The organism is Brevibacillus thermoruber 423 (assembly GCF_000454065.1).
Taxonomy (GTDB): domain Bacteria; phylum Bacillota; class Bacilli; order Brevibacillales; family Brevibacillaceae; genus Brevibacillus; species Brevibacillus thermoruber.
In genome coordinates this window covers 1-57,671 of the sequence record NZ_KE695650.1, presented here as the reverse complement: position 1 = coordinate 57,671, position 57,671 = coordinate 1, and the positions used below count along the sequence as shown (strand labels likewise).

27 protein-coding genes and 6 pseudogenes (1 of these 33 running past the window's edge) are annotated in these 57,671 nt (G+C 48.9%); 9 read left to right on the top strand and 24 right to left on the bottom strand.

Translation table 11 applies throughout. The annotated features are described in order from the left end of the window. From M516_RS0108620 to M516_RS23095, 7 genes are all read right to left on the bottom strand, one after another. A protein-coding gene (locus M516_RS0108620; RefSeq protein WP_029098755.1) for a non-ribosomal peptide synthetase crosses the window boundary here: on the bottom strand, positions 1-314 show its start. The gene continues 8,230 nt to the left of window position 1, outside the view; 314 of the gene's 8,544 nt are visible here — the first part of the coding sequence; it begins with the start codon at positions 312-314; its stop codon lies off the left edge, out of view. Between the two features lie 119 nt (positions 315-433). After that, entirely contained in the window at positions 434-1,078 is a 645-nt protein-coding gene (locus M516_RS0108615; protein WP_029098754.1) for an ankyrin repeat domain-containing protein, read from the bottom strand. 62 nt (positions 1,079-1,140) lie between these two features. After that, positions 1,141-3,636 (bottom strand): penicillin acylase family protein, encoded by a 2,496-nt coding sequence (locus M516_RS0108610; RefSeq protein ID WP_035289351.1) that lies wholly within the window; start codon positions 3,634-3,636, stop codon positions 1,141-1,143. A 119-nt stretch (positions 3,637-3,755) separates the two neighbouring features. Beyond that, positions 3,756-17,363 (bottom strand): amino acid adenylation domain-containing protein, encoded by a 13,608-nt coding sequence (locus tag M516_RS23100; RefSeq protein WP_051188157.1) that lies wholly within the window; start codon positions 17,361-17,363, stop codon positions 3,756-3,758. Between the two features lie 17 nt (positions 17,364-17,380). Continuing rightward, positions 17,381-18,625 carry an LLM class flavin-dependent oxidoreductase gene (locus M516_RS0108600; RefSeq protein ID WP_202960933.1) on the bottom strand — a complete coding sequence of 415 codons (1,245 nt, stop codon included), beginning with the start codon at positions 18,623-18,625 and terminating at the stop codon, positions 17,381-17,383. After that, on the bottom strand, positions 18,622-23,211 hold the full coding sequence (locus tag M516_RS0108595; RefSeq protein WP_029098751.1) for a type I polyketide synthase: 4,590 nt from the start codon (positions 23,209-23,211) through the stop codon (positions 18,622-18,624). Before M516_RS0108595 ends, M516_RS0108600 begins: the two co-directional genes overlap by 4 nt. Positions 23,212-23,327: 116 nt before the next feature. Then, the gene (locus M516_RS23095) at positions 23,328-33,710 is read right to left on the bottom strand and encodes a non-ribosomal peptide synthetase (RefSeq protein WP_051188156.1); all 10,383 of its coding nucleotides are present in this window, start codon (positions 33,708-33,710) and stop codon (positions 23,328-23,330) included. A gap of 995 nt (positions 33,711-34,705) precedes the next feature. Between M516_RS23095 and M516_RS26305 the strand changes: the two are divergent. Next, positions 34,706-34,939: pseudogene (locus tag M516_RS26305) on the top strand (MFS transporter); the annotation flags it as partial. A gap of 234 nt (positions 34,940-35,173) precedes the next feature. Here the strand turns inward: M516_RS26305 and M516_RS25935 are convergent. Both M516_RS25935 and M516_RS25930 read right to left on the bottom strand, forming a co-directional pair. Next, positions 35,174-35,401: a magnesium chelatase subunit ChlI family protein gene (locus M516_RS25935; RefSeq protein ID WP_029098750.1), complete on the bottom strand. Its 228-nt coding sequence runs from the start codon at positions 35,399-35,401 to the stop codon at positions 35,174-35,176. Beyond that, positions 35,398-35,700, bottom strand: coding sequence for an ATP-binding protein (locus M516_RS25930; protein ID WP_238550947.1), 303 nt, complete (start codon positions 35,698-35,700; stop codon positions 35,398-35,400). The genes M516_RS25935 and M516_RS25930 overlap by 4 nt, the downstream gene beginning before the upstream one ends. 14 nt (positions 35,701-35,714) lie before the next feature. Between M516_RS25930 and M516_RS26140 the strand changes: the two genes are divergently transcribed. Beyond that, on the top strand, positions 35,715-36,110 hold the full coding sequence (locus M516_RS26140; protein ID WP_274518670.1) for a helix-turn-helix transcriptional regulator: 396 nt from the start codon (positions 35,715-35,717) through the stop codon (positions 36,108-36,110). A 196-nt stretch (positions 36,111-36,306) separates the two neighbouring features. Here M516_RS26140 and M516_RS0108575 read toward each other — a convergent pair whose 3' ends face one another. Continuing rightward, complete coding sequence (locus tag M516_RS0108575) at positions 36,307-37,551, bottom strand: hypothetical protein (RefSeq protein WP_029098749.1); 1,245 nt, start codon at positions 37,549-37,551, stop codon at positions 36,307-36,309. Between the two features lie 239 nt (positions 37,552-37,790). Further along, positions 37,791-37,979 (bottom strand): SOS response-associated peptidase family protein, encoded by a 189-nt coding sequence (locus M516_RS24695; RefSeq protein WP_420796319.1) that lies wholly within the window; start codon positions 37,977-37,979, stop codon positions 37,791-37,793. Positions 37,980-38,647: 668 nt separating this feature from the next. Here M516_RS24695 and M516_RS23090 point away from each other — a divergent pair. Next, a complete protein-coding gene (locus tag M516_RS23090; RefSeq protein ID WP_152523369.1) occupies positions 38,648-39,049 on the top strand; it encodes a hypothetical protein in 402 nt (133 codons plus the stop codon). 67 nt (positions 39,050-39,116) lie between these two features. On the opposite strand, the pseudogene M516_RS25915 reads toward M516_RS23090, so the two are convergent. From M516_RS25915 to M516_RS23080, 5 genes and pseudogenes are all read right to left on the bottom strand, one after another. Continuing rightward, a pseudogene (locus M516_RS25915) lies at positions 39,117-39,321 on the bottom strand (IS5/IS1182 family transposase); the annotation flags it as partial. 144 nt (positions 39,322-39,465) lie between these two features. After that, positions 39,466-39,915 (bottom strand): hypothetical protein, encoded by a 450-nt coding sequence (locus tag M516_RS0108555; RefSeq protein WP_029098746.1) that lies wholly within the window; start codon positions 39,913-39,915, stop codon positions 39,466-39,468. Positions 39,916-40,099: 184 nt separating this feature from the next. Continuing rightward, a complete protein-coding gene (locus M516_RS25910; RefSeq protein WP_029098745.1) occupies positions 40,100-40,450 on the bottom strand; it encodes an S-methyl thiohydantoin desulfurase domain-containing protein in 351 nt (116 codons plus the stop codon). Between the two features lie 41 nt (positions 40,451-40,491). After that, a pseudogene (locus M516_RS23085) lies at positions 40,492-42,130 on the bottom strand (urocanate hydratase). A 169-nt stretch (positions 42,131-42,299) separates the two neighbouring features. Beyond that, entirely contained in the window at positions 42,300-43,532 is a 1,233-nt protein-coding gene (locus tag M516_RS23080; protein ID WP_035289487.1) for an MFS transporter, read from the bottom strand. Positions 43,533-43,685: 153 nt separating this feature from the next. Between M516_RS23080 and M516_RS0108535 the strand changes: the two genes are divergently transcribed. Continuing rightward, positions 43,686-44,471, top strand: coding sequence for a MerR family transcriptional regulator (locus M516_RS0108535; RefSeq protein WP_029098744.1), 786 nt, complete (start codon positions 43,686-43,688; stop codon positions 44,469-44,471). A gap of 20 nt (positions 44,472-44,491) precedes the next feature. Here M516_RS0108535 and M516_RS0108530 read toward each other — a convergent pair whose 3' ends face one another. Together M516_RS0108530 and M516_RS0108525 are read right to left on the bottom strand one after the other, a co-directional pair. Further along, on the bottom strand, positions 44,492-45,532 hold the full coding sequence (locus M516_RS0108530) for a zinc-dependent alcohol dehydrogenase family protein (RefSeq protein ID WP_029098743.1): 1,041 nt from the start codon (positions 45,530-45,532) through the stop codon (positions 44,492-44,494). A gap of 301 nt (positions 45,533-45,833) precedes the next feature. Beyond that, positions 45,834-46,730: a substrate-binding domain-containing protein gene (locus M516_RS0108525; RefSeq protein ID WP_420796318.1), complete on the bottom strand. Its 897-nt coding sequence runs from the start codon at positions 46,728-46,730 to the stop codon at positions 45,834-45,836. 50 nt (positions 46,731-46,780) lie between these two features. Between M516_RS0108525 and M516_RS25175 the strand changes: the two genes are divergently transcribed. Beyond that, positions 46,781-47,020, top strand: coding sequence for a hypothetical protein (locus tag M516_RS25175; RefSeq protein WP_152523367.1), 240 nt, complete (start codon positions 46,781-46,783; stop codon positions 47,018-47,020). A 146-nt stretch (positions 47,021-47,166) separates the two neighbouring features. Next, complete coding sequence (locus M516_RS0108515; RefSeq protein ID WP_029098741.1) at positions 47,167-48,387, top strand: IS256 family transposase; 1,221 nt, start codon at positions 47,167-47,169, stop codon at positions 48,385-48,387. A 228-nt stretch (positions 48,388-48,615) separates the two neighbouring features. On the opposite strand, the gene M516_RS24685 is transcribed toward M516_RS0108515, so the two are convergent. The 4 genes from M516_RS24685 to M516_RS0108495 form a co-directional block, all read right to left on the bottom strand. After that, on the bottom strand, positions 48,616-48,708 hold the full coding sequence (locus tag M516_RS24685) for a YjcZ family sporulation protein (protein WP_029098740.1): 93 nt from the start codon (positions 48,706-48,708) through the stop codon (positions 48,616-48,618). Positions 48,709-48,875: 167 nt separating this feature from the next. Beyond that, positions 48,876-49,007, bottom strand: coding sequence for a hypothetical protein (locus tag M516_RS26135; RefSeq protein WP_274518669.1), 132 nt, complete (start codon positions 49,005-49,007; stop codon positions 48,876-48,878). 637 nt (positions 49,008-49,644) lie between these two features. Beyond that, positions 49,645-50,469, bottom strand: a complete 825-nt coding sequence (locus tag M516_RS24315) for a TIR domain-containing protein (RefSeq protein ID WP_051188155.1) — start codon at positions 50,467-50,469, stop codon at positions 49,645-49,647. 1 nt (position 50,470) lies between these two features. Beyond that, the gene (locus M516_RS0108495; protein WP_029098739.1) at positions 50,471-51,004 is read right to left on the bottom strand and encodes a magnesium chelatase subunit ChlI family protein; all 534 of its coding nucleotides are present in this window, start codon (positions 51,002-51,004) and stop codon (positions 50,471-50,473) included. A 14-nt stretch (positions 51,005-51,018) separates the two neighbouring features. On the opposite strand from M516_RS0108495, the gene M516_RS24680 reads away from it, so the two are divergent. After that, positions 51,019-51,414, top strand: a complete 396-nt coding sequence (locus M516_RS24680) for a helix-turn-helix domain-containing protein (RefSeq protein ID WP_274518668.1) — start codon at positions 51,019-51,021, stop codon at positions 51,412-51,414. A gap of 97 nt (positions 51,415-51,511) precedes the next feature. After that, positions 51,512-51,933, top strand: a pseudogene (locus tag M516_RS24675) (transposase); the annotation flags it as partial. Between the two features lie 2,674 nt (positions 51,934-54,607). On the opposite strand, the gene M516_RS0108485 reads toward M516_RS24675, so the two are convergent. Beyond that, positions 54,608-55,954 carry a DUF3238 domain-containing protein gene (locus M516_RS0108485; protein ID WP_029098737.1) on the bottom strand — a complete coding sequence of 449 codons (1,347 nt, stop codon included), beginning with the start codon at positions 55,952-55,954 and terminating at the stop codon, positions 54,608-54,610. A 697-nt stretch (positions 55,955-56,651) separates the two neighbouring features. Further along, positions 56,652-57,080 (bottom strand): annotated as a pseudogene (locus tag M516_RS24670) (EamA family transporter); the annotation flags it as partial. Between the two features lie 208 nt (positions 57,081-57,288). Between M516_RS24670 and M516_RS24665 the strand changes: the two are divergent. Beyond that, a pseudogene (locus tag M516_RS24665) lies at positions 57,289-57,603 on the top strand (aminotransferase class I/II-fold pyridoxal phosphate-dependent enzyme); the annotation flags it as partial. Positions 57,604-57,671: the final 68 nt, after the last annotated feature.

Sequence of the window (57,671 nt, the reverse complement as noted above, 5' to 3'; positions counted from 1 at the left end):
CGGGTTGATGTTGGAGGATAGGCGGGGACTGCAATGCCCCCTCCATAGAGACATCCGAAGTAAGCTGCTACATATTCAAGACTAGGGGGATACAGTAACAGAATACGTTCACCAGAACAGCCGAAACTTTGTAAAAATGCACCTATTGCCCGCGCCTTGCGATCCAACTCGGAGTAAGTGATTCGAGCAGAAAGTTCATCTCCGTCAAGCAGAAACTCATAAGCGGTTACATTGGGCTGGCGGATTGCCCTTTCGCGTAGGATCTCAACAAAGTTAGATGTTTCCCGAAATGACATCAAGTTGAGTTGACTCATCTTGTGTGCACCTCCCCGTTGTAACTCGATATGTCAATGACAGAAAAGGGAACAATACAATACAGCACTGTATCTACGAACATGTCGTTGATACAAACGGAAGGACGCCCGAGGAATTATCAATTCAATAGAGTAACCACATGAAGATGGTTACGCTGAAGTGCGACATCCAAAGGGATTTCACCGTTATCTTTTTTGATGGTTTTATTTGCACCAAATTCAAGCAACAACTTGATCATTTCTTCATGGCCGTGGAGTGCGGCTTCATGAAGTGGAGTCCACCCACCTTGCTGAATTGCGTTCACTTCAGCGCCATGCTTGAGTAGCAGTTCGGCAACGTCGACTTGGAGAGTGGCTACCGCAGAGTGAAGCGGCATAACCTTCATGTCGTTCTTTGAAGCCCTGTTCACATCTGCTCCCTTCTCCAACAGATATCCGACAATATCTTTGTGACCCAGATACGCGGCCAGCCCTAGAGCTGTAAAACCATCATTCGCATAGGCGTTCACTAGGTTCGGTTCAGAGTCGACCAGCTCTTGCACTCGATCTAGTCTACCGGAGGCAGCAGCTTCAAACAGGTCCAGCGGGATATCCTGTTCTAGAAGGTATGCAAGCGTAGCTCTTGCTCCGTTGTAGATAGCGGTTAGGACAGGCGATTGGCCGGTCTGAATACGGAGTTGGAGTAGCGTTGGGTTCGATTGGAGCATATCTTTTACACCCCCGACGTCGTCCTTCACAATTGCCTCTAAAAATTCCTGTACCATGTATTCATACCCCCAAATAATAGTAACCTGCGTTGAGATGAACGTTGCTCTATACAACCATTTTAAGGCAATAGCACAAGTTTTTCACTATTTTGGTAATCACGAGGCATGAAATGCTGTGGGTATAAGGCACCAGTCGCTTGGGCTTTCAACTGGTTCTTATACCATTTGCTGCGTACATGTTCCGATTGTCCGGCTGCCAGCACATCTTTCGAGTTACCTGCGAGATCGGAGAAATCTACGACTTGACGCCACGGAGCAGAGTAGATTACGTTGCCACTTTCTTCATTATAAGCATTCATCCAGACTGTGGTTTCACTCCCGCCGACTGAATACTTTTCTGGATTGAAAAACCAGTTGAGTACGGGAACAAACTCAAATGTCATGTGACCGGGACCGAAACGATGGAATTCCCCCCACTTCCAGTTAGTCGGGGCTTTGCCTCGTAATTCAATCACCTTCTCCACCGCCTTTCGAAACGAAGTGAGGGAGGACTGCTTTAATCCTCCAGCCGCTTTTATCCAGGAGTTCTCCTGACCGTCGGCTGCTTTCAGAATCATCTCCGGTATTACGTTACCCTTGTCAGCCATTCGGGTGTAGACGAAAGGTGTCATCTTGTACTCGAATACAAGGCGGTTCCATTGGTCCATCCAAAAGTGATAAACAAGTGGTGCCGCCTGATCAGGGCTTTCTTTATAATCCCAAGATTTCAATAGTTCTAGCGCTTTCCCTTCGATATCATTAAGGTCTGCTTTTTCTACTAGAGGGATAAGGATCGGAAGAAGTTGCTTGGCCTGAAGATTGAGAACATCCGTCTGTAGTTGAATCATGTCATTGGCTGTCAATCTCCCTTTTTTGCTCTCTATCACCTCAGCAATTCGCTGAGCCCGGTACGGAGCCGCCCATGACTTAGTGATTATGTGAGGATAGCTGTCATCGACGATTTTGTTGTTTGCTGTAACAATGTAACCCTCTTCAGGGTTGACCGCTTCCGGCAGTTGATCGAAGGGGATAAAACCTACCCAATCGTGCTTCCTGGTCCATCCTTCGGTCGGGAGCACGCCGTCTCCTTGCCTGCGAATAGGAATTAACCCTGCTGTATGGTAGGCGATCGTACCGTCGTCTCCTGCGAAGATGAAGTTTAAGACCGGTGCCTGGAGCATGCTTAACGCCTGCTTGAATTGTTCGTAGTTGGTCGATTTGTTAATGGCAAGAAACGCTTCAATATCTGTGCTCGGACGAAGAGCTGTCCATTGTAAGGAAATGTCCTTTTTGGTGCGATATTCTCCCTCCCCGATGAACTCGTTCATGATTGGTCCGTGAACTGTATTAAGGATCTCGAATTCGATCGCTTTTTGGCCCTTTACAGAAATTGTCTCATTGATAACTTCAGCGTCCATCCATTTCCCTTCATATTCGAATTGCCTAGGGTTGATGGGATTTCGTTTCTCCACAAATAAATCCTGCGCATCCGCTTGAGCGTTTGTGACGCCCCAAGCGATCTTATCGTTGTGTCCGAGAATGATCCCGAGTATGCCCGGTATAGTGACTCCAATGACGTTACGCTTCTCATCCCCAACTAAAATGAGGTGAGTCTCGTACCAAATAGATGGTGTCTGAACAAACAAGTGAGGGTCATTGGAAAGAATCGGTTTTCCGGACAGAGTTAATTTCCCCGAAACTACCCAGCCGTTCGAGCCAATGTACCTGTCCGCCCACGCAGAAATGAACGGATCTTCCAGCAGTGGGCCGAACTCGAATGTACCCAAACTAGCCGTCTTTCCATCATTTTGAATTACCGCCTTATCTGGTGACTTAGATAAGTTTTTTCTTATGGTAATATATCCATCTTTAGGATAGGTCGGAAATAGTTCCTTAGCCATGTCCTCTCCGACGATGTTTATTAGGTGTTGACGATAGCTCTCGCCTCGGTAATTAACCCCCATCATATAGGCGAGGTATTTGCCAATGAGAAGAGTATCAGTCGGATTCCATTCCTCCGGTTCAAAACCCATCATGGAAAACTCGATCGGCAGTTTGCCAAAACCTGCTTTTGCTTCTTTAATATAAGCGTTCACACCTGCGCTATAAGCTTCAAGGCTCTCCTTCGTTTCCGGTGTCAGCAACTTCAAGGACTGCTCTGCCGAACGCCGCAGTTGGAGTGTTCGAAAAAACTTATCCGAGTCCAAGCTGTCTCCCATGGTCGTTATCTCGGCTAATCGCCCTCCAGCAATTCGACGGAACATCTCCATCTGGAACAGACGATCTTGCGCGGTAACGTAACCCTGAGCCATGTATAAGTCTCTCTCCGTTCGAGCCTCGATGTGGGGAATACCTCTTTCGTCCCTGTATACACTGACTGGGTACTTTAAACCTACTAACTTCAGTTCACCTTCCGTCGTCGGCAGGCTCAGACCGGTATAGATGTAGAGTGCCCCCGAAACGAGAATTACCATCGAAACCATAGTAATCGTTACTATTGAAAGAAACCTCCTGAAACGCACCCATCCACGTTTTTTGACTGCTTGAGGTGTATGTAACTGAGTGCCAGTGAACATCACTTTATACCTCCAGTGAACTTCAAAAAATACAGCGTCAGTTGTCAAGCTAAAAATGAGTCGCTCCCGGGCACACCTCGTTGGTATGCCCGGCGCGAATTTAGAAGCCCTGCAGAAGATTACTTCATCTGGAGAAGTTCTAGGATGTAACCGATGAGTGGTTTTTTCATCAGGGAGTAGTGATCCGCCATCGCGTGGTAAACCTTAAGACCGGTAGCCAGTCTGCGCCAGTGTTGCAAATTGTCGTCTACCGCCGTTGTGCTGACCAAGATCGGCTGTAATCCATCCAGAGGCTTCGGGTTATAAGTGGCCATGGCATAAGCGTTGGCTTTGAAGACTCTCAAAAGATGCCCGACTCCTTCTGCGGTCAAGTCAGGAGGCAGAAGTCCAGCTTTTCGTAATTGGACCAGCCATGTTTGTCTGCGCTGTGCAGCATCAAGTCGATTTATCTCCTCCCTCATCTTGCTTAGCGAAGCTGGCAGATCACGGCCAGCTATCGCGGCAAGATCCTGAATGAACCATGCTTCAAGTTCCTCTTCCGTCAATGATCTGTGAGCCGGGTCGGGCAATTTAGTGTCGAACAAGATTAGCTGCATGACACTCTCGCCTTGTTGCACCAATTGGAAAGCCATCTCGTAAGCAATCAAACCACCCATGGACCAACCTCCGAGACGATACGGTTCTTGTTTCTGTACCATCCGGATTTCATCCAGATAACGCTTCGCCATTTCTTCGATTGTGGTTAGTGGCTCTGTCTCGCCCTGTAAGCCAGCTGCTTGAAGGGCATAAACCGGTTGATCACACCCCATTTCCCTCGCGAGATCACCATAACAGAACACGTTGCCGCCAATTGGATGCATCAGAAAGAGAGGTACTTTTGTGCCTTTTTGGATCTCCACCAGTTGCGCCGGACGCTTCTGACTCGTTTTGTTTCGGAGCGCAACCGCCAGTTGCTCAATCGTTTCCGCTTGGAACAACACCGCTAATGGAAGAGATTGACCCATCTTCTTTTCAATCTGGGAGATCATTCGAACTGCCTGCAAAGAGTGCCCTCCAAGGTTGAAAAAGTTATCTCGAATACCGATCGGTGATAAGCCGAATAGATCTTCCCAGATTTGAACGAGTTGATGTTCGAGCACGTCACGTGGTGCTACGTATGCTCCTCCTGCTTCCAAACGCTCCGGCGCAGGAAGTGCCTTGCGATCCACTTTGCCGTTTGGTGTGAGCGGCAGGGATTCCAGAAGCACGAAGATAGAAGGAACCATGTAATTGGGAAGCTTCCGGTGAAGCGCTTCTGTCAGGCTTTCCGGCGTGACATTTTCAGCCGCAGGAACCACGTATGCGACGAGGCGCTTGTCACCTGGCACATCCTCGCGGACGTGAACCACCGCTTCCCTTACACTGGGGACCGTCACCAGACATGTCTCAATCTCCCCCAGTTCGATTCTAAATCCGCGAATTTTGACCTGATGGTCGAGGCGACCGAGATACTCAAGCTCCGCGTTCGGAAGATAACGAACCAGATCCCCCGTCCGATAGAGCCGGTCTTGCCCATTCGTGAACGGATTCGGCACAAATTTCTCGGCTGTCAACTCCGGTCGGTTCAAATATTTACGTGCCAAACCGTCACCGCCGATGTACAGTTCCCCCGTCACGCCAATCGGTACTGGTTGCATATAGCCATCCAGCACATAGAGTTGCGTGTTAGCAATCGGTCGGCCAATCGTCGGGCTACGGTCGCTGTCGCGCGGCACTAACGCATAGGTCGAGTAGGTAGTGTCCTCTGACGGACCATACAGGTTGTACACCTTGTCGACGTGCCCCAGTTCGTACAGTTGATCAACCAAATGACGTCGAAGCGGTTCCCCTGCCAGATTCACGGTCCGTACGCTCTCTGGAATTCCGTTCATGGCCAGCAGTTCCTGAATCGCCGACGGCACGGTGTTGACCAGTGTGACCAGGTTCCGCGCCGGCAAATACGGGAGATGCAAGGCGTTCTCCGCCAGAATGACGCTGCCGCCCGCCGAAAGGGTGACGAATATCTCGAACACAGACAAATCAAAGCACAATGAGGTGGAGGCCAACACACCCTTGAGTTGTTCGCGACTGAACTCGCTTAGCGACCAAGCGATCAACGCGACCGCGTTGCGGTGGCGAATCGCCACCCCTTTCGGGTGGCCAGTAGAACCGGACGTGTAGATGACGTAGGCCAGATCCTCGGGACCAGCGGTAGTCGGCAGATTCTCGATCGAATGCTTTCCAATTGCGTCCCAGTCAGTGTCCAGGCAGATCGCTTCACTCTGGCTCTTTGGCAAGCGGTCAAGAAGATGTGCCTGTGTAAGCAGGAACGGTGCCTGTGCATCTTCCAAGATGTACGCCACTCGTTCGCTGGGATAGTTTGGATCCAGCGGTAGATATGCCCCTCCTGCTTTGAGAATGCCGAGCAAGCCCACGATCATGTCCAGACTACGCTCCACTTTGATGCCAACCAGGGTTTCCCTGCCAACTCCCTTTGCTTGGAGATAGCGGGCCAACTGGTTAGCCTTAGCGTTGAGTTCCCTATAGGTCAAGGACTGGTCTTCAAAGATCACCGCCACAGCGTCAGGCTGGCAAGCCGCCTGCCGTTCAAACTGTGTGATCATCGTCTCGTCCACACCATAAGGCATCTCTGTTCGATTCCATTCATGCAAGAGTTGGTCCCGTTCCTCCTGATCGAGGATGTTCACTTCCCGGATCGGTTGTTCGGGTTCCTTGACTACCTCCTCCAAGAAGTTGTGAAAATGACGTGCCATTCGACGAATCGTTTCGGCTTCGAACAGATCGGTACTGTATTCGAACCAGCACAGCAGCCCTTCATCTGTTTCCGAGATGTCAAGTGTCAGATCAAACTTCGACGTCTTGGTCTTGAAGCCAACCGGGCTCAGTTCCAGGTTCGGGATTTCCCACTTTGTCGTCGGTGTGTTCTGCAAAGCAAACATCACCTGGAAGAGTGGCGAGTGGCTCATGCTACGCTCTGTCACCATCTGTTCCACCAACAACTCGAACGGAACGTCTTGGTGCATGTAAGCACCGAGTGCCACTTCCCTGACACGCCGCATCAGTTCCACGAAGGTCGGATTTCCGCTCAGATCGGTACGCAGTACCAACGTGTTAACAAAGAAGCCGATCAGTCCCTCCGTCTCCTGACGGGAACGCCCGGCCACCGGTGTTCCGACAGGGATGTCTTCCTGCCCGGTGTAGCGGCACAAGAGCGCTTGGAACGCCGCGAGAAGCGTCATGAACAAGGTCGCACCATGACGATGACCGAGCGCTTTTAATTCGGTCGTCAGTTTATTTGGAATCTTAAAGACCTCACACGCCCCACGATAGGACTGCACTGGCGGCCGTGGTTTGTCGGTCGGCAGCTGTAGCACAGGGGGACTTCCGCTCAACTGTTTTTTCCAATAGGCCAGCTGGCGCTCGAGAACCTCACCCTGTAACCAGTTTCGTTGATGAAGAGCGTAATCCGCATATTGAATCTGCAGCTCCGGCAAGTTCGGTTCCGTTCCGCATGTATATGCCTTGTACAGTTCGGTCAGTTCCTTCATGAGGATGCCGAGCGACCAGCCGTCCGATACGATGTGGTGCATGGTCAATAGCAGAACGTGTTCTTGTTCGCCAAGAGCAACCAGCGAGAATCGGATGAGAGGACCTTTTGTCAGATCGAAGGGACGCTCCAATTCTTCCTGTATTAACCGCATCAACTCCTCTTCGGCTGTATTCTTGTCCTGAGTGGTCAGGTTGAAAAGAGGAAGCGGCATGTACCTCGGTTCTTGTATCTGTTGAATAGCTTCTCCTTCATACTTGGCGAATATCGTTCGCAGTACTTCTTGTCGTCTTACGATCTCATTTAGACACTTCTCTAACGCCTCTACATCTAAGCTGCCTTGAACACGAACGGCAAACGACATGGTATACAGCGGGGTGTTATACAGCAGTTGATCCAAGACCCAAAGACGCTGTTGGGCGAACGAGAGCCTCAGTGGTTGATTTCGGTCAGCCTTCTCAATCGGCGGTAGTTGCTCTATACTTTGAAGTTTCTGAATTTGGGCAGCCCAATCGGAAAGCTTCGGATACTCAAATATGGTACGAAGCGGTATCGATATCCGGAAGGTTTCATTGGCTCGCGATATCACTTGGGTAGCCAAGAGTGAATGACCCCCAAGATGGAAGAAGTCATCAAAGGCACCGACCTGTTTTACTTTCAGCACATCGCTCCAAATCTGTGCGACCATCTCTTCGAATAGATTCCTTGGGGCGACGAATGTCTCCGTATCAAAAGTTAAACCCTCCGGCTTTGGCAAGACTTTATGGTCCACCTTTCCGTTCGGAGTCAGCGGCAATTCTTCCAACAGTACGAAATCGGCAGGAATCATGTACTCCGGTAGGCGGGCCTTCAGAAAAAGTCGTAGGTCAGCAGTATTGACCGCCGAAGAATCAGCGACGATGTATGCCGTAAGACGCTTAACTCCAGGCTCGTCCTCCCTTACCATGACCACAGCTTGGGTGATGTACGGATGTTGTTCGAGTACCACTTCGATCTCTCCAAGTTCAATCCGGTACCCCCGAATTTTGACTTGGCTGTCAATCCGCCCGATGTATTCCAGATTGCCGTCCGACAGGTAGCGGACAATGTCACCCGTCTTGTACAGTCGCTCACCTGGCCGTGAACCAAACGGATTAGGGACAAACCGCTCCTCAGTTAAGTCCTTACGATACAAGTAGCCCTTGGCCACTCCAGGACCCCCGATGTACAGTTCGCCGGGTACGCCGACCGCTACTGGTTGCATATGTGCATCGAGAACATAGACCTCCACGTTGTCAATGGGACGCCCGATCGGTATCGGTCTGCCTTTCATGTTCGGATCATTTTCGTACCAAGTTGCCGTAACAGTAGCCTCGGTAGGACCGTAAGTGTTCACCCAGCGCACTTGGTTGCCTGCCAATTTGGACCAGGTAGCGTAAACCTCGGTTGATGCCTTTTCACCCCCAACTACGACTAGCCTCAGCGATGGTGGCAATGTAGCCCCTATATGTGCTAAGTCTTGTACCCAGCCGTGCCAGTAGGCAGTCGGCAGGTTTAACACAGTAATCCTTTCCTCATGGACCCAGGTAAGGAAGTCTTCTCCGCTTGCGACAAACTGGTCTTTCCACAACACGAGAGTGCCCCCGACAATCAATGTCGGAAAAATTTCCTCCACTGCAATATCAAAGCTGAACGAGGCAAACTGTAGCACGCGGTCATTTGCATTCAGAGTGAACCGACGAATGACCGCCATGTTGTGATTCATTACCCCTCGATGCGAAATCATGACGCCCTTAGGAGTGCCCGTCGAGCCCGAGGTATACATTACATACATCAAATCGTCGAGACCAACTTCGGAGTATGGCGTCGTTGGAACTTCTGCTATATCACCCAAATGGTCGTCGAGGAAGACAACCGTACCTTCATAAGTTGGCAGCTTGTTTTTCAGGCGCTTCTGGGTCAGTAGGATTTCTATCTTAGAATCCTGAATCATGAAAGCCAGTCGTTCCGACGAGTAAGACGGGTCGAGCGGAAGGTAAGCACCTCCTGCCTTCAAAATTCCCAGAATGCCCACCACCATCTCCGGAGAGCGTTCCACGCTTATACCCACCAAAGTATTCGCTTTTACACCCAACCTGCGCAGTTGGTGTGCCAAACGGTCGGCACGCTCGTTAAGTTCACCGTAGGTCAATTCCGAATCCTGAAACTTTACTGCTACTGCATGTGGGGACATCTGTGCCTGCTTTTCAATCAATTGATGAACGCACTCATTTGCCGACAAATTCACTTGTCCTTCCTGCTTCCATTCCTCAAGAAGAAGTTTACGTTCTCTCTCTGGAAGCAGATTCAATCTCGCGATATTCTGATTCGGGTTCTCGACGATAGAGCCCAGCAACGTTTCGAAATGGCTGATGAATCGCTCCATGGTGGAAGCATCGAACACGTCTGAGTTGTACTCCAGCTTTCCTTCCAGACCACCTTGCTGCTCAATTAGGGACAAGGTCAAATCGAATTTAGCCCAGTTCGTTTCGAATTCCACCAATTCCATCGACAATCCCGGCAGTCGGGCTCCTTGTATCAGCGGCAGGTTGTGCAGGACAAACATCGCTTGGAAGATCAGGGTACGGCTCATGTCACGTATTGGCTGAAGCTCTTCCCCGAGGCTCTCAAAAGGAACTTCCTGATGATCCAACGCACCCAAAACGACTTCACGGACCCGATCTAGAAGGTCAAGGAAGGTAGGTTCGCCGCTGAGATCAGTCCGAATGACTAGTGTATTGACAAAGAACCCGATGAGTCCTTCCATCTCCGGACGGTTCCTAACCGCAATCGGTGTACCCACGCATATGTCTTCTTGGCCGCTGTATCGGTAAAGCAATAATTGGTAGGCAGAAAGCAACGTCATAAAAAGCGTTACCCCGTTTTCCCGACTGAACGCCTTGAGCTTGTCATTTAATTCCTTGGAGATTTTGAAACTGATCAACTTCCCCCGATGACTCATAACGGGAGGACGGGGGCGGTCGGTCGGCAGCTGCAGGACAGGTAAATCCCCACCCAGTACTTTTCTCCAGTAGTTCATTTGAGATTCGAGATATTCTCCTTGTATACGTGTGCGCTGCCAGAATGCATAGTCTGCGTACTGTATGGACAACTCCTCAAGCGGGGAGGGCCGACCTTGGCAGTAAGCTTCGTACAGGATTGACATCTCACGAATGATCAAGGAGGTAGACCATCCGTCCGAGACGATGTGATGAATATTAAACATCACCACAAATTCTTCGTCATCCAGACGGATCATATTGACCTTTAGTAACGGACCCTGTTCCAGATTGAACAACTCCTGCGCCCAAACGTTGATTAGGCGCATCGCTTCCTCCGACCGTTCCTCCGGTTCCATATGGCGCAGGTCGATGACGGGCAGAGGTAGTTCGAGCTTTTCCAGAACCACCTGATAAGGTTCTCCGTCCTCAACTCTGAAGACCGTACGAAGCGATTCATGCCGACGGACGATTTCGTTGAGGGAACGATGAAACGCATCTAAGTTCAGGTTTCCGCGCAGCCTTACTGCCATCGGGATATTGTAATGCATTCTTTCCGGTTCCAGCTGACACAAAAACCACAACCTCCGCTGCGAGAAAGATAGCGGGAGTTTTCCATGGCGAGAAACTCGAATAATCGGGAGATCTCCGTTCTGCTTCTGTTCCTTCAAAGCCCTGTCCACTTCAGTCGCCAAATCGGCCACCGTTGGGTTATTGAAGAAACGCGCCATCGAAATTTCAACTTTAAATTGGCTGCGTAAGCGCGTCATTACTTGAGCCGCCAACAAAGAGTGGCCTCCAAGATGGAAGAAATTATCAAACATACTGACGCACTCTTTGCGCAGCACATCTTTCCAAATCTGTGCGACCATCTCTTCAATTAGATTCCGTGGCGCGACTATCGCCTCCTCATCTACTGGCATGCTCTTTGCCTCAGGCAACCTCTTATAATCGATCTTGCCGTTCGGGGTCATTGGCAGTTGATCCAATAGCACAAAAGAGGTGGGAACCATATACTCGGGTAGACGACTTTTGGCAAAGTCGCGCAAATCGATTACATCCGTAGTCGATGGGGAAGCTACCACGTAGGCCGTAAGCTGCTTGATCCCTGGCGCATCCTCCCGAACTATGACTACCGCTTGGGATACCTGTGAATTCTGTTCGAGTACCGCTTCGATCTCACCCAGCTCGATACGATAACCGCGAATCTTGACCTGATTGTCCATTCTGCAGACAAACTCCAGGTTACCATCCGGCAGGTAGCGAACGATGTCACCTGTTTTGAACAGCCGCTCGCCTGTCTGGGAAGCGAACGGGTTACCCACGAACCTTTCATCAGTTAAGTCCGGTCGGTTCAGATAGCCTCTGGCAACTCCTGGCCCCCCAATGTAGAGTTCCCCCGGCACACCGATAGGAACCGGATTCATCTGTGTATCAAGTACGTAGATCTGCACATTGTCGAGAGGGCGCCCAATCGGAATTGGGTTTCCATCCTTATACTCTTTGTCCGGTTCGTACAATGTCGCAGTTACCGTAGCCTCTGTAGGACCGTAGGTGTTCACCCATCTGACTCGGTGTGCTGCCAGCTTCAACCAGTCAACATACGTCTCAGCAGATGCCTTTTCTCCCCCCACGACAACCAGCCTCACAGAGGGCGGTAACGAGCTGCCGAGCAGCGCCAAATCGTGTACCCACCCGTGCCAGTAAGCCGTTGGTAAATTAAGTACCGTAATTTTTTCTTTATCAATCCAATGGAGGAATTCTTCTCCTCCCGCCACATGGAGGTCCTTCCAAAGAACTAGAGTCCCTCCGACGATCAACGTTGGAAAAATCTCCTCTACCGCAATGTCGAAGCTGATAGAAGCAAATTGGAGTACCCGATCGTTTCCGTTCAAATCGAAGTGCCGTACGACTGCCAGGTTGTGATTGACTACCCCCCGGTGTGAAATCATGACGCCCTTCGGAGTCCCGGTTGAGCCGGAGGTGTACATCACGTACATCAGATCGTCCGGACCCACTTTGGAATTACACGGAAGCTCCGGCTCTTGAACAATGTCGCCCCAATCTGCATCGAGACAGACTATCTTTCCATTAAAAGTAGGCAACTTCCCCTGAAGGCGTTCCTGCGTAAGCAGGACGCCGACCTTGGAATCTTGGAGCATAAATGCTAGGCGATCCGATGGGTAAGCCGGGTCAAGCGGTAGATACGCCCCTCCCGCCTTCAGGATCCCGAGCAGGCCTATCACCATCTCTAGAGAGCGTTCCACGCTAATTCCCACCAACGAATTCGCACCGACGCCCAACTTTCGCAGATAGTTTGCCAAACGAGAGGATCTCTCGTTCAATTCTTCATATGTTAGTTCCTTATCTCGATACTTTACTGCAACCGCATGGGGGGTCATCTGTGCCTGCTTTTCAATTAGATGGTGAACGCACACCTCTTGAAGCACGTCCGTTTGGGCTTCCTGCTTCCACTCAGCAAGAATAATTTGAAGCTCTTCTTCTGAAAGCATTTTCAACTTGGACATCTTTTGAAGCGGGTTCTCAATGATAGAGTCCAGTATTGTCAAGAAATGACCCGCCATACGTGAAATCATCGAGGCGTCGAACAGGTCTGCATTGTAGACAAATTTTCCAGAGCAACCGTCCTTTTGTTCCTTCAGCACGAGGGTCAAGTCATAATGCGTAAATCGTCGGACTGGTTCAACAAGCTCCATCCTCACGCCTTCAGCTTCGAGTTTCGGAGATTCGGAACGTAGTTCGAACGTAGCTTGAAAGAGTGGGTGACGACTTGTGTCTCGTTCCAGATGCAGGCGTTCTAAGATAGTCTCAAACGGCACCTCTCTATTCTTGCGCGCTTCATCCACTAGTATTTGACACTTGTGCAGTAGGTTGGAGACTGTCAGGCCCGTGGTCAGATTAGCGCGCAGAACCAGCGTATTCTCGATAGGTCCGATTACATGGTTCCACTTTTCCTCGCGGGAATCTGCTTTCATTCCGATCAGGATGTCCTCTTGCCCTGTGTACCTATGAAGCAATGTCACGTAAGCGGCAAAAAGCACCGTGTATCTTTCGACACCCTGGCGTTCGCTCAGGATTTTGAGAGCTTCGTACACATCGGACGGTATCTCAAAGACTACTTCTCCCCCGTTGGTAGTCTGGATGGGCGGCCGTGGGCGGTCAGTGGGCAAGCTCAGAACGGAATGTACTCCACTCAGTTGGTTTTCCCAATATGCAAACTGCTGGTCAATCTCCGGCATTCGCTCTACCTGCTCCAGGACGAAATCGGAAAACTGAGCGCTTGGACTAGGCAGCGAGAAGTTCATACCTTTAGAAGCAAGAGAATAGAGCGTTGCCAACTCATCAAGCATAACCGCAAGAGAACCTTCATCCGCCGCCAACCGATGTACCGCAAACATTGCCAAGTGCTCCTGGTCTTTCGTACGGAGCAACATGGTTTTCAGCATCACACCTTTCGCCGGCTCCAGCTCTCTTTGTAGTTGTTGAAGAAGCATATTTGCAACTTCTTCTTGTGTAGGTTCATTCCGAAGATCGTACATCGTGAACGGCAGTACCACTTCATCCAGAATCTCTTGAAGGAGTTCGCCGTCCTGTTCGACCAATCGAGTCCGGAGGCTTTCGTGGCGACGTACGAGTTCATGGATGCTTCGCTCGAACGCCTCTATTTCCAAGTTACCAGACAGCCGAATCCCGAACGTAAGGATGCTTTGTTGGCTGTTGGGAGTAAACTGCTCCAGAAACCTCAGGCGCTTTTGTGATACTGAAGCCAGTACCGTTTTCAACGTGCTACCAATCTTCACCTCGGAAGCATCCACGTGACCTTTTCGTTCAATTTGGGAGCAAATAAACTCAGCAATACCTTCGATCGTCGGATTAGCGAAAAAATGGCGCAGAGGGATTTCCACTTCATAGAGGTTTTTTAGACGAGCAATTACCTGGGTTATCAGGATGGAGTGACCGCCAAGCTCAAAAAAATTATCCTGTATGCCAATTTCATCTTGATGCAAGACTTCTTTCCATACCATCGCTACTTGCTCTTCGAGCTCGTTGCGTGGAGCCACGAACTCTACGTCCAGGTTTCTGCGGTTAAATTCAGGCGCAGGTAGTACCTTTCGATCCACCTTGCCATTGGGTGTCAACGGAATCGCATCCAAAATCATAATCGTGGACGGGATCATGTACTCTGGGAGAGTCTTTCGCAGATGGACATACAAGTCATGGATAACAGGGGCGTTATTATTCGTGGTTACGTATGCCACCAACCGCTTATCTCCCGGATGGCCGTCGTGAACGACCGCCACCGCCTGTTTCACATAAGGATGAGTTTCCAGCACAGCTTCAATTTCGCCAAGCTCGATTCGGAAACCACGCACCTTAACTTGTTGGTCTATTCGACCTAAATATTCGATTTTGCCGTCTGACAGATAACGAACCAAGTCGCCTGTACGATAGAGACGCGCCCCTTCTTCTTTGGAGAAAGGATGCGGGAGAAATTTCTCTAGTGTTAAATCCATTCGGTTCAGATACCCCAACGCAAGACCTTTACCGCCGATATAGAGCTCGCCCGGTACTCCGATCGGCACCTGGTTAAAATGAGCGTCCAGTACATACGTTTCTGTGTTTTGAATGGGACGTCCAATGGTAATGCGATCAGAATTTTCTACTCGATCACATGTCACCCAGATAGTGGTTTCTGTTGGGCCGTATTGGTTCCATACTTCCACCCCTTGTCTGAGCAGTGAAGTCGCCAGATCACGAGGTAAGGCCTCACCTCCGATCACCACCTTTCGCAAGTTCTTGTTACTCCAGCCAGCTTCCAGAAGCATCCGGAACGTGGACGGGGTCGCTTGCAGGATGGTGATCTGATGTCGGTTGAGAAGGTCTATGAGCGCTTGACCGTCTGAAGCCTCTTCTTTAGTCGCAATCACGAGTAGCATGTCAGTGATCAGCGGCAGAAAAATCTCAATGATCGAAATGTCGAAAGAAATGGTAGTGACAGCCAGCAGTCTGTCCTCCTTCGACGGTGAGTGTAATCGCTTCATGGACAAAAGGACATTCGTCAGGGATTCATGCTTGATCTGCACTCCTTTGGGCTTACCAGTCGAGCCGGAAGTGTAAATAACATAGACAGGATCGTCCTTGGTTGCTTGAAATGTTGGGGCATCGCTGCTAAAAGAAGCGATCGTCTCTGCCTCTGCATCTACACAAATCAATTTCACCTGTAATGCAGAAAGGCCTTGAATTAGCAGTTGTTCGGTCAAGACGATGGGCATGCCCGACTGTTCCACCATGTAGGCGATTCGGTCAATCGGATAACTTGGATCGATTGGTACAAAAGCACCGCCCGCTTTTAAAATACCGAGAAGCCCAACTACCATGTCGAGTGAGCGATTTATGCAGAGCCCCACTAACACACCAGGGCCAACTCCGTGTTGCTTGAGATAATGAGCCACCTGATTCGCCCGCTTGTCCAGCTCGCGCATGGTAAGAGAACCATCTCGTCCGACTACCTTTAATTCGTGTGGAGCTTTTTCTACATGTGCCGCGAACAACTCGGGTAAGCACACAGAAAGGTCGTCGTCCGTTTCCGTGTTCCTCCACGCTTCTAATTGCACCGCTTCTTCTTTCGTCAAGAGGCTGTACTCGGACAGCTTCTTGTCGGGTTCATGGACGATTTGTTCAAGGAGATAACGGTACTGGTGGACAAGTCGTTGGATCGTCTGCTGGTCAAACAGGTCGGTGTTGTATTCAACCATGCAAAGCCAGCCATCCGGTCGCTGGTCCACGTTTATTGTCAAATCAAACTTAGCGGTCTTGTTGTCGATCTCGATGGGAGTAATTCGCAATCCCAATTTTTCCACTGTCAAATCAGTCAGATTGTTTGACTTGGTCTGCGCATGTGGTTCGTTCAGGATAAACATGGTCTGGAAAAAAGGAGAGTGGCTCAAATTGCGATTAGGCTGTAGTACTTCGACCAATTTCTCAAACGGAAGATCCTGATGCTCATAGGCACCTAGCGCAGTAAGACGCACACGCTGAAGAAACTCGCGGAATGTTGGATTGCCTGTCAAGTCGGTACGGAGAACAAGTGTGTTTACGAAGACTCCGATTAGCCCCTCGGTCTCGACGCGTGGCCGGTTAGCAACGGGAGAGCCAACGAGTATGTCCTCAAGCCCTGTGTAGCGGCTAAGAAGCAGCTTGTAAGCTGCCAGAAACGTCATGAACAAAGTCACGTTCTCCTTCCGGCTCAGCCGCTTGAGGTTCTCCATCAACCGTTCATCCAATGGCATCCAGTAACGGGCTCCATTGAACGTCTGCATCTTAGGGCGGGGTCTATCCGTTGGGATCTCTAGCACAGGAAGTTCCCCGCTAAGGCGCTCCTTCCAGTATGCAATCTGTTTTTCCAATTCAGTTCCTTGAAACTGTTCTCGTTGCCATATGGCGAAATCAGGATACTGAATTGGCAGCTCCGGTAGAGGTGACGGCCGCCCCGTGCAGAATGATTCGTACAAGGCGGTCATCTCTCGAACCAACACTCCGACAGACCAACCGTCTGAAACAATGTGATGCATGTTCAAAAGTAGAAGATGATCCTCGGGATTAAGCCTGATCAATGAAACTCGAATCAGTGGCCCCTTCGAGAGATCAAACGGTTTCTTCACATCCTCTTCCGATAAGCGGATGGCTTCCTGCAAACGCTTCTCTACCGGCAACATCTGCAAGTCTATGACTGGTAAATGCACATAGACACGTGGTTCTATTTTCTGCACCGGCTGTCCGTCGACGATCCTATAGCTCGAGCGCAGTATTTCATGGCGCTCGACGATCGCGTTGAAGCTTTTTTCCATCGCCTCGCTCTGAATTGGGCCCGTCAGCCGCAACGCGGCAAAAGTGTTATACCAGCTAGACTCCGGCTCTAGTTCGTTCAAAAACCACAATCTCTGTTGAGCATACGATAGCGGGAGATATACGTTTTGTCCCGCTCTTCGTGGAATAATGGCTGTCGATATTGACTGTCCGGTTCTCTTGCCATGCAACCGCAAAGCAAGAAGCTTTCTTTGTTCATCAGAAAGCGTTGAAATCCGACTAGAACGCTCATTCATATTCGGATAGAACCTCCTTACCGGTTGCAGATCCTTCTAAGTTCGCTCACCAATTCCAAACTTTTTAGTACGCTGTCGACATCGAGGCCGAAGTCCAGCAGGCAAGCGCATTCATTTATGCCGATACATTTGAGACGGGTGACCATCTTTTCGCATGCTTCCAGTGTTCCAAGCAAGGATGAATGGTTGATATAACGCTCAAATGCAAAGCTGAGAATCGAATCCTCATCTTGCCTGGTAAAGCGGTCGACGTCAATTTGAATTGATCTGCCCCTCGCCATGCTGACATGAAGATCTAAATTGGTGCGAAGATAGTTGAAGATTGGCTGCTTAACCTTTTGATTGACAAATTCGAAGTCTGTGCCAATAAATGTATGAATCATCAAGGAGACCTTTCGAGAGTCTGGGTCAAAGCCGTTCTCTTCAAGGGTCTTGCGATAAACTCGAATTTTATCGCCTAGTTCTTCCGGTGTCTGATTGATGAGAGAGGTAAGAATGTTCAGACCGTTTTCACCAGCCTTAATGAAGGTTTCTATATTTCCTGACGAACTAAGCCAAATTGGGAGCTCCTTCCGCACCGGGCGCGGAAACGTCTTTATCGAGATCTCATTGCCTCCTCCCCCTTGTATATTCAAAGATTCACCAGCCCATAGCTTCTTGATCGTTTCCAAATGGCGGTACATGACTTTCTTTCGATCCGGGTAGTTTTCCGGAATCAAGGCGAAGTCGTCAGGATGCCATCCAGAAGCTAGTGCGATGCCTACTCGTCCATTGGAGAGGTTGTCAACAACTGACCAATCTTCAACCACTCGGATCGGATTGTGCAAAGGAAGGACCACGCTGCCAGCTCGTATTTCCAGATTTTTTGTGGCCATTGACAGGGCCGCGCCCAATACAGCTGGGTTCGGGTACAGACCTCCGAACGCATGAAAATGGCGTTCGGGGGTCCATACGGCAGTAAATCCTTGGGTATCGGCATACTTGGCACACTCCATCAACAGGTGGTACCGGTTGTTCGCGTCGCTGCTAGCGTCGTCTGCGAAGAAGAAAATACTAAATTCCATCGGTCTCAACGCTGCTTCCTGTTCGGTGAGAAACGCTCTGTCCCCATCGGTTCGAGCCCCTTCTTGTTTCCCTTTAATAATCTCCGTTGCACGTTTGGAATGCACAACCGGCTCAAGTTCCCTGCCTTTGATACGTTTTTCCAGCAATCGTCGCTGTTCTGGCGTCAGAGTGGACATACGGGAAGTCAAGTCATTCATCCAACCGCCCCCTCGTCCTGCAGTATGGCAGCGATTTCTTCGTCCGACAGGGCCTCCACTTGATTAAGTATCAGTTCAAAGATCAATTCCGACATCTGTTCCACAGTGGGTCGATCGAACAGTGCCTGTAGCGGCAGATCAACTTGAAACGCTTCCCGCATACGGGAGATCAACTGTGCGGCCAAGAGGGAGTGTCCACCTAGGTCGATGAAATTGTCTTTCACCCCGATCTTCTCGATGCCCAGTACCTCCTGCCAGATCGACGCTACGGTCTCCTCCACCTCATTTCGTGGCGCGACATAGGTGCTTTCTTCCAGTTGGCGGGAATAAACTCGGTTAGAACTGCTCTCCTTGTCGATAGCAATCTCGGTGTAGAAAGCATGCTTATCAATAGTCGTTGCCAGGTCTTTTGTCGATACAACCACTTGCGGCATCAAATTACGCAATGCGATCTCCATCACCTTGACGCCTTCTTCTCCCTTGATGCCATACCGATTGCGCAACTCCTTGATCTGCGCCTGAATCTCCGGCATCGACGCCATCGCTGCTTCTTGCCATGAATCAATCTGCCATGAATCCCAGTCTATCGCCATAACCGGCATACCGTGGCGGGCATGGCTCATGTGTGCGAACGCATCAAGGAACGCATTGGCCGCCGTATAGTCAACCTGGCCTAGACCGCCTGTGATCGAAAGGATCGACGAGAAGAGGATGAAGAAGTCAAGGTTCCTCATATCGAGCAGTTCGTTTAATAAGAGGGTGCCGTTTACCTTCGGAGCCAGCACCCCTTGGGCGACTTCCGGCGTTTTCAGCGCCAAAAGGCCTCCGCCCGGCACACCTGCGGCATGGAAAACACCGTTCACCTTCCCGAAGCGCTGCTCCACCTGCTCAAGGGCTCGCTTGAGGGTGACTCGGTCGGTCACGTTGGCTGTGACCACCTGCACCTCTGACCCCAGCTCTTCCAACGCAAGCACTGACTGAATCTTCTTTGTCAGGTCTTCATCAACATTTGGCTCGTTTAACAACGCATGCCATGTCTCCCGGGGCGGCAAACCGCTTCGACTGAGAAGTACTAAGTTGGCCTGAACTGTGCGTGCTAGATACTCGGCGAACAAGAGGCCGATACCTCCCAAACCGCCCGTGATCAGATAAGTACCTTTTTTACGTAATGGCAGATCCCCATCATTTCCGTCCATCGGAAACGGTTCGAAGGATTGCAGCCAACGGTTCGTTCCACGGTAAGCGACCACCCGGTCATTGATTGGAACGGTCAATTCGGTCACCAGGTTTTGAATCCATCGCTCCTCCGATCCGTCACTTATGTTGTCTGGTATTTCCATATCAAGTACACGGCACTTCAGGTTACGGATTTCCTGATGAATGACCTTGGCCGGTCCGATCAGAAGTGCTTTCTCCGGTACAAGACGCTCAGAGCCTGTGATGTCAAAGAGTGCATCAGTCAGGATGGAGATTTCGATATTATCGGAAATGCCCGCATTGCCGATTGCCTGAGCGAGGTATAGCAGGCTGTTAAACCCCAACTCCTGCCCGACTCCTAGGCTGTCTATTTCTGGAGGCACCATGAATGTCCACATGTGCACAATAGCCTCGGGAAGCTGCCCCTGCTCTGACAAATATTTGATCAGACGATAGTAGTGGTTGTAACTCTTCGGGTTCATCACATACGTGCATTCATCTATTTGCGCGAACTCCTCCCCCGGAATGACGGTCAGGACCCGGTATCCGTCCCCCGTTAAGCGCTCGGCTAGGAGTCTGGTGACGTGACGCTCGTCACCGAACAGAAGGAAGAGTTTCAAATCAGTCCTCGTTGTTACTTTTAATGGCAGTGCCCGCTTCCATACTGGACGGTAAAACCAATCTTTAATGTTGGCTTTTTTGCCTTTCTCCACCTTCACGTACTCGTTATTCGGATTGACATCAATCCAATAACGCTGGCGCTCGAATGGATACGTTGGCAAGGGAACACGGTGGCGCTTCTCGTGTCCATAGAACCCTTTCCAGGAGATAGACGTACCGGCAACCCACAAGCTACCAACTGCCTTGAACAAGTACTGGTAATCAGATACATTGGCAGTTGGCGGACGAAGGGTTGAAAGGATGATACGTCCCCGTTCGGCTGATCGTTTTGCGATCTTTGTTAGTGTCTCCCCGGGTCCTATTTCAAGCAGGACGTAATCTCCGCTTCGAAGCAGAACTTGGAGACCATCCCCAAAACGCACGGTGGTTCGGAGGTGCTTCGCATAATACAGCGGATCAATGGCCTGCTCCTCAGTAATCCATGTGCCGGTCACATTGGAAATATATGGAATGTCTGGCTTGTTCAACTGGATTTTGCCTACCTCAGAAGCGAACTCTTCTAAGATTGCATCCATCATTGAAGAGTGGAAAGCGTGCGACGTGTGAAGTCGTGAGACGTAACGGCCTTGTGCTGTAAGACGAGTGGCCAACGCTTCTACGGCTTCGGTCGATCCGGACACTACACAAAGCTGCGGTCCGTTGACAGCGGCGATATCCACCCCAGATCCTTCCAGTTCAACGGTTAGTTCCGTTTCTGAAAGACCGACCACTAACATTGAACCGGACTCCATTTTCTGCATCAAGCGACCCCGCGTCGTAATCAGGGTAAGGCCGTCCTCCAACGAGAACACGCCCGCCAAACAGGCAGCCACAAACTCGCCAACACTATGCCCGATCATGGCACTCGGCTCAATGCCCCATTCCCGGAAGAGCTTCGCCAGCGCGTACTCGGTGACAAACAGGGCCGGCTGGGCAATCACCGTCTCTGTTAGACGGTGGGTCGATTCTTGTTCCTGACCTGGGTGTGGATACAACACATCCCGTAAGTCAAAGTCTAGCAATGGTTTCAAGTATTCACTGCAATAATCCACCACCTCACGGAAGACTGGTTCCGATTCATAGAGTTCTTTTGCCATGTTTACATACTGCGAACCCTGTCCTGAAAACATGAATACGACCGGACGATTCCTCCGTTCAACCATACCATCCTGAACATGGAGGGGCTCGAGCGCCTCCAGCATCTCGGCCGTATGAACAGCATCGCGTGCCACTACGAAGCGGCGGTGCGTGAACGAACGGCGGCCGACCGCCGTAGTATACGCTACGTCAGCAAGGTTGATAACCGGGCTCGTTTTCAAGTGCCGAACTAGGTTGTCCGTAGCTTCACCGAGCGCCGAACCCGTCTTGGCCGAGAGTAATATCAACTGATACGGGCGCTTGGAAGGTTCAGATGAACGCACTGGAGCTTCCTCTACGATTACGTGAGCGTTAGTCCCCCCCATGCCAAAAGAAGAAACACCTGCTCGGCGAACCCCAGCCTTCGGTTCCCACGGAATCAGACGAGTGTTAACTTCGAACGGAGTGTTTGAGAATTGGATCTGCGGATTTGGTTTCTGGAAGTTCAGCGAGGCCGGAATCTGTTTGTGCTTTAGAGCCATCACTGTCTTGATTAAGCCAGTGACACCAGCGGCCGTGTCGAGGTGACCGATGTTTGTTTTCACAGAGCCTATTTTGATTATACCCGCAGTACGGCCGAACACTTCCTGGAGTGCCTCGATCTCGATAGGGTCGCCGAGGGCAGTTCCTGTACCGTGAGTTTCAATATAGCTAATCGACTCCTTGTCGATACCGGCGACACTTAGAGCATCGGCAATCACCTTGGCCTGACCTTCTACACTGGGGGCCGTGAAACCAACTTTTACGGAACCATCATTGTTAATGGCGGATCCTTTTATAACCGCATGAATGTAGTCCCCATCCTCCAGCGCGTGCTTTAAGCGCTTCAACACTACCAACCCCATGCCGTTGCCAAAGACCGTTCCATTGGCTTTCTCATCAAACGCACGGCAATGACCATCGGGCGAGAGAATGCTGCCTTCATCGTAAAGATAACCACCACGGTGCGGGACACGAACGGAGACGCCACCGGCTAGAGCAATGTCCGTATCGTAGTTCAGCAAACTTTGGCAGGCCATGTGAACAGCCACCAGCGACGTGGAACACGCCGTCTGTACAGTGATGCTTGATCCTTTGAGATTTAGTTTGTAGGAAATGCGGGTGGCCAGATAATCTTTGTCGTTGGCCAAAGCTAGCTGCAGGCTACTGTTCGACTCCAGAACCTGCCGGTCGCCCAGAAGATTCAGCATGTAAGTGTTGAGACCAGCTCCTACATAGACTCCAATCAGACCTTGATACGTTTCGGGATCATACCCCGCATTCTCCAAAGCCTCCCAAGCGCCTTCGAGTAAAATTCGTTGCTGCGGATCGAGTATCTCTGCTTCACGTGGGGAGAATCCGAAAAAGGATGCGTCAAATCGATCAACATCCCCCAAAAGCGCACCTGCTTTTACAAACTTAGGATTCGACAAAAGTTCCTTCGCCACCCCTGCATTCAGAAGCTCGTCGTCGGTAAAAAAGGTTATCGATTCTACACTGTTCTTGAGATTATCCCAAAACTGATCGATATTTTTTGCTCCCGGAAACCGTCCCGACATCCCAATAATCGCGATTTCCAAATCGTCCACGATGCCAACGTCGCGGTGACTCATCTTTCTTCCCCTTTCTCCCCTCTGGGTAAAAAAACCCTACATCCGCAATGAAGACACGTCTGTGGGGCGAATCTGAAAATCAAAGTAATATTTCTGTCTCTTGGAAGTGCATTGAACTATTCTCGACGCCTACCCCCACGTCCTCTGGATTCACGACGCTTCTTGGCCCTCTCTTGGGTTTCAGCATCATCAATCATGGACGAAATGTCGTATTTCATCTTTGTAATAGACTCAGCCAAGAGATGAATCGACGGATGTCTAAACAAGTGAACTAGCGGGAAGGTACTCCCGATCAGGGTCTGCAGACGACGGTGAGTCCTCACCATTGTCAAGGAATTGGCCCCAAGATCGAAAAAGTTGTCGTGGATCCCTACCCTCTCCAGACCGAGCTCTTGCTGAAGTATTACTGCGATTTGCTTCTCAAGCTCCGACTCCGGGGGGACATAGCCAACATGTTTGTTATGACCATCTAGATCGTCTGGTTCTGGAAGAGCCTTTATATCGACCTTGCCATTTGCGGTAAGCGGAAGAACTTCAAGGTACAGGAAGAAAGTTGGAATCATGTACCCTGGCAGTTTCTTCTCAAGAAAACCTCTCAGCTCCGCAGTCAGTTGATTGGTCTTCATGTCACTGAGGGTAACACCCTGCTCTTGTTCTTTAGCAGTGATCCCTCCAGCCATGCTGTGCAGGAGAACGTGGGACTCCTCCAGATCGAAAAGCTCACGGACTTGGTCAAAGTCGAACTGGCCAATCTGACAGAAGCCGATGTTATGCTGACGTGCCGTGTCTTCCATCAATTGCGTCATCAGTCCCGCTTCCAGCAGCGAGAAATCTCGCGCCAAACGTCCGTAGAGTGGCTCAATTGCCTTCATTCGACCAATGAAGTATACGGTGAAGGCCGCATCTTTCAACCATCCACGGTTGGCTGGTGCATGAACGTTCACATCGATAACCGCGTTTGCGTTCAGAAGTACCAGGGAATGATCAACCGGATCGTAGTAGTAGGTTCCCCCAGTGAGCCCCTGCACACGCCCTTCCGTGACGGACAAATAGGTCTGCACCGGATAGAGCGTACCTGCCGAAGCGTAAAGGTATTTCGGTTTGCCCTGAATTGTCGCTTGGCGTAAGCAGCCAAGAGATGCACTTAATTGTTCAAGCGTCACCGGGGCGGAGTCGAACTTGCGATGACTTACTCGGGTACGGAATCTCTCTTCATCGATCAGCCCACCGCCAAGTGAGATCCGCTTTACATCCGATGCGAACGTACGTAGGCCTAGTTGCTGCAATTTAATCTCCTCACGCTTAGCCAGATCCCGGTCAGCACCGGTCTCAAGATTTGCAACCGCTTCCTTGTTCGGAACCACATAGGCGACAAGCCTTTTCTGTCCTTGTGCGTTGTTGATCTCTTTAACGACAACGTTTCGTACCGCATCATGCTGGGACAGAGCCGCTTCAATCTCGCCCAGCTCGATTCGGTACCCTTGGATCTTGACTTGGAAGTCTTCGCGTCCCCAAAATTCGATGTTGCCATCCGGCAGGTATCGGCCAATGTCTCCCGTCTTGTACAAGCGCTCGCCCGTCACCGGGTGCCGGATGAAGCTTGCGTTTGTCTTTGCTTCGTCCTTCCAATAGCCCTTCGCCAGACCGATCCCTCCGATATACAGCTGTCCCGGCCCCCAGGTCGGACACGGCTCCAGCAGTTCGTTTAGCACATAGAAGCGCTGATTTTTCATCGGCTTTCCGTACGGAATGCTCGTCCACTCCGGATCTACTTCGCCGATCGGATAGAGAATTGACCAGATCGAAGCTTCTGTCGCCCCTCCAAGTGAGATGATTTCTACCGTGGGAATTAACTTGCGCAGGCGATCCGGCAGGGAAACCGGGATCCAGTCTCCCGAGAGCAGCACCAGGCGAAGGCCTTTCGGCAGAAGATCCGCTTGCCCATCCGCATAATCGACCAGCATCTCCATGAGCGCTGGTACGGAGTTCCAGATCGTCACCCCTTCGCGCTTCATGATCTCCGACCAATGCGACGGGTCTCGCAGCCCCTCCGGCTCCGGGAAGACGATCGTGCCGCCCGCCGCCAAGGTACCGAACAGGTCATAGACGGAGAGATCGAAGTTCAGCGCAGAGAGCGCGAACACCTTGTCCTCCGGTTTGACACCAAAGCGTTCGTTAATATCCAGAATCGTATTTACCGCCCCTCTGTGGTCGATCATGACTCCCTTTGGCTGACCGGTCGAACCGGAGGTGAAGATCACGTAGGCGAGATCATCCGGGCCTTGTACCACGTCCAACGGGGTGTCTTCATAATCCTGCAGGTCGGCATCTTCGACCGTGAAGACACGGACATGGGACGGCCACGCGATTTTATCCATCCAGCCGGTCTGTGTCAGTGCAATCTCGACTTCACCGTTTTCCAGTAGGTACAAGAGGCGTTCTTGTGGGAGATTCGGGTCAATGGGCAGGTAAGCCGCTCCCGCCTGCAGGATACCCAGTGCCGCCAGCACCTGCTCCCAGCCTTTCTCCATAACGATGGCGATCAGGCGATTCGGAACGGCTCCGGATTCTCGCAGTTTACGGGCAAGTTGATTGGTGCGTCGGAACAACTCCCCATAGGTCAGTGTCCGGTCTGAGGACACGACAGCGTGTTGGTCCGGACGCTGTGCAACCTGCTTAGCAAACAAGGTGTGCAGCTGGTTATCTGTAACAACACCTTCCGTTGCGTTGGCCAGTTTCTGCATCTCCACATCTTCTGCCGGGATCAGATCCAACGTCTGCTCTAGCCATGCCTTTTCATCCAGGGCTAGTCTATGAAGCAGTTTTTGATATGCATTGAACATTCCGTGAATATAGCCTTCCGGGAAAACGTATTCGAGAACGTCCCAACGGAAATGCAATGAGCCTTTCTCCTCGGAAACTTGGTGGTCAATCAACAGCTGCGGACTCTGAGTAATCGCTTCCACCAGATCGGCAGGGATCGGGTTATCGCCATATGCGTCCCGGGTATGCAGTGGGAGTACAGACGTGAATACGACCGGCATAAGGTTCCCGAGCGGGCTGCCATGCATGCGTGCGAGCTCCCGCATGATGTGAATTCCGCTGACATAGTTGTGATCTAGATCATCCATGAACTGCTTCTGAATTGACTTGGCCAACTCTTCGAAGTTACGCTTATCGCTGTCAACTCCCAGCAGGGTAAGCGAGGTAAAGTCCCCGACCAGATCTTTTGCTTGCGGGTGAAATGGCAGACAGTTATAAGTAGTAACATTTATCGTGAACTGTGGTTTCTTCGCCCAACGTCTTAGGACAGCCGAATAAGCTGCCAAAAGAACTCCGGAGGGGGTAACGCCAATACGGGCTGCTTGGGCTTTCAACTTCTTCCAAAGTCCTTCTTCAAGGGAGCCCTTGTAACGGACGAATTCCGGTTTGTCAATCGACTCCAATCCGCTAATCAACGGCATTTCTGGAGCGGGCGGCAGTGTCTTCAATCGCTCTGTCCAGTAACGCAGGGATTCTTTGTACTGCTCCGACTGGCGGAAGGACAGTTCACCGAGTACATAGTCACGGAATGAAACTTCCAACGGCGGAAGGTTTGCTTCCGGATTCGAATAAAATACACCTAATTCTCGGCTCAAAATACCTAAGGAGTCGGCATCGGTAATCAACAAATCGATCGACACGTGTAATACATACCTTGTTTCGTCTATCCGATTTGCTCGGATCTCAAACAGCGGCCATTGGTCGGTATGGAACACCTGGTGAGAGAGGGCCCTCCGGTCTTCCTCAATCTGATTCTGTATTTCCTCCTTATCCAGTCCGCGTAAATCTTTCACCTTGATTACGTAAGGCGGAACTGATTTGAGAATTTGCTGCTGCCCGTCCGGATGGACGATTGCCCGAAGCATATCATGACGATCGATGAGCCGTTGCACAGCCTTGTTCAGACGTTCTACATCAAGACCGTCCGATTCAAAGCGCATGTAGATATGGGCCGCAGAGTTCCCGAGCTCAAATACCTTATCACGGCCGACCAAGTATGCCTGCTGAATGTCGGTGAGAGGGAACTTCTCATATCGGTTCTCAAGGTCAGGTGATATAACCGGCATCGGATTATAAACCGCACCTTGACTGCGCAGCTCTTCAACCAGCACCGCAAGTTCTCTAACGGTTGGCGCTTCGAACAAAGCTCTTAACGGCAAATTAATCTGAAGCGAATCGCGAAGCAATGTGATCACTTGGGTCGCCAAGAGCGAATGGCCGCCTAGTTCGAAGAAGTTGTCGTTGATACCAACCCGCTCGCGCCCTAAAACGGAAGACCACGTCCCTGCAATTAGTTCTTCCACTTCGTTTCGCGGTGCCACAAATTCACTGACCAGATCCGGACGGTCTTGTGACGGTTTCGGAAGTGCACGGCGGTCGATCTTACCGTTCGCAGTCATCGGCAGTTCCTTTAATAGAACAAAAGCGGACGGGACCATGTAATCCGGGAGACGGTTTGCCAAATGTTGACGAAGGTCGCTAACCGTCAGCTCACCTGTCGAAACCACATACGCGACCAGACGCTTGTCGCCGGGCACATCTTCCCTCATAACCACTACCGATTCTCTGACTGACCCGTGCTGGCTGAGTGCTGATTGAATCTCACCCAACTCAATGCGGTATCCCCGGATCTTTACTTGATCGTCAATTCTACCGACATACTCCAGATCACCGTTCGGCAAGTAACGGGCTAAGTCGCCCGATTTATATAAGTGCTCGCTGGCATCGTGGTGGAAAGGATTCCGTACGAAACGCTTTCGTGTCAGTTCTTCCTGATTAAGATAGCCACGAGCTAATCCGGCACCGCTAACGTATATCTCACCTGGAACCCCAACCGGTACCGGATTCAGTTGGGCGTCGAGCAAGTACACCTTAAGGTCCGGAATTGGTAGGCCAATCACACTGCCGGGCGCATCCAAGTCAGCTCTGGTGAGCGGACGAAAGGTAACGTGTACAGTGGTCTCGGTGATCCCATACATATTGATGAGGTGGGGCTGCTGATCGCCGTGACGGTCAAACCATGGCGCAAGACTCGGGATATCTAGAGCTTCCCCACCGAAGATCACGTAACGAAGTGACAGGTCAGAAGACGGTTCACGTCCCTCTTCGACATTCATCAGTTGGCGGAATGCCGAAGGTGTCTGGTTGAGTACCGTGACCTTCTCCTCGACCAGCAGTTCGTAGAACGCTTCAGGAGAGCGAGCGACAAAAAGTGGAACCACCACCGCTTTGCCTCCGTAGAGTAAAGCCCCCCAGATTTCCCAAACAGAGAAGTCGAACGCGTAGGAATGGAACACCGTCCATACATCGTTCTCATTAAAATTGAACCAGTGATTTGTTGAAGAGAAGAGACGAAGAACGTTTCGATGAGTGGTCAAAACCCCTTTCGGTTGCCCGGTTGAACCGGAGGTATAGATGATGTACGCCAAATTGTCCGCATTCGCCACCGGTATCGGATTGATATCTGGCATTTTGGCGATTTCATCCGCCTGAACATCCAAGCATACCGTTTGAGCCAAATGTTCCGGCAAATTGTCGAGCATGTTACTTTTCGTTACTAAAACAGTGGGAGCACAGTCTTGTAGAATATACGCCAGACGCTCTTTTGGATTGGACGTATCAAGCGGAACGTACGCACCGCCAGCCTTCTGGATACCCAGGATACTTACGATCATGTCAAGGGATCGGTCGACACAAAGACCCACCAGGGATTCGGGCCCGACTCCGAGACCACGCAAATAGTGGGCTAGTTGGTTCGCTCGACGGTTGAGTTCCGTATAGGTAAGCGTGTTACCCTCATAGGAGACGGCCGTATTATTCGGATGTTTAGCCACCTGTTCTTCGAACATTCGGACTAGTGTCTGATTATCTTCAATTACCTCAGCCTTTGTCTCGTGATTGTTCCACTCCATCCACATCTTCCGTCGCTCGGCTTCAGTCAGCAGATCCGCTTCCTCATAGCGAGCATCCGGGTCGGTTGCCATCGCAGTAAGAACGTTGAGGTAGTACTGGCCTATCAAATTGATCTGATCCCGCTCCAACACATTGGTATCACACTTGAGCTTCAGGTGTACTCGGTTGGTGAATGGATCGAGGAAAAAATTCGAAGCTAATGGGAAACTAGTTTCTTCGTATAAGTAATTGCTCAGGACTTCTACACCCGGCAGCTCTTGCAGACCGTGGTAGACATGGTAGTGCGTGAAGTAGAACAACGTTTCAGAGAGAAGCCGGCCACCGTGGTTCCGTTTGATTTCAGCTATTGGGTAACGTCTGTAAGGGAGCATTTCACGCTCGGTTTCAAACGCCTGAAGAGCCAGTTCTTTCCATGTGCCTCCCTCCAGATTCATGCGAAAAGGTAGCGAATTAATGAATAGGCCAAGTACCCGTTCACCATCTGGACTCTCTGGACGGCCCGCTGAAACTACACAGGTCAGAAGGTCCGTCTGGTTGCTGAGCAAGTTGAGTACTCGCATGTGTGCTGCCAGCAAGACGTTCTTAAGCGGCACCGCCAATGTAACGGCTAGCTTCTTAATCCCTTCCGATATCTCGTGTGGTATTGGAACTTCCAAAACGTAAATTACCCGTTTACATGGATCCAACAGATTCCCCTCATTGACTTTCTTCCAGCGAGGTAGCTTCATCAGGCTCATGTTCTGAAGCTTCTCGTCCCAATACTGACGACACTCTTCCATTGCGAGCCGTTCCAACTCCACGAAGTCGCGGAATAAGGTTCCGAGCACATCCGCCTGCGGCTTTTCGCCCGCCACAAGCTTCAGATAGTACCGGAACATCTCCATCAGCATCGTGGCTTCGCTCCAACCATCGAGAATTGCGTGGTGGAAGCTGACGGTAAACTGGAAGGAGTCTTCTGAACGACGGTGAACATGGAAGCGCAGCAAGGGGAGCTGGCGCCAATCGAAACCGCGTCCTTTTTCCTCCTCTAGCCAATTCGCCACATAGGTCTCCTGCTCTTCGAAGGAAAGATGGGTGATGTCATCCACCATCAGATCGGTAACTCCCTTTTCATGTACGAGCTGCAGGGGCCTGGAGAAGGTAGTGAGATCATAGGAAGTACGGAGTGTTGCATGTCGGTTTACTACGAAGTCTATCGCTTCCCGCAGAAGTTCCGGATGAAACGGTGCCTTTATGTGCAACGATGTAATGTCGTGATAAATAGGCGTGTCCGGACTAAACTCCGAGTGAAAAATCATCCCCTCTTGCAGTAAGGTGAGCGGATACGCATCGATGATGCCATTCGGTATCTTGCGGCGGTCGATCTCAGTCAACATTCCGAATGGTTCCCGGTTCTTAGGTTTTGACGTTTCATATTCGATCGTTCGCAAATGGTGCATCAAGGAACGAATCGTCGGAAACCTGAACATGTCTTCCACCGAGAATTTGATTCCGCGCTCTTGGGCTCGTGCCACCACTTGGATGGAGCGGATGGAGTCGCCACCGAGCGCAAAGTAGTTATCATCGATGCCGACTTGATCTACACCTAGGACTTGTGCCCAAATGCCTGAGAGAATTTCCTCCTCTTCGGATCGGGACGCGATGAACACTTCGCCCGTATCCAATCGAATCTGATCAGGATTCGGCAAGGCTTTTTTGTCCACCTTACCATTTGAAGTTAGAGGCAGTTTTTCCAGGCTGACGAAAGCTGACGGCAACATGTAGCTTGGGAGCTGGCTACCGAGGAAGTCTCGAAGTTCCTTGACGCTCAATTTAGTCTTCCCTTTGGTGACGACGTAAGCAACCAGACGCTTTTCTCCCGGCACGTCTTCACATGCAACTACCACGCTCTCCCTCACCAGCGGATGCTTGTCAAGAAGCTTTGTGATCTCGATTGGCTCAATACGGTAGCCGCGAATCTTGACTTGATCGTCCAGGCGACCGATGTATTCGATAGTTCCGTCTGGGAGATATCTGGCCAAGTCACCAGTTTTATACAGCCTATCTCCAGCAAAGAAGGGGTTTTCGAGGAAGCGTTCCGCAGTCAACGCCGGTTGGTTAAGATAACCCCGTGCAACACCTGCACCGCCGATAAAAATCTCACCCGGTGAACCGACGGGAACCGGCTTCTTGTTCTCATCGAGGATGTAAATGCGAGCGCCTGCGATGGGACGACCGATCGGGACTGTACCTTCCAAAACCGCAGTCGATGGGATCTCATAAACAATGCAGCCAACTACCGCTTCGGTGGGGCCGTACTCGTTGTACAACACCGTTTCTGGAGCATGCTTCCGCCAGAACTCCACATCCGAAGCTAATAATGCTTCCCCTCCAATGATCATTTTGCGGAACATACCTCTTACTTCAGTTGGGTCGAGCTTCTGGCTGAGTACTTTCAAGTGTGCCGGAGTAAGCTTAATGAAGCTGAACTTTCGATGTTCGCGCAGTACTGTCACCAAACCGTCCAGTGAGTTGTCCTGCGGGACAAGTACGACTTTGTTGCCCGCGAGCAGAGGTACGAACAGCGAGGTGACCGTCAAATCGAATGCGATCGAGGAGTGCAACGGGGCCCCTTCACCCTTTTCTGCTTCATAAGCCTGAATAGCCCATTCAAGGTAGTTGGTCAAACCTCCATGGTGGATCAATGTACCTTTTGGTCGACCGGTTGATCCAGAGGTATAGATAATGTACGCGAGATCCTCGCTCGTCACTATCACATCAGGATTTTGATCGTTCTCCTTGATTAATGCTTCCACCTCATCCAAAAAGAGCATCTCCGGCGCATGATCAGAAAGTTGGTCTGCTAAGTGTTTTTGGGTAAGCAAAACCGTCGCCAGGGAATCTTCGAGCATGTACTGGATACGCTCTTTAGGATAGGAAGGATCAACCGGAACATACGCTCCTCCCGCCTTCAATACCCCGAGAATCCCAACCACCAGATCCAAAGAAGGTTCAACGCAAATAGCCACTCTAACGTCTGCTCCGACGCCCATCTTTATCAGTCGATGTGCCAGTTCATTTGCACGTATGTTCAAATCCATAAAGGTCAGCTGTTGGTCTTGGTACAAGACCGCTACCCGCTCCGGCGTTTTAAGAACTTGCTCTTCAAACTTTTTATGTACAGGCTGGCCAGTAAGGGGAGCTTCAGTCATGCTCCATTCCACCAGGATCTGATGTTTCTTGAATTCATCCAAAAGGTCGAACTCTACTGCAGGATCATCCAGCCTCATCACGGCCTGGCGAAGAAACTCATTAAAGTAAGAAGCAAGATCACGAATGTCGTCTATCCGGTACAAACTACTGTCGAAGCGGAGTTCTAGATTTAGCTCTCCCCTCCTCTGCAGGCAACTCAAACGAAGATCGAAACGGTCAATCGAGCTGTTTAGGGCGAGTATCGTGAACTCCAGATCCCCTTCGTTTTTGATCTGCACTTCAGTGTTCAAATAGTCAAATCCGAACTGAAGTCGCTCGCAGCGCTCTGATTCTTCAACTGATTGGCTCCACTCTTCAATCCAGAAGGTTCCTTGCCATTCTCGGGCATGTTCCACGCGTTGGCTGAGACGATGAAGGATCGAGCGAAACGTTTCTGTCCCCACAACACCTCCTCGAATCGGGAGATACTTCCCATAGAGTCCCAAAGCCCCTTCCAGTTCCTTAAACGCCCGGCCGTCCACACCGAAACCGATTACCAATTCTGACTGATTAGTAAGTCTGGAAAGGACCGATTGCCACCCTGCGAATAGCACCACCTCTGGTGTAACAGAAGCTTCTTCAGCCAATTCTTCCACCTTGGATACGAGTTCGGAGGAAAGTGTCCAGGAGAATGTTTCCTCACCCGCCGAAATCTCCGTGTCCGTTCGTCCTTTTGCGAAAGGAAGCGAGGCTTGCGGCAGTGGAAGGAGCCCTAGCCGATTCCAATGTTGTTTTTCCTCATCCTCCATTTCAGAGAGAATTTCATTCTGCCATTCAGCATACTGGCCGTATTGAACAATTTCCGATTCTTCTTCGCGGCCGGTCAAGCAAGCCGAATAGAGAGAGCCCAAGGTTTCAGCTAAGGTTTTTAGGGTCCACGTATCGGTATAGTACGATACTGTGGTTAGCACTAGAACCGCTTCCCGCTCTTCCAATAGGGCCAAAGTTGCTCGGAGAAGCGTATCTCCTTCCTTAAAGGAGATTGACTTTTCGATATCCAACAAGTCCTCAATTTCTTTACGTTGTTGTTCTTTCCTCAAGGCTCGAAGGTCAAGAACATTCCAGTAAAAGAGATTATCATTCCTTACCACTTGGACAGGTACCAACAGTTCCTCATAGGTCTTCAAATCGGTACGAAAGATTTCATGATCATTCACAAGCCTTACAAGGGCACTTTGTAAAGCCTCCTTGCTCAATTCGCCTACCAAACGGACGACAAGGTAGTTTGTACCTACAAAACCCATATTTTGTAGGTTCCACACACGTTTTTGCTGTGGGGACAAACGATAACCTTCTATTACTTCGTACTGCAATTACAATACCTCCTCAATAAAATTCAATATTTCATAGCACAAATTCCGCAGGAGCGAAATAAAGTGCTAACTTGATTAGTAGGAGAACTGGAAAAGTATTCGTTTAGAATTTTATTTTAAAAATTCGAACTATTCTTTCTGTTTAAACCAATTATTATAATTTTTTCATAAATTACATAAAATAGGTTTCCTAGGCACAATAAAAAAATCGTATGGACATACCTTCTCATTTTCTATGGTCAGTTACAAAGAATTGTTACCTAATCATGTATTTACTTTAGGCTGGTTTGTTCATCGGGGGGAAATTAGTACAAAGAGGCATTCATCATCGGAACGATCATTGTGCTGAAAAAATATTTTCAATGGATGCGGTCGTGATTTCTGTTCAATGCGGAGACAAAGGGGCAAATTGTTTCCAAAATTGACATTGGGTCAACACCGCTATGCTGCCACGCTAAAGCTTTGGTCTCTGGGATTTTGCAGTGAAACGGGACCAAGACTTCAACAGGTATAAAATATAAGTACATTGTAACCATTTGCAACAGATATTTATAGTTAAAATTTCTGTAGGTGGCTAGTGGTGTTTTCGACCAGAAGCTGCTTTCTATGTACACATCAGAACTAAATATTGTGGGAAATTCAAAACGACAAGAAGTAATGAGGGCAGATCTTGCTATAACTTTGAATTTCCCATCATCACCATAATTATGCAACTTTTTATAAAAATGTGTCAATAGCAAATCGTAAATCTAAGTCTATTATTAACAATCCTGAGAACGGCTGAATCCACTAACATTGAAGTTGGGGAGTTTGTGCATCTAAAAAAACAGAGGTTTGGATGAGTGGAAGCGAAGGAGAGGTAACACAGAGGGAATGGCAATCGAATTGCGGACGATATGTAGAAGATCACATGTCAATGAAAGCGTTATATGTACAGTTAAGCTTCCTGCCGAACAGTTCGCGTTCAGGTTTAGAAGACACTGGTCGCGCTGGCAATGGGTTTCGTCATGGCAACGCTTGACGTGACCCGTGACCGGGGGAATGTGGCGGTTGCCAACATGCAGGCCAACCTCGGGATCATTCTTGCCGGCTTGATGTGGGTCGTGGACAGCTGAATACTCACCTTTGCCTCTCTACTGCTCGCGAGAGGATCCCTGGCCAATCGCTACGGGGCCAAGATGGTGTACGTGGTGGGAATGACGCTGTTTGTGGCGGCGTCCCTGTGTGCGCCTCGGCGCTCTAGTGTCGATTTTCGGAGTCTCCATCTCCCCAAAAACAAATCAATTATCGTCAAACTGGTCAGTCAACCCTCGCACCGTCAGACTCGATTTCTTCGCGATTGTCGAAAATCAAGCTGTTGATCGTTTGCTTAGGAACTATTACTCGGCTATGAGTTCCGTTCGGCCAGACAGTCACTTCACATTCGTGTTGAATTCTTTACTACCGCAATCTCTGCACCATTCTCATCCCACCACCCCGCGATCCAGCGCCCGATACCGGATCGGCTTCCGCCACATGGGCGGCCTCGATCTGCTCTGCTCCGCTCCCGCCAGGTCGGCGATGGTGCGGGCCACCTTGACGATCCGGTTGTAGGCGTGGGCACTCAGGCCGAGTGTTTCAAAGGCGAGCTGCAGCAGCTTCCGCCCCTCTCTGTCCAGGCCGGCATACCGGCGCAGCTCCTCTCCGTTCATTGGGGAGCCCCAGGGCGGTGCCGGTAACGCTCGCATTGAATGGCCCTCGCCGCTTCTACTCTGCAGCGGATCTCTTCGGACGATTCCGCCTGCGGCCGCTCCTGCAGCAGCGTTACCGGCACCCGAGGAACTTCCAGATGCAGGTCGATCCTGTCAAGCAGCGGGCCGGACAATTTCGACCGATACTTTTGAATCTGCTGCGGCGTGCAGGTGCATTCGCGCTGGTCGCGGGAGCCGTAAAAGCCGCAGGGACACGCGTGAAGATAACAACCTAGAAATTTCGATTCACAAGGAAACATCTCTGTCACCTGCATTGCCAGAAGATGATACACCCGGTGGACGCATTAGACGTGCTCGCTTACCGAAAAACATGTTGCTTGTCGATCTAGCTGCTGCAACCGGTCTCAGTGTCCGATCTCTTCGTCTGGCCGAACAAAACAAGTCAACAGTAAGCCCGCCTAATCTCAGAAGGTTATCTGAAGCATTGGGAGTGTCAATCGCTTACCTTGGTTGTTTTGAGAACCTTCCGGAACAAACATTAGGCCAGCGAATTAAAAAGGCTCGTCTGTATCATGGATATAACAAAAGAGAATTTGGAGAAATTCTTGGAGTGAGCCGGCGTATGATAGTAGGATGGGAAAAAGATGAGTACCGGCCTTCCGAAAAATATATGGAGCGTCTTGATACATTCTTAGCTATTTTGCATTAACATCAAGGCCCTCCTCGGTCGAGAAGGGCCTTGATGCTTTGTTCGACGCTTCACGCTGAAAAATTGCAGGGAAAGTTATAGAGTTTCTTCCCGCAAATCCCTTCAGCAGTCCCCCATCACAATTCCCGCGTGGGTTGTTGGTCTGGTTCACCATTCTCCAACTGCCCAGGCAAGCTACTGCCTGACGATATATCCGTCAATCTTCCTGCTTCTGTTTGAAATAAAAACGCAGTAAATCAAAGGTTCGCTCCAGCGCCTGTACAAATTCATCCCGATTTTGAAACAAGAAATGAATGGTTCTGATATCGACTGGCAATATGTCTCTGTGTTCCACTAAAAAATCCTGTAAGGACTTTTTCCCTGTCTCCTCGACCAGATACGTAACGATACTTGCTTTTTTAGGAATATGCGTAAATTCAATTTGCATCCGATTACCTTGGTAAATCACCTTGCCGCCAAACAGAATACGATCATCCATGTGTATGCGTTGAAACGCGTATTCCGCCATGAATGGATCAGCCATCTCTACATAAAGGGGGTTGGCATCAAAGATCTCGATCCTGTTCTTTTTCAGCCACGAATCACCTGTTTGCTGAAACACCCGCACGATTTCCTCAAGGTGCTGGCGCAGTTCATGTTCATTCGCATACTCGAAGCTTTTTAATCCCCTCATAGCTATGTAGAACATGTTTGCCCCAGTGTTGCGAGGAGTAAAGAGTCTGGGCTCGATTGTATTCTTTTGCGTCATATCGATCATCAATCCGTAATCAAAGCCGTTTTCACGTTTGACAAAGTACAGCCGGTCACCCATTTCTGGCCGTTCTTCATAGACATACCCCATGTGACGTAACGGTTCATCCAGCGTTTCGACAATAACTTTGTCTGCCAAAAATCTCTTTGTGGCTGGTTTGATGAAGGTTACCCCTATTTCGTCAAGCTGGCGTTTGGACATCGTGGACACGTACTCATACGAAATCCAGGAAATCTTTTCAAATCCCAACGCCTGCTTGAAATGCTCAACGCTGTGCAACAGATCTTCCGCCTGAGGAGTTCTGGCGCCAAGAACGCGCTCCAGGCGTCCCAGCGCTACTTCATCAACGGCCAGTTTCTTTAAAAGGGGAACATTCGCATCGTCAATGCTACTGTGATCGCATGTTTCATAGTTGAACTCCAGCGTTCCCTTTCGCTCGCCATTTTCATACAGCTCATAGTGCCATCCGTAATCCTCTGCATGGACGAAGGAAAACGAATGGGTGTTCAGCTCAGCCGATAATTGTCGCGCCTGTTCCGATCCGTTTTCCGCTCCATCTTCCGTGACAACCGCATACCATGTTTCGTTGGCGGGAAACAGGCAAGACGGTGCTTTCCATTTACGGACTGCGCTGTTTATCTTCCTTTTGTTTACTTCCTTGACAAGAATGGCAAACGTGAATTCGCTCAAACGAATTCCCTCCTAAAAATTCCCGGCAAGAGGGGTTATTTTTAGATACAAATTTTATGAAAAGAAGTGCATTGTAGTAAAAAGTCGATCACGCTATAAATGGGTTTAATTTCTCTCGATCAAGCAATATTTGATCATCCTCTTGCCGAAGTATCTATGTAATGGATGTTTGCGACAACCTCGTTCGGCCAGGTGTGTAATAATCGTGCAACTGTGAAGTTTCTGGCGGCCGGACGTTGTCAAAGCGTCGAAGAGGCAGGGGAAGGTGTATGGTAATTTTCATTGATTCGCCGAAAGGCTGGCTTCTTCTGCAGCGTTTCGGCGCGGACATTGATCATCTTGTAGCCGATCTTTTCGTCCTGTGCCCACGATGGAACCAAGCCCCAGCGCAATTGGCCGATTCTGCGGTGCCCGCCGTCAGCAAGAATGTCCGGGATCGGCTGGCCAGGGGCGATATTGAACCGCGGCTTCAGATCAAACGGTTTGCAGCTTTTTCATTGGAATTCGAACCAGCATATCCGTCCAATCACAGCAGTTGAAAGAACGTGATCGGCAGAAGCAGCCGCATGCGACGCCCCTTCGATCAAACCGCCACGTTTCCCTCGACAGATAGGAGCAGGTGACGTCGGGCCGTTCGGTGGGCCACCGATTTGCGCCAAAACAGGTTGGATTTCATAGTCGTCTCAAAGCTACCCTTCCGTCCTATCCCGTTATATGCATCGTATTGCTTAATCGAAGTTCCAATCATGCGAAAGGGACTTGTTGTCCGCCCCGTCTTGATGCCTCCTTTCGACGCTTCCAGCAGCTTGATGTCGTCCGGGCATGATCGATCCCATTCGATATACTCTTCCTTGCCAATGCGGCCAGCACCTCCATTCCGCCGCAGCGGCTGTGCGCGCCGCGTCCGAACGACATTCCGGTACCGACTCCATCGCCCGGCCCCGGTTTCCGCTGCCCGCCGATCGTCCTTCCGCCACAGTGCCCGACGATCTTCCCGCGTGCGAACTGCGACTGCCAGGCTACGGCCAATACGCTCATCACCGGCGTAGGGGTAAGCCTCAGCCTGCCGCCGCTGGCACCGGTGGAAATCTGCACCGTGCAGTTGATCGCCGACATCTGCCCGAGCCGCGATCCGTCGGCCAGCACGTTCACCTTCAACTTCTTCGACACGCCTGGTCCGACACCGCTGCCTGACGTCTTTCCCGGCGACCAAAGCTTCAGCCTCACGCCGACGACGATCAGTTCGCCGACGTGCATCACGGTTCTGCCGGACCTTGGTCTGGGAATCGTCCTGCCAACCATCCTCCTCGGTCTTACCGTTGCCGGTACCGCCGTGAGAACCTTCACGGCAACAGGCACGCAGGAAACGGTGAACTACACGCTCGTCCTGGCCGAGACCGGTCTGGGTCTGCCGGATGTCGTGCTCCTGGTTCTGACCAACGGCGCTGGTGTTCCCGTCAGATTGAAGACAAAATCCCTCGTTGCCATTGGCAGTTGAGGGAGTTTGTCCTGTATGTATTCGAAAGCATCGCCTGCATGGTCACTTTGTTCAGTCCTCATAAAGCATGGGTGGAATCAATATACAGAATCGAGGAATCTACAAATCCATAATGGCAAGCCTTCTCGAGAATACGAGCAAAGATCTTTTGGGACAGATCGGTCATTGAAACAAGCCGTACGTAGTTTTTCCCGAACGTAGTGAAGTGGGGAATCGGTTGTGTACAGTAACCTCGAAACCACCATCTCTTTGATGGTTTGTCGCAGGGAACGATCCAGGAGACGAGTTGTAGCCTTGCTTTCCGGATCCTTGGCAAAGCCTTATACTAGAGGATTACCGAATCGAAAACACCAGCTTTCTGTCTTCCTTCTCGATCTTGACTCTCTCTGAATGTTTCAGCGCCTTTTGAATAATTACTAAGTCCTGCCATTGAAAATACCCCTCTTCATCTCAAGTCCTATCCAAATAAATAGAGAAGGTAGCAAGTTTAAAAGTAACAGGATCGGTATGTGGTCATCTAAATTCCCACCCTCTATAAGAATTAGGAATAAAGAGAAAAATGGGGGATTGTAAGCATAATAGAAAATCCAGCCGATTCCCCCGGTAGAATCTCCCCTTTCGACTATCATGTAGCTAAATCCTAATAACACAAAACCAATGAAGGCAATTACACTAACGGATAGGAGATTTTTTAAGGATGATGGAAAGGTTTTTAAAAATATTCCTCCTGCAACATAACATAAACAAGTGAGGAGAGTGATTCCCCATAAAAGGTAGTCCGTTGGATTATAATAAGCCATTAACAAAAGGGTTATGAAAGCCAAGATGAGATGTAGAAGAAAAGCCAGGATGTTATTTTTTAGCATAGAAACCCCCAAACACTACCTGTTTGGTCTATTTCACCACCTTTAATAATATATCCGGACAAACAACTTTCCTAACTCCAATGGTACAGATTCTAAAGACCATGACAGATTTATACAGCTTTTTAGACTTATTTATTTTATCGTCAAATTTTTCAATACCTTATAGTAAAATTTCCTTTTTAGATCATTTTTCACAATATTTTTCGTGTATAAAAAAGTGTTGTTTCACCCCGTCCGTACTAACAGGAGAGCCATATCTCTCGTCCAACTCACGGATTCGATTCAATGTCTGCATGATCTCCTGTTCCAGCTCTTTGTCTCGGTCCGCATACTCTGCGGGGGCGCCGATCGCGGTGGCGGTCACAATGATGGCATCGTCCGGCAACTCATCCACGGAACCCAGTTTCGGCTGCCCAATCGTCACGGCCGCCCCGCCGATCTCCACCCCGTGATCAACCCAGCCACCACCGCCGGAAGCAAACACAGAGCCTCCCTTCACTGCCGCAATTACGTCGTCCATGGTCAAAACACGCATGATTTTTCTCCTCCTCGTCATTCAACGTTCGGCGGGTGTGGTCAGGTTAACACCCGGCGAATGCCTTTTTTGTTCACTTCGTCCAGCGCTTCTTCGTAACCGGCATCGGCATATCGCAGCACGCCGATGCCCGTATCGTTGTCCAAGGTATGCTTTAAGCGCATATCCGCCTCTGTCGTGCCATCGGCCACGATCGTCACGCCAGCGCTGGTCATATACCCGGAGTAACCCCCGCCGCCGGAATGAATCGCCACCAGATCCGCCATCGAACAACAGTTGAGCATCGAATTTAACAGCGGCCAATCGGCGATCGTGTCGCTCCCGTCTTTCATCCGCTCGGTCATGATATTGGGATGAGCCATCGCTCCGGCATCCAGATGATCACGGGATAACGCGATCGGACCGCTCAACTTGCCTTCGCGAACCATACGGTTAACCGCCAACGCCAGTTTGGTCCTTTCCCCGTGGCCGAACCAGCCGATCCGCGCCGGCAGCCCTTCAAGCGGCACGTATTTGCTGGCCAAGCGAATCCAGTTGGTTGCAATTTCATTGTCGGAAAATTCCTGCAGGATAAACTGATTGATCGCTTGAAAGTCATGCAGGTCACCCGACAACGCCACCCAGCGGAACGGACCAATTTCCCCTGCAGAAAAGCGACCGCAGGAATGCCTCCGTGAAAATATCGATGTCAAACGCATCTTTCACACCATGTTGGTAGGCCTGCGTCCGGATGTTGTTGCCGTTATCAAACACGATCGAACCGCGCCGTTTAAACTCCAGCATCGTCTCCACTTCTCGGGCAATTGAGGCTCTTGCGTCCGCCTGCAGTTTCTCCGGATTTTCCTCTCTCATCCGCCGCACGTCCTCCAAGCTGTAGCAGGCCGGGATATAACCGTACAACAGATCGTGGGCAGAGGTTTGGTCGGTGACGATGTCAGGAACGATCCCTCTTCTGAGGATTTCCGGATAGATTTCCGCCGCATTGCCAAGCAGTCCAACGGAAACACTCTCTTTTTTCGCCTTCGCTTCCGCGATCCACGCCAACGCTTCGTTGAGGTTGCCTGTTTTTCTCTGTAGGTAACCGACTTGCATCCGCTTGTCAATGCGCGCTTCATCCACTTCCACGCAGAGAATCGCCGCATTAGCCATCACACCAGCCAACGGTTGGGCTCCTCCCATTCCCCCCAGACCGGCGGTAAGAATAAAGCGGCCGGCCAGACTTCCGTTAAAGTGTTTTCTGGCAATGGCGGAAAAGATTTCGTAGGTGCCTTGAATCACCCCTTGCGACCCAATGTACTGCCATGCCGCTGCTGTAAGTCCGCCCCAGATGATCAGACCTTTTTCCTGCAGCTGATAAAAGTGCTCGCTGGTCGCCCATCTGCCTACAAGATTACAGTTCGCCATGATCACGATCGGGGCAAAAGCATGCGTTTTAAAAATGCCGATCGGTTTGCCGGACTGAATAACCAGGGTTTCATCATCGTTGAGGGGTTTCAAACTGTCGACGAGGGCATGAAATGACTTCCAGTCTCGCGCCGCTTTTGCCAATGCAGCGTAGACCACCAGTTCTTGCTGATTCTCGCCGTTTTCCAGCACGTTTTCCAGCATCCGAAGTAACGCTTCCTGTCTCCACCCTTTGCAGCGAAGGGCAGAGCCGCGGGCTGCTTTGATTCGTTCCATCACAACACCTCGAATTTATCACTATTTGATAATAAATTCTCTATATTGTATCTGTGCCATTTATTTCATTCCCATAATTCCAATGAGTCAAGTATGAATTAACAGCGGACGCCTATCTCGGTTGATCCCTTCCCGCGCCTTCAATTTCACGCCTTAAGCGGCGGATCGGTCAACTCCGGTGGGCGCTTGCACCGACTTGGGCAGTCCTTCCCAGCGGCAATATGAGAAGAAATCCGACGAGAAAACAAGCTCCTGCCAACCCATACATGATGCTCAGGGAGAGCATGTCCTTTATGATGCCGGACACACTCATCATCACGACCATGGAACCGGTCATGAGCGGCGTGCGGATTCCCGTGACTCTCCCAATAAATCGCTGCTCTGTATGCATCATGACCAATGCGTTATTCCCAATAAAGATAGCCGGCTGAAAAAGAGCGATGAGAAACTGGGCCATCATCGTAAGCCATAAGGTGGTAGAGATGCCTGATACAAAAACGCCGGCGGCATTTGCGAGGAGCCCAAGCTTTAGTAGGCGCTGCGGAGATATTTTTTTTGCCAAGCCAAACGTCACCATCCCTCCGATAATTTCCCCCAAACCATAAGGGATCGCCGTCCATTGCAAATCCTGCGCGGATAAACCCAGTCTCTCCGTGATCAGAAAAATACCGAGCGGCGCAATCAAGCCGACGCCAAATCCAACCGCCGTGAAACAAAGATTCAGCCATAAAAGCACTTTCCTGGATACCACGTAGCGGACACCATCCGCCATTTCCCTGAACAAAGAAGGCCGTATGGATGTCTTACCGGCATCTATGATTCGATCCGGTGGAATAGAAGCCATTGTGATAGCGGATAACAAGAAAGAGATACCGGTTACGCAGATGGCAAGCCCGATTCCCAAGTGTTGATACGCCACCGTTCCCATTATCGGTCCCACGATCATAAAGATGGAAAACAACGTTTGCAAAAGCGATATCCCCGATTGAGCCTGTTCATCCGGCACGTGCATCTTGAACAGCTTCATTCCGGAAGGCTGCGCAAATTGCGAGAGGATGGCGGAACTCAAGGTGGTGAAAAAGATCGCTTCCCACCTTCCGGATTCCAACACAGCCAGCACCGCAAAAACCGATAACGCGCTAAAGGCATCGCACCAGATCACCGTCCGTTTGGGCCGCCATCGGTCGGCAAACACCCCGCCGATGAACGAGAATACGAAGATAGGCACATACTCGGCAACCGAAATCATGGAAACGGCAAAAGCGTCTCCTCCGGTTTTTTCCATGACATACAAGAGAACGGCAAAATTCCGGACCCATATGCCTATCTGCGAAAACAAGTTGGAGAGGAGAACCATGCGTACAAACCGGTTTCTTCGCAACAACATCATTGGAGATGACATTCTCTTCATTCCTTCCTTTCCTGATTGATGAAACCAGGGACCATCATACAGCCTCCTCCAAGAGGAGAGTCAAGCAAGCGGAAAAGCTGTTTGTGTTTCTTGACTCTTCCCTTAGAGGAGACTTTAATCTTGAGAAAGGAAGGAGGGAATCTTGTGCTGTACACGGTGAAAGAGGTTTCGGAGTTAACGAATGTAACAATAAAAACGCTGCATCATTACCACAAAATCGGGCTTTTGACGCCGTGCGCCATCAGCGAGGCGGGGTACCGCTTGTACGGGATGAAAGAACTGGAACGTTTGCAACAGATCTTATTTTACCGGGAGCTGGACATTCCCTTGAAAAAAATCAAGCAGTTACTCGATGACGAGAGGGATCGTGTAACCATTTTAGCCGAACAAAAAAAGCTTCTGCTTGCCCGCGCGCGAAGGCTGGAAAGGCTGCTTGAAACCCTGGACGAATCGCTGGATTGCGCCAAGAAAGGAAAAGTGATGGAAAAAACAAAGATGTTCAAAGGCTTTGAGGATGAAAACGAGTGGAAGGAAGCGCTCGGTGAACAAAACCAGTATTTAAAAGAGAAATATGGTGTTGACATCCTGAAAAATCAAACGATCGATGTGCAGGCCATGAACGAAAAGGCGATGGACGCGCAGCGATTTTTGCAGGGCATGGCAAACGCGCTAAAAACCGGATTAAGATATGATGACAGAAGGGTGTGGCGCTTGATCCGCCGGCATCTTGACGATTTGCAGCGCCATGGACATGCTATAAGCCCTGCGAATTTTGCCGCGCAAGCACGCTTTTTTCTTGATGATGAATTTCACCGCCAAATGCTTGAGTCCTTACAAAACGGGCTTGCTTACTATCTTTGTATTGCCGCGGAATCATTCGCAAAAATAAGAGACGCGAAAGAAGCGAAAACGAGCAAAGGAACGGTTTGAGCCGTTCCTTTGCATGCGAGTCAATCGTTGTATAAAATGACTTTCATCGCTTTTTCTTTGGCAGCATTTCGAAACACTTCGTACGCCTGCATGATCTGGTCCAGCGGAAAACGGTGAGTGATCAGCTGTTCTGGTTTGATCCTTCCCGACTGTACGGTCTTTAACAGCATTGGAGTCGTGCTTGTGCTGACCAGTCCGGTCGTGATCCTGACATTGCGCAGCCACAACCGCTCCAAGTGCAGTTCGACCGGTTTGCCGTGCACACCGACGTTGGCCAGCCGTCCGCCGGGCTTCAGGATTTGCTGGCAGATGTCGAAGGTTACAGGGAACCCGACGGCCTCAATCGCTACGTCGACACCTTTTCCATCCGTTGCTTCCATCACTTGCTCAACCGCATTTCCCGCGGAGCTGTTAATTGTCTTGGTGGCCCCGAACCTTTCGGACTGCTCCAAACGATTATCGTCAAGGTCGACCATGATGATCTCCGCCGGCGAATAAAGCTGCGCTGTCAAGAGTGCCGACATCCCGACCGGCCCAGCCCCGACGATCGCGACCACATCCCCAGGCTGAACACCGCTGTTGATTACCCCGATTTCCATGGCCGTCGGCAAAATGTCACTCAACATGACAAGCGCTTCCTCATCGCTTCCCGGAGGAATGTGGTACAAGCTGGTGTCGGCATAAGGGATACGAACGTATTCCGCCTGGGTTCCGTCGATCAGGTGCCCCAAAATCCAACCACCCTCTTCGCAGTGGGCGTACATCGCTTTTTTGCAGTAATCGCATTTTCCGCAGGCAGTGACACAAGATATCAGCACCCTGTCTCCGGGTTTGAAATTGTTAACAGCTGCTCCTACTTCTTCTACGATTCCGACACCTTCGTGTCCCAGGGTTCGGCCGTCGGTTACCGCCGGTACATCACCGCCCAAGATATGCAAATCCGTGCCGCAGATCGTCGTTCTGGTGATTCTTACGATCGCATCCGTCGGTTTCTGAATCGTCGGTTTCTCCTTGTCTACCCACTCGTACTTTCCTGGCCCACGGAATACAAGTGCTTTCATATCCAGATACCTCCTAAGTTTTTGCAAACATCACTTTCGTTTTAACCCAAAGTCAGCAGGAAAAGCCTCCATTCTCTCCTTCATTCTCACCAATTCTCACCGAATGTACTCATCGGACTTGGAAATGGAAGGCGAGTATCGCCTGATCTTCATTCTCTCCAAAATTGCGCAATGGGATGACCGTATCATTTCGGCAACATTGGACTGGAAGACAGCACGCAGGCATAAAAATAACCGGCTCTGACGTGAAGAGGAGCCGGTTTTCACAGCGATACCGCCAACGTTTATATCCCGCATGTTCCTAAGCTTCCAAAATGATTTCCCCCGTTCGCGACAAATCATAGCCGCGGATTGATTTCAACTCATTTCGAAAAGCTTCAGACTGGAGAATCTCCATGATGATTTCAATCCATTCCCTGTTTTGAGGGGTTTTTAGCATCACAAGATCATAGCGTTCCTGAATGAGTGGAACCAAATCGACCCCCACGATATAAACTGCTTTCTCGATACCAACCCCGACATCAGCCTGTCCCTCCGCAACTTTTCCGGCAACGCCAAGATGGTTCGTTTCCTCTGTTTCATAGCCTTTCAACTGCTCAGGGGAGATACCATGAAGCCGCAACTGCTCATCGAGCAGGACGCGCGCACCTGAGCCTTTTTCACGGTTGACGATGGTCAGCCCGGGCTTTTTCAAGTCATCCCATGAACGAATCTGTTTCGGATTCCCCTTTTGCACATAAAAACCGGCGGTCCGGAAACAAAGATTTATCACAAGATAAGGAAATCCCACAAGAATTTTGCGAATGTAAGAGATGTTATACTCTCCGGTGTCACCGTCAAGAAGATGGGTGCTGACCACATCGGACTTCCCCTGATACATCGAGATGAGACTGTCCAGGCTGCCAACATAAGAACGCAGCGGACGTACGGTTTTTGTGGTTTTTTCAATATATTTCGTCAGGATATCCAGGCTGACGTCTTGTCCGGTAATCACCATGGGCCTGACCCCGGTTGCGGAAAAGCTCTGTTTCAATGGCGATTCCGGTATGGATCTGGAAAAAGCTGCGTGACCTTCCCTGGTTCTTGATTTGTAGGCTTCCAAATCAGCCGCATCGATACGCATTTGCTTGCCGACCCGGTAGGCTGGAAGATTCCCTTTCTTGATCAGGTCATACACGGTCAATTTGGACACGCGTATTATTTCCAACAGAATGCACTGTTTCAAAATTAATTTAGGAGGTAGACTGTATGAAAGGATTGGCGAAGTCAGTTTTAACAATTGTATCACTCATTTGTCTTGTGTTAGGAGGTGGTATGGCTCAAGCTTCTACGTCACCAGAAGAAGAAGTCCTTTTTCAAGCAAAAATAAAATCTGAGAAAGAATTATTGGAAGATGCATTGGCAGGAAAACGGGACCCTGGGTTAGAAAACTTAAAGATAGAAGTTCAAGCATTGGATGACAACGGAAAAAAGTCGACATCAATATAAAGAAATATTATACTGTTCAGAAGTTAAAACAGACAAAAAGAGGCAATGAAATTACTACTGATTATGTGAGTCTATAAACTATTTTGTGTAAACTCCTAACCTTCAAAATAGGGTACAATGAATTCAAAGAAAGGTTGGGAGAGCCCATGAGCCTGATGTCCAAAGAGCAACTGAAGCAGTGGATCAAGGAAAAGAACATGCAATCGGTGGAAGACGTCCAATCAGCCCTAAAGGAGTTGTTAGCCGACACCCTTCAGGAAATGCTGGAGGCGGAACTGGAGACGTCTCTTGGCTACGCCAAGCACGACACGAAAAACAAGAAAATCACCAACAGCCGGAACGGCTACAGTAAGAAAAAGATACGTTCCGAGTACGGCGATGTAGACATTCAGGTTCCGTGTGACCGGGCCGGTGAGTTTGAGCCGACCAGCGTCAAAAAGAACCAAACGAACGTGACGGGTATCGAAGACCAAATCATTGCCATGTATGCCAAGGGTGTTTCTACCCGCGACATTCAGGATCACCTGCAGCAGCTCTACGGCATCGAGGTTTCTCCTACCCTCATCTCCAACGTGACCAACAAGATCGTCCCGCTGATCAAAGAATGGCAAAACCGTCCCTTGCAGGCGGTATATGCGGTCGTGTTCCTGGATGCCATTCACTTCAAGGTGAAACAAGACGGTGCCATCGTCAACAAAGCCGCCTACATGGCCATTGGCATTGACTTGGAAGGCCACAAAGATGTACTTGGCATCTGGATCGGGGAAAATGAATCGGCAAAGTTCTGGCTTCATGTCGTAAACGAGTTGAAAAACCGGGGCGTGCAAGACATCCTCATTACCTGTGTGGACAATCTTCGCGGCTTCTCCGAGGCCATTTCCGCTTGCTATCCCATCACGGAAATCCAGAAGTGCATCATCCACCAGATTCGCAACTCGATCAAATACGTTTCCTACAAAGACATCAAGAAGATCACGTCGGCCCTGCAGCCGATTTATAAAGCGGCCACGGAAGAGGCCGCCTTGGAAGAACTGAATCAATTCGAGCAGACGTGGGGACAAAAGTACCCCCTTATTGTCCGTTCCTGGCGTACGAACTGGGCGGAAATCTCCACCTTCTTCAAGTACTCACCCGAGATTCGCAAACTGATCTACACAACCAATGTCATTGAGAGCTACCATCGCCAACTCAGAAAGGTCACCAAAGGAAAAGCCATTTTCCCTACAGACGAAGCCCTGCTCAAAATGCTCTACCTGGCAACCATGGATGTGTTACGAAAGTGGACGGGGAGAGTTCAGAACTGGGGCCAAATTCTGTTGCAACTGTCCGTTCAGTTTCCGGAGCGAGTTCAACCATATCTCCGCTGAGCCTAACGGCTATTGGAGTTTACACAAAATCATTGACAGACCCGATACAATTTCAACTTTTGCAAATGCAACAGGATCTGAAGGAGCTTGTACAACATGTCAAGCAAAAAACTTAACTCAGAATAACTGACATTCAATCATGTAAGAAGGGGCTGTACATAGTGAAAAAAGTAAAGGGAGAACCCCTTCTCCCTTTACACAAACACTTTGATGCTTCCACATTAACCTTTAACAGTCGCAGGAACAACCTACAATCACCAGCAATACAAACAATACCAACACCAGCGCAAAATCATCAAATTCGCCATTGAAGATACCCATTTGCATTCCCCCCTTTCGCACATGTAGTTATACTCTATGTGTCAAGGATGGAAGCTGCTTATACGAGTACCTATGTGATGAAAAAATCCCATCAGGATCATTTCCGAATGGCGAATCAAAACAAAAACAATACTCTTTCCCCGTCCACTGCCTCCACTGCAAACCAGTTAGTAATCAATCGCTGCTTCTGACGCGATCACTTGTGAACAAGCCATTTCAGAGGGAGCGATCTCGTCCTCATCCTCCAATATGTCCGGGAAGCGGCCGGCCACCGGTTCCAGAACTGTTTTTTCGTTCAATCTCAATCCAGCTACTACTCGTCCTGTCCATCCAGTATTAGAGTGGCGCTGCCGCTTCTCCTCCGTCCACTCTTCTCGTGACCGGCCGTCCTGGGGTACCCAAGCTCCACGCCCACATCGATGTAGAGCAGTTTTTCGCGTGAGAAAATAAAACAGTTGCCGACTTCGTGTCAAGATGAGAACGGATGCCTATGGCGCCCCCTTGTTACCAAAACAAATAATCGCCGGAGTGGGTCAATTTTAAACCAGCGATCGTGGGCAATATAAGTCGGAGTTGACATAACGTGACTCCTGTATATAATAGTGCCTCACGCACTTACGCGTGAGGACGCGACTACCCGTCGAACATAAGAAAGCCCATCTCCTTACAAGATGGGCTGAATTGTTACGACTTAACGCTTTTTTACATAGCTCGGAGGACCATACTCCACTTTTCCGTTACCCGATGCCACGATTCTAAAGTAAGGGGAGCCTGTTACGGAAGGACCGACAAAGCGAACATTTCCATAAGTTTCCCTGAGTTTCTGCGTTTTTCCACCGCTTTTTTGGCGATCTCAGCTCTATTCATACAATCGCCTCTCCTTTTAAGAACTCATGAAGTGAGCTCAAAATGTCCTCATTTACATTATAAAACACTTCATCGAAGCCTACAAATAACGGTTTGGTCCGCCAGGAAATGGAAATAAATTACATATCGATCAGCAATCCGTCGAGTATAGATGAATTCATCTTGCATCCAAACTCTTTTACCGGTTTCGAATAACCCGTAACCGTAGTGGTAAGCGTGTACCACAAAACTTTGGTTTTCCGGGTGGTTCTCGTTATGGTCTAGAGAAAAGAAAACCTTCTCGTCTCTAACCATTCCCGCACACCCGATCTGCTCCAGCCCCTTTTCGTCATCCGTAAGACGGAATAACGTCACAGCCTTCTTTTTGTTGAACGGCGGAACCGTTTCAAACTCGTCTTTAAAAGCAGACATGATCTGATTGTATTGTATGTCGGATCTCTTCGACCATTGCAACAAATAATACAGAAAACGTGCATGAGATTCGAGTTTATTTACTCTTTCCGTCAAATGAACATTGTTCAATGGCCCAAGTCGATCTGCAATCCTACGGAACTGGTTACAAAATGCATTGACTGCTGAGACCAGGTTACCATCTCGTCGGTCATCTTCGTAGATGCCCGGTGTAACTCCAATTAAATCAGTCGGTATGTGGATTCTGTTCCTTTTACTCCGCGGAAGAACATAAAATACCCTTTCCACCCCCAGACGACCGATGAACAATCCAAATTCAAACAGAACGTTGTCCCTTACCGCCGTAGATTGCTCCCCTCTAATATTCATTTCGTCGTCGGGATGGAACACAAAAATGGCGAAATCCGTATGATCCAGTTGTCGGGTCAAATCAATAATTGTAAAGCTGGAAGGGTCAAAAACACCGTTCGGCCAGACAGTCACTTCACATTCGTGTTGAATTCTTCACTACCGCAATCTCTGCAACCATTCTCATCCCTTCACCCCGCGATCCAACGTCCGGTACCGCCAGGTCGACGAAGGTGCGGGCCACCTTGACGATCCGGTTGTAGGCGCGGGCGCTCAGGCCGAGCGTTTCAAAAGCGAGCTGCAGCAGCTTCTGCCCTTCTCTGTCCAGGCCGGCATACCGGTGCAGTTCCTCTCCGTTCATCGCGCTGTTGAAGGGAGCACCGGGGCGGTGCCGGTAACGCTCGCATTGAATGGCTCTCGCCGCTTCCACCCTGCGGCGGATTTCCTCGGACGATTCCGCCTGCGGCCGCTCCTGCAGCAGCGTTACCGGCACACGGGGGACTTCCAGATGCAGGTCGATCCGGTCAAGCAGCGGACCGGACATTTTGGCCCGGTATTTTTGGATCTGCTGCGGCGTGCAGGTGCATTCGCGCTGGTCGCGGGAGCCGTAAAAGCCGCAGGGACAAGCGTGAAGATAACAACCTAGAAATTTCGATTCACAAGGAAACATCGCTGTCTCCTGCATTGCCGGAAGATGATACACCCGGAGGACGCATCAGACGTGCACGAGTAGAGAAAAACATGCTGCTTGTCGATCTTGCTGCCGCAACCGGCCTTAGTGTCCGATCTCTTCGTCTGGCCGAACAAAACAAGTCAACAGTTAGCCCACCTAACCTTAGAAAGTTGTCGGAAGCATTGGGAGTGTCAGTCGCATACCTCGGTTGTTTTGAAAACTTTCCGGAACATACACTTGGCCAGCGTCTCAAAAAAGCACGACTGTATCATGGGTACAACAAAAGGGAGTTCGCAAAGAAAATCGGGGTTAGCGCTCGAATGATTTGGTTGTGGGAAAAAGATGAATACCAACCGTCCGAACAATATATAGAACGTATCGATACATTCTTAGCTATTTTAAATTAACATCAAAGCCTCCTCAGACGAGAAGGGCTTGATTCATTACTCCACGCGATTCAATCCTGGTCTAAATCCTGCATCCTCGATGCATGATTCGCAACTCGTTTCCTATAAAGACATGAAGAAAATCACGTCGGTCCTGCAGCCGCCCTCTATAAAGCGGCTATGGAAGAAGCCGCCTTGGTAGAATTGAATCAATTCGAGCAGACGTGGAGATAAAAGTACCCCCTTATTGTCCGTTCCTGGCGTACGAACTGGGCGGAAATCTCCACCTTCTTCAAGTACTCACCCGAAATTCGCAAACTGATCTACACAACCAATGTCATTGAGAGCTACCATCGCCAACTGAGAAAGGTCACCAAAGGAAAAGCCATTTTCCCTACAGACGAAGCCCTGCTCAAAATGCTCTACCTGGCAACCATGGATGTGTTACGAAAGTGGACGGGGAGAATTCAGAACTGGGGCCAAATTCTGTTACAACTGTCCGTTCAGTTTCCGGAGCGAGTTCAACCATATCTCCGCTGAGCCTAACGGCTATTGGAGTTTACACAAAATCATTGACCGCAGCCAGTACCAGAAGCTCTTGACTCATTAAGATCGCATCAAATCCCCCCTCTACTAAATAGAGTGTCTTGCAACGAATTTCCTCTTCCATCACTTCATAAAGGCTAAATAAAACAGCCCCTTTTGAAAGAGGCTGTCGTCAGGCGTATTGCGGTATCGCTTTTTTGAAGCGGGAACAATGGATCGGTACGTTAACCCAAACACATCCCCAGTTACTGCGTCTCGGTTGGGGAGTACGATACTGTTGGTCTTCTGATCCCATCCAATGCCATACGTTCGGATAGTATTGGCATCCAATCCCCTTTTTCTTAGATAGTTCTGAGTATCATGGGAGAGACAAAGATCGAAAGCATACTTATGGGCCTGTTCCCGTCGTTGCATTTTGAGGAGTTTGTTTGAAACGATGGTCATCTCCCGCTTGTGCAATGTTTAACTACGGGTTCTCCTGGATTTCCCCAATCAATCCAAGCGCGATAAGCCTCCCCTGGTTTTGCTAAGAGGACTCGGGTATCTCCTTTTAGCAATAGTCGTCGGACGTCCTTTAGCACCTTACGTACCGCGTCTCCAAAGCGCATCCCATACATGAGTCGGACCATTCCGCAGCATCGCCAGAAATGGAGCAGAAAAAAAGTACCAGATGCCTTTTTCCCTGTTGGCATACATACTAGGTTTGGTATCCCCATGAAGCGGGTACAAGTAGGGATGCTCACCCGATCGGTTTTCCCTTTGAACCGTAATCCCAAGATGACACAGATTTACAGGGAGGTCAATGTACTCACGTATCCATGTTACTTCGACATCAGGAACAGATTTCCTATAGTATAAAAAGAAACCCGTCCAGTTTCCCAAGTGGTAATGTAGGGGTTCATCGTGCTAGAACAGATTCTTCCACTTAGAGCGGGCTCTCGAATGGCAAAACAAGGGTTTAATGATTTTGTCCAGAACCTTTAATTATTAATCTAATTAAAATGGAAATGTGATAGAAAAGAAGTGATGGGAATATAAATATAATGTAACTATATAAATCGAACAACCTATTCAGAAAATTCCCGCCATTAATCAAAGAGAAAAACAATGCCACTGTTATACCAGCCAAAGTAAACAAGCTAACATTTACTAAATACCTCTTAACCTTGGAGTGTATTAATATTTTTTTATCAATTGATTCAATTAATAAGGAAAGTGGAATCCCTACAACAATTGTAATTGGAAATGCATATATTAAATAAATAATTACTAAACTAAAGAATGTGAAATAATATGTTAGTTCATCACGCTCGTTAATAGGCGTGTATTCCATAAAAGCAAGTAGTATGCATAAAAAAAATGATGTTAATGAAGCAGACAAGAGTTTATTTAACATTTTCCTCCCCCTAATCCCCGTCATATTGTTTAATTTATGAAAAAGAACGATAAATCATGAAACAAAACATCCTTGTTTCCTTGAGCCACACCCCAACATGAAAATGGTTCGACTTCGTTTCTTCCCAAGCTAGTGAATAATCTTGGGTGAACGAGTACGTGGGTTTTAATGGTGTTTTGACCCTGTAAACAAAACTGTATGGAACAGCATTGAGCGCACCCCACTGTCGGTATAGCCATACGAGTTGAGCCGTGACTACGAACAGAAAGATTTTTTCTACAGCTTATCCATCACCCAAGGATTTTTCTATGTTGAGGAGCGAATAATCATGGATGTGATCCTTATCCACAGCGCAGGGGTGGATGTTCATCAATAAACCATTGTCGTCAGCGTCCTGATTGGGAAAGAAGACGAGATTCCTTTTTGTGAAACTCGCTCCTTCCCAACCATAACCTGTGACTTGTTTGAGATGCTACGATGGCTCTAAGAAAAAGGAGTTACCCATGTCACGATGGAAAGCACTGGAGTGTATTTTGGAAGCACGTATATAACGTTCTTGAGGGATACTTCGACATTACTTTGGTGAACGCGCAACGGATTATGGACAGCTCCAATGCCGAATGGATCGCAAAACTCTTACGACAAGGCTAAATTGAGAAGTTTTGTACCCTTAGCTGATATTCGAGAATTACGCGACATACTCGTCTGATTGATACTCTAACTTCCGAAAAGAATCGAACTCATAAGGGATTAGAAGCCCTAACGTAAAGTTAGGTGCAGTTAACTCTGATATCTTCGGCGTCCCTGGTCGCAATCTACTTACTCGTCTTCTAGTACAAGGGTTTGTAGAGAAAAGCGTAATCTTGGATTGTATGAAAGGAAAGGTGAAAAATAAAGTCAAAGCCCATTCGGACTCTCTGTCTGGAACCATCACTCACCATCAGATCTTCATCTGCCAGTCTTGGAATCCCATTATGTTTGTAAAGGAGTCATTCAGACACTTAACCAAAAGATTAAAAAATACTTGGCAACCTTACAAAAGAAAACGTACAACGCCTTCAATCCGCACCTGGAGTGGAAAAACTAACGGCTGCGACTCTTTTTTCGCCGAAATGGGACCAGATATGAGCCAATTCCCAACTGCCGCCCATTTAGTTTCATGGGCTAGGGTTTGTCCCGGCACCCCCTTACTTCGATACTAAGACACAAGGGATTTTCACAGAAAAAATTAACTGGGAGTACAGCATATCCCAGTTTTTAGCTATTTAATTTTTAGTTTGAGATGTCAAAATAATATTTGGGAGTTACTGAAAACAAATACCAGAAATCGTAAAGATCATGAGTAAATAGTTCATCATATGCATAATCATCAAAAGAAATGTACATCTCATGGCTTGGTGCACCATCGTGCCAACCATCAATTTCAAATTCCCCGTCTTCTCTATAAAGATAAGCCGTAAACTCATAATCAATAGCAGGCGGGGTAAACTCATCCGAATCCTCTAAGTACGGAATTCCAACTTCATGATCTATTCTAAAATACGCCTCATCTTGAGTTATGTCGTCTGATATCATTTTAATACCGCTTGCGCTAGCCTTTGCAGTTTGTATTAGATTTTTATTCTCGTCATAAAACTTACTTGTACCCACATCTTTATCTAAATCAATATCTTCATCTGTAAAATCTGCTTCTATATTTATTTGTGTTCTGTATCTAGAATGGACTACAGCAAAATCCCTGTTGTCTCCACCAAAATACTCGACTTCCTCCTCCCAATCGTCTCCAGTTAAACGAAGAGCATAAGGAACTGGATTCTCCACGTAGCGATCCGCGATAAATGTTGTATATCTTATTTTAACATTGTCTACACTGTCTCCACCATCATCTGCATTAATGCTAACAGAGTCAGTCTCATACTTCTTCTTATCAATTATTTTAATAATTGAGACATAATCGTACAAAAGATCTTCCGTGTTTTTGTTATCAGAACCAATTTCACCTAAATTCTCTTCGATTTGTGATAGTCTAATTTTCTTTTCTTGTTCATCTACTGGTATCTTTCCAAGAAATTCATAGACTATCCTTTCTTTTTTACCATCCAACTTGTCATTAAATACACTTTCATTTATGCTCTCAATTAATTCCCCATTTTTTATTACATCGTACTCTTCTATTTGAGAAATATCGTTCCAGTCAAATTTGATGTATTCACCATTTGAAATTGTCGACACGTTAACTTCCTTAATTGGGAATCTACTGCTAGAATTAGCGATTAAACCTTCTGATTCATTAGTTTTTGTTTTCAAAATGATATTAGCTATGCTCTCACCTTCTGAATCTACTGCTATTAAATTATATTTATATGGTTTACCAGGTTCTAAATTATCGTGTGTGAAATTAACTTTTGTACCGCTGTAAACTTCAGACTCTCCTTGATAAATTTTATACTCCACTGCACCCGGTATTTCGCTCCACGAGATAGTTATTTTTCTCTCTTCAGTCTCGATTTTTACATCATTAATAAACTCCTCGTAATTAAAATTTTCATAAGCAAAAACGTTAACTGGAGCAAAAAGTGTTGACATTACGACTAATGATGATAATAATGCTTTTTTCATTCTTTCACTCCTCAATCTTATTTTTACATGATTGCATTATAACAACATCTTCCATATTTGTCTACCATTTTTGGTAATTTTTCGTAGTTTATTTCATTTCCTCTTGATTTTAACACTTGAATTTTTATAGCCTCTTAACGCGAGGAAGATGTCTTGATACTCGTTCAGTAATTTTGGACTGCGCTTTGTATGAATATAAATAACAAGGATGCAACACACATATTCATTCTCGTAATATAATCTGCACTGTTTGCAGAGCATTCTCTAAACGACAACCAATACAGTACATTAATGACACCTTACTAAGCGAAGCGAACTTTGTTCAGCCGTGGTAGACTTCTTCTATTTTCCGCTTACTTTCTCAAGCTTCTGAATCCCGTCCGCTTCTCTTTTGATTCGCTCGACCGTTTTTTCACCTAGGATCCTGTTTTTCTCAATACACATTAAATAAATCTCGGAGGAAATTACCTTTTTTAAGATGCAACGTCATCAAAATGGATCATAAGGACGAAACAATCACGAAAGAGAAAGGATACAGCGGATAGTACCCCTATTCCAATATGTGTAATAAGGGGCTGCCATTTAGACCCTTGCTCGGCTCGAGTCTAAACATACAACCCATTTTTCTCCATACTTATCCATCAGACTCCCAAAAATAAGCATAAAAAAATCGGCCTGATATTGATTACTGATACGATTAATCCTGTTTCAAACTGTGACAAATCATATTTTTGTTGAAAAAAGTAGCTAATAGCCCCATCCTATATGTCACAAAAGTAGCGCACATTTGTGAAAATTTGTCTACATTCAAATGAATGAACATAACTCCAGATAGAGTGATTACCCCTCCTATCACAGAGAGAAGGGGTGGTTTCTCTCCAAGCCACATCCATGCAAGTACAAATGCAAGAGCTGGCGTTACGTAAAGGGAACTTGTTGCCTCCGAAGCCCCTACACGTGATGTTACATAGGCTAATGCAAGATAAGGAATAACCGTAGGGAAGAGACCTAAGTACAAGATGCTAAGTGTTGATGCTATAGAAAGTTTCGTCATTTCACTTGATAATCCTGGGAGAAAGAAGAACATGAAAAACGTACCCGCCCAAATCGTATAGGTAGTACATGCAAGAAAGCCATATTTTTTTTACATAACGGGTTTGAAAAACGAAATATAAACTTTCTGAAAATGACGCTAATAGAATGAACAAAATTCCACTGGTATACTCAACATCTCCCTCAGTTCCAAACGACTAAAAAAGCTTGTAATAGATCCAATCCACCTTGATAATCCAAATCGTTCACGAAGAAACCAAACGGCTAAAATAGCTGAAAAAATTTCTGGGTCGTTACAGGCTTTACATTTGATTTCAGTTGGGCTGCTGCACAGAGGATCAACCGTTTTACTTGAAAACCCTTCCTATCTTTATTCTCTGCAGGTGTTTCAATCAGCAGGGATGAAGCTTACCGGTCTCCCGATAGATGAACATGGCCTATTGCCCAACGCCGTTTCCGTATCAAAAAAACAGCGAGGCAGAGTGATTTTATACTCCATCCCTTGTTTTCATAATCCAACGGGGATTTTACTGTCAGAAAAACGACGTCAAGAGCTCATTCAAGTATGTAACATGGAACAACTTCCTATGATTGATGTCAACGCCGACTTTACTTTGACCCACCATCGCCGGTTTTGAATTGACCCACCCGGCGATTTTTGTTG

Coding starts and splice junctions, on each gene's coding strand:
- M516_RS0108615 (WP_029098754.1), bottom strand. CDS start 1,078: ATGGTACAGGAATTTTTAGAGGCAATTGTGAAGGACGACGTCGGGGGT.
- M516_RS0108610 (WP_035289351.1), bottom strand. CDS start 3,636: ATGTTCACTGGCACTCAGTTACATACACCTCAAGCAGTCAAAAAACGT.
- M516_RS23100 (WP_051188157.1), bottom strand. CDS start 17,363: ATGAATGAGCGTTCTAGTCGGATTTCAACGCTTTCTGATGAACAAAGA.
- M516_RS0108600 (WP_202960933.1), bottom strand. CDS start 18,625: ATGAATGACTTGACTTCCCGTATGTCCACTCTGACGCCAGAACAGCGA.
- M516_RS0108595 (WP_029098751.1), bottom strand. CDS start 23,211: ATGAGTCACCGCGACGTTGGCATCGTGGACGATTTGGAAATCGCGATT.
- M516_RS25935 (WP_029098750.1), bottom strand. CDS start 35,401: ATGAACGGAGAGGAGCTGCGCCGGTATGCCGGCCTGGACAGAGAGGGG.
- M516_RS25930 (WP_238550947.1), bottom strand. CDS start 35,700: ATGTTTCCTTGTGAATCGAAATTTCTAGGTTGTTATCTTCACGCGTGT.
- M516_RS0108555 (WP_029098746.1), bottom strand. CDS start 39,915: ATGCTAAAAAATAACATCCTGGCTTTTCTTCTACATCTCATCTTGGCT.
- M516_RS25910 (WP_029098745.1), bottom strand. CDS start 40,450: ATGCGTGTTTTGACCATGGACGACGTAATTGCGGCAGTGAAGGGAGGC.
- M516_RS23080 (WP_035289487.1), bottom strand. CDS start 43,532: ATGTCATCTCCAATGATGTTGTTGCGAAGAAACCGGTTTGTACGCATG.
- M516_RS0108530 (WP_029098743.1), bottom strand. CDS start 45,532: ATGAAAGCACTTGTATTCCGTGGGCCAGGAAAGTACGAGTGGGTAGAC.
- M516_RS25175 (WP_152523367.1), top strand. CDS start 46,781: ATGAAAGGATTGGCGAAGTCAGTTTTAACAATTGTATCACTCATTTGT.
- M516_RS0108515 (WP_029098741.1), top strand. CDS start 47,167: ATGAGCCTGATGTCCAAAGAGCAACTGAAGCAGTGGATCAAGGAAAAG.
- M516_RS24685 (WP_029098740.1), bottom strand. CDS start 48,708: ATGGGTATCTTCAATGGCGAATTTGATGATTTTGCGCTGGTGTTGGTA.
- M516_RS0108495 (WP_029098739.1), bottom strand. CDS start 51,004: ATGTTTCCTTGTGAATCGAAATTTCTAGGTTGTTATCTTCACGCTTGT.
- M516_RS0108485 (WP_029098737.1), bottom strand. CDS start 55,954: ATGAAAAAAGCATTATTATCATCATTAGTCGTAATGTCAACACTTTTT.